Source organism: Humibacter sp. (genome assembly GCF_035547335.1).
In the GTDB taxonomy this organism is placed as follows: Bacteria; Actinomycetota; Actinomycetes; order Actinomycetales; family Microbacteriaceae; genus Humibacter.
Map to the genome: position 1 here is coordinate 1 of NZ_DASZVF010000012.1, position 57671 is coordinate 57671.

The following is a 57671-nucleotide window of genomic DNA, read 5'->3' on the forward strand; positions in this document are numbered from 1 at the left end:
CGATGCCCCCGACCGAAAAGTAGCGGTTCAGCAGCGCGAAGAGGAGCAACGGCGGCACCACGATGACGAGGATCAGGCCGGGAGTGCGTGCCGCCTGCAGCCCGATGGGCAGCGTGTAGAGGGCGTTCGACTTGATGAACACGAGTGCGACCAGATAGTCGTTCCAGGTGAGCAGGAAGCAGTAGATCGCGGCGGAGACTATGCCTGGCCAGCAGCTCGGCAGCACGACGCGCGTGAACGAGCCGAACACGCTGCATCCGTCAAGCCACGCCGATTCCTCCAGCCGCACCGGAACCGCATCGACGGCCGCCGTGATCATCCAGACGGCGACACCGACGGACAGCCCGATGTAGATGATCGTGAGGCCGCCGAGAGAGTCCACCAGTCCGGCCCTCGCGAACAGCACGAAGAGCGGGATGACGAGCACGACGACGGGAAGCGACTGCACGATGAACAGGAGCAGCGAGAAGACACCGACCAGGCGTCCACGTGCCCGTGACAGCGCATACGCTGCGGGAGCGCCGATGACGATGGCGACCGCAGTCGTCGTGATCGCGACGAACAGGCTGTTGCCCAGCCAGGTGAGGGCTGGCGTGAAGCGGAACGTGTCGAGGATGCCGGCGAACGGCCCACCGGGCCCCTGACGTCCGCCGGGCGCTCCAGGCAGGAAGGCTGCCGCCAGCGTCGGCAGCAGCGGGCACACGACGAGCAGCGTGATGAGTGCGACGGCCACGAGGCGCACTGCGGGCCCCACGGCGGAGCGCACCGGTGCGCGCCTGGCGGCCGCGCTCACTCAGCGGATCCGCTCGGCGAACGACCCGTCCTGAGCGACCACCCGTCGATCGGGCGAACCGACGTGCACTCCGGGGAAGAGTCCGGGGTTGACGTCGAGCAGCACGCGGAGCGCTCCGACCCAGACGAGCGCCGCCAGCAGAAGGTGCACGGCGACGAGCAGTGCGGGAAGCGCCGTCAGCGCCTGCGTGAGACCGACCAGCGCCTGCAGAAGGACGACGGCCAGGAAGACGACGGTGCGCCGGCACGGGACCGCTGCTCTCCCCCGCCGGAGGACGACGGCGAGCACGATCGCCACGACGAGCGTGGCCGTGCCCAGCACGGCGTGCACGACCGTGATGTCGATCCAGTCGAACGCCATGCGAGGCACCTCGGCGGTGTCGCCGGAGTGCGGTCCCGATCCCGACACCAGCGTGCCGACCACGATCAGCACAGCGGTCAGCGCGACCAGGCACCAGCTGAGCGCCCTCGCCGGCTTCGCGATGCCGGTGCCCGCTTCGACGGACACGGGGTTCTCGTTGACGCGGTGCCAGGTGAGAGTCGTCGTCGTGAGCAGGCCCATCGCCATCACGAAGTGGAAGGCGACGACGTACGGGTTGAGCCCGGTCCACACGCTGATGCCACCTGCGACGGCGTTCACGACGACCAGCCAGAACTGTGACCACGCGAGCCGTGTGATGCTGCGCACCCTCGGCTTCTGCAGCCGGGCGGCGATGATCACCCAGGCGACGACGAAGCAGAGCAGCACGGTGATCATGCGGTTGGAGAACTCGATGATCGCGTGGATGCCCATGGCCGGGGTCGGAGCGAGCGACGTGGCGTCGCAGGCGGGCCACGTCGGGCACCCGAGGCCGGAGCCCGTCACCCGCACGATGCCTCCGCCGAGCACGATGAGGATGCTGACGACGAGGGAAGCCGTCGTCGCCCACCGCAGGGAGCGCGGCGACAGCGTGTAGTGGTCGGCGAGCCAGCCGAGTGGGGTCTTGAGCGCCACGATCAGAACGGCAGCAGCGGGTCGATGGCGATCGCGAGGAACAGCACCGACAGGTAGGTGATCGACCCGTGGAACACGCGCATGGGCGATGCGTTCTCGTGACGGATCGCGAGCGCGTAGAGCCTGTGGGTCTCGTAGATGAACCACACGCCCGCCACGAGCGCCGTCACGGTGTAGACGATTCCCATGGGCGCCACCGGGATGAGCAGCAGCGAGCATGCGACGGTCGCCCACGCGTACAGGATGACCTGCAGGCCGACGGCCGCCTTTCCGCGCGTCACGCCGAGCATGGGAACGCCGACGGACTTGTAGTCGTCGCGGTATCGCATAGACAGCGGCCAGTAGTGCGGCGGCGTCCACAGGAACACCACGCCGAACAGGATGAACGGGGTCCAGTCGAGCGAACCGGTCACCGCCGCCCACCCGATGAGCACGGGGAAGCATCCGGCGATGCCGCCCCAGATGATGTTCTGCTGCGTGCGGCGCTTCAGCCACAGCGTGTACACGAACACGTAGAACAGGATCGCGACCACCGACAGCAGCGCCGCGAGCCAGTTGGTCGTGAAGTAGAGCCACACGGTCGAGGCGACTCCGAGCACCCAGGAGAACACGTACGCCTCGCGGGGCGTCAGCTCGCCGGTGACGAGCGGGCGATTCTTGGTGCGCGCCATGACCTTGTCGATGTCGCGGTCGATGTAGCAGTTGAACGCCGCGGCCGAACCCGCGCTCATGGCGCCGCCGACGACCGTGGCGGCGATGAGCCAGAGGTCGGGCACGCCGCCCTTGGCCAGGAACATCACCGGGATCGTGGTGACGAGCAGCAGCTCCATCACCCTGGGCTTGGTCAGGGCGACGTACGCGGCGAACTTGCGTCGGAACCCGATCCTGACCGGTACGGCCCGGCTCTCAACGGCTACGCCCATCGCTCCTCAATCACGTGAAAAAACTCCGGAACCGAGTCTAGGTCATCGCCGAGGGGTGCTCCTGACGGCCGCAGCAGAGATGCCGTCGCTTCCCCTGTCGGAGGCCGAAATGCGAATTTGTGGAGACGCCACAGCGGAGGGCCGTTCCCGCCCGCTGGAATCTGGCAATCTCCCTATACTTGGGTGTGCTCGCCTATCGATGTGCGCGCCCTTCGCCGGTACCACGACGGTTCGCTGAGGGAGTGCGTGCATGGGTGCCGAAGACGTCTGGGCGCGCGCACTTCATCTCACCGGTGCGGGTCCGTTCGACGGGCCCCTTGTCGCACCGACGAATACAAGAAGGGTCAGTCTCAAGTGGCAGCACTGCAGTGGGATCCCATTGATAACAAGGCCGTCGACACCGCGCGCATCCTGGCGGCGGACGCAGTGGAGAAGGTGGGCAACGGGCATCCCGGCACCGCCATGAGCCTGGCCCCCGCCGCATACCTGCTGTTCCAGCGGGTCATGCGCCGTGACCCGAGAGACCAGCACTGGCTGGGACGCGACCGCTTCGTGCTGTCGGCCGGCCACAGCTCGCTCACCCAGTACGTTCAGCTCTACCTGGGCGGATACGGGCTCGAGCTGGACGACCTGAAGGCGCTGCGCACCTGGGGGTCGCTGACCCCCGGCCACCCGGAGTACGGCCACACCGACGGCATCGAGATCACGACCGGCCCCCTCGGCCAGGGCCTCTCCTCCGCCGTGGGCTTCGCCTACGCCGCGCGGTACGAGCGCGGTCTGTTCGACCCCGACGCCGCGCCGGGCACCAGCCCGTTCGACCACTTCGTCTACGTCATCGCCAGCGACGGCGACCTGGAGGAGGGCGTGACGAGCGAGGCATCCTCGCTCGCCGGCCACCAGGAGCTCGGCAACCTCGTGGTGATCTACGACAGCAACCAGATCTCCATCGAGGACGACACGAACATCGCGTTCACGGAGGACGTGAAGGCGCGCTACGAGGCGTACCACTGGCACGTCCAGGTCGTCGACTGGAAGAAGACCGGCCAGTACGTGGAAGACGTGCAGGAGCTCTTCGACGCGATCGAGGAGGCGAAGGCCGTCACGGACAAACCGTCGATGATCATCCTGAAGACGATCATCGGATGGCCGAGCCCGAAGAAGCAGAACACCGGCAAGATCCACGGATCGGCACTGGGCGCCGACGAGCTCCGCGCGGTCAAGGAGGTGCTCGGCTTCGACCCGGAGCAGACCTTCCAGGTCGCCGAGGAGGTGCTCGACCACACCCGCAAGGCCATCGAGCGCGGCGCAGAGCAGCGTGAGCAGTGGCAGGCCGGGTTCGACGCGTGGGCCGAGGCGAATCCCGAGCGCAAGGCGTTGCTCGACAGGCTGCTCACCGGCGAGCTTCCCGATGGCGTCGAGGAGGCCCTTCCGGTCTTCGAACCGGGCAAGGATGTCTCGACTCGCGCGGCCGGCGGCAAGGTGCTGAACGCGATCGCCCCGCTCGTGCCCGAGCTGTGGGGCGGCTCTGCCGACCTGGCCGAGTCGAACAACACGACCATCGAGTCCGGGGCATCCTTCGTGCCCACGGAGCGCTCGACGCACGAGTGGAGCGGCGACCCGTACGGTCGCGTGCTGCACTTCGGCATCCGCGAGCACGCGATGGCCGCCATCCTGAACGGCATCGTGCTGCACGGGCCGACGCGGCCATTCGGCGGAACGTTCCTCATCTTCAGCGACTACCAGCGTCCTTCGCTGCGTCTTGCCGCCCTGATGAACATCCCGAGCATCTTCGTCTGGACGCACGACTCCGTCGCTCTCGGCGAGGACGGACCGACGCACCAGCCGATCGAACAGCTCGAGACGCTGCGCGCCATCCCGAACTTCACGGTCGTGCGGCCCGGCGACGCCAACGAGGTCGCCTACGCGTGGCTGGAGATGCTGAAGCGGCGTTCCGGCCCGACCGGTATCGCGCTCACCAGGCAGAACATCCCCGTCTTCGAGCGCGGCGACGGCGAGGCCTCCGGTGAGACGTTCGCGTCCGCTGCGAACGTGGGCAGGGGCGCGTACGTGCTCGCCGAGGCGCCGAACGGCACGCCTGACGTGATCATCATCGCGACGGGTTCCGAGGTGCAGCTCGCCGTCGGCGCTCGTGAGGCGCTCAAGGCCGACGGCATCAACGCCCGGGTCGTCTCCATGCCGAGCCAGGAGTGGTTCGAGGAGCAGAGCGAGGAGTACAAGGAGTCGGTGCTGCCGGCATCCGTCACGGCCAGGGTCTCCGTCGAGGCCGGTCGTTCGCTCACCTGGCGTCCGTACGTCGGCGACAAGGGCAGGAGCGTCTCCATCGAGCACTTCGGCGCCTCCGCCGACTACAAGACGCTGTTCCAGAAGTTCGGCATCACCACGGACGCCGTCGTGGACGCCGCCAAGGCGACGATCGCCGCTCAGTGAGCGGGCGTCAGCACTCCACGTCGAAGTAGAAACGAAGAAGAAGAGGCGAGAAGAATGACCGAATCCAGCACCGCACGGCTCGCGGCCGAGGGCGTGAGCATCTGGCTCGACGACCTGTCGCGTGAGCGCATCAGCTCCGGCGGACTGCAGAAGCTGATCGACACCCGCAACGTGGTCGGCGTGACCACGAACCCGACCATCTTCGCCACGGCGCTCTCCAAGGGTGAGTCGTACGACGAGCAGGTGCGCCAGCTCGCCGCAGAGGGCAAGGACGTGCACGAGGCCGTCTTCGAGATCACCACGACGGATGTGCGTAACGCGTCCGACGTGTTCGCTCCCGTCTACGAGGCATCCGGCGGCAAGGACGGCCGGGTGTCCATCGAGGTGGAGCCGGGTCTCGCGCACGACGCGGCAGGCACCGTCGCCCAGGCCAAGCAGCTCTGGGCCAAGGTGGACAAGCCGAACGCGATGATCAAGATCCCGGCGACGGTCGAGGGCCTCGAGGCGATCGCCGAGGCGACGGCGGCGGGGATCAGCGTCAACGTCACGCTGATCTTCAGCCTGGAGCGCTATCGCGAGGTGATCAACGCGTACCTGACCGGTCTCGAGCAGGCCAAGGCCGTGGGGATCGACCTCTCCACCATCCGCTCCGTCGCGTCGTTCTTCGTGTCGCGAGTGGACACCGAGATCGACAAGCGGCTGTCCGCCATCGGCACGGACGAGGCGAACGCTCTCAAGGGCAAGGCGGGCGTGGCGAACGCCCGGCTCGCGTACCAGGTGTTCGAGCAGGCATTCGACTCCGAGCGCGCGAAGGTGCTGCTCGCTGCCGGAGCCAACAAGCAGCGCCCGCTGTGGGCGTCGACCGGTGTCAAGGACCCGGCGTACCCCGACACGCTCTACGTGACGTCGCTCATCGCGCCCGACGAGGTGAACACGATGCCGGAGAAGACGCTCGAGGCCACGTTCGACCACGGCGAGATCCCCGGCAACACCATCGCGGGTACGTACGACGAGTCCAACGACGTGCTGAACAAGCTGGCTGCGATCGGCATCTCCTACGACGACGTGACTCAGACGCTCGAGGACGAGGGCGTCGAGAAGTTCAACGTGTCGTGGAGCGAACTCCTTGACACCGTGACCGCCGCGCTCGAGCAGGCAGGTGCCACGGAGTCCGTGCGGTGAGTTTCAAGATCCACGTCACGGGCGATGCGGAGGCGGCGGTGCGTTCCGTCGCCCCCGCGCTCGTGCGGGACCTGGTTGCTTCCGGCATCACGGCTCAGGACCCGGCGCTGTGGGGCGAGGAGGCCGAGTCGGAGGCGAGCATCCGGCTCGGCTGGACCGAGGCCGTGGCGCTCTCGCGTCCCCTGGTCGCCCAGATCGTCGAGTTGCGCGAGCGCTTCCTGGCCTCGGGTGTCGATCACTTCGTGCTCGCGGGGATGGGCGGGTCCTCGCTCGCGCCCGAGGTCATCACCCGAACGGGCAACCTCGAGCTGACGATCCTCGACACGACGGACCCCGGCCAGGTGCTTCAGGCCGTCAACGACCGGCTGCAGACGACCGTGCTGATCGTCTCGTCGAAGTCTGGCTCGACGCTGGAGACCGACAGCCACCGGCGGGTCTACGAGCAGGCCTTCCGGGACGCGGGCATCGACCCGGCCGAGCGGATCGTCGTCGTGACCGACCCGGGGTCGCCGCTGGACACGTCGGCGCGCGAGGCCGGCTACACGGTGTTCAACGCGGACCCTTCCGTCGGCGGCCGCTACTCGGCTCTCACGGCCTTCGGCCTGGTGCCGTCGGGACTGGCCGGCTTCGACATCGAGGAACTGCTCGAGGAGGCCGAGACCATCTCGCTGGAGCTCGCGATCGACGACGAGACGAACCCGGGGCTCATCCTCGGTGCGGCCATCGCCGGCACGACGCCGTTGCGCGACAAGCTCGGCATCGTCTCTGACGGCACCCACATCGTCGGCTTCGCGGACTGGGTGGAGCAGCTGATCGCCGAGTCGACCGGCAAACAGGGCAAGGGACTCCTCCCCGTCGTGCTGGATGTCGTCTCCCCCGAGCTGTCGCAGAACCTCCCGGACCTCCAGGTCGTTCGCCTGGTGGACAACGCGGGTGCTCGCCACCTGTTCCCCGCTGACCGTCACGAGGGTGAGATCCTCGTCTCGGGTTCGCTCGGCGCGATGTTCCTGGTGTGGGAGTACGCGGTGGCCGTCGCGGGCCGACTGCTCGGCATCAATCCGTTCGACCAGCCCGATGTCGAGTCGGCCAAGGCGGCGGCTCGGGGGCTCTTGGACGCTCAGCCCGCGCCGACCGAGCCCGCTTTCGTCGAGGCGGGCATCGAGGTGAGGGGCGACGACTCTCTTCTGAGCGGCGCCCGCACGGTGGACGCCGCGATCGCGAGACTCCTGGAGCGGATGCCCGCTGACGGCTATGTCGCCGTGCAGGCGTACGCGGACCGCGTGGCGCTGCCCGAGCTGTCCGGCATCCGCGACCTGCTGGCCGCGAGGGCGAAGCGGCCCGTCACGTTCGGCTGGGGACCGCGGTTCCTGCACTCGACGGGCCAGTTCCACAAGGGCGGGCCCGCTGTCGGCGTCTTCCTGCAGATCCTGGCCGACGAGCCCGCCGACCTCCAGATCCCCGACCGGCCGTTCACGTTCGGCCAGTTGATCCATGCCCAAGCGAACGGGGATGCCGCTGTGCTCGCACAGCATGGCCGCCCGGTTCTCACGCTCACGCTCACCGACCCGTACACGAACATCGAGACGTTGTTCGGCGACGTGGACGCCTGAACGAAAACAAGGAGATCCATGTCACCGGTGGAGATCACCGCGGATTCCAACCCGCTGCGGGTACCGGAAGACCGAAGGCTGAACCGCATCGCGGGACCGAGCAGCCTCATCATCTTCGGCGTGACGGGCGACCTGTCGCGCAAGAAGCTGATGCCGGCCGTCTATGACCTCGCCAACCGCGGCCTGCTTCCTCCCGGGTTCGCCCTCGTCGGGTTCGCCCGGCGCGACTGGGAGGACCAGGACTTCGAGAAGGTCGTGTACGACGCGGTGAAGCAGTACGCGCGCACCGAGTTCCGCGACGAGGTCTGGAGGCAGCTCGCACAGGGCATCCGGTTCGTGCCGGGCGAGTTCGACGACGACGCTGCGTTCGAGCGGCTGAAGAACACGGTCGATGCGCTCGACCGTGAACGCGGCACCATGGGCAACCATGCGTTCTACCTGTCGATCCCGCCGAAGGCGTTCCCGCTGGTCACCGAGCAGCTGCGTCGTTCCGGGCTGGCCGAGCAGTCGAAGGGATGGCGTCGCGTTGTCATCGAGAAGCCGTTCGGAAGCGACCTGAAGACGGCTCGTGAGCTGAACAAGGTAGTCGAGACGGTGTTCCCGCCCGACGCCGTGTTCCGCATCGACCACTATCTCGGCAAAGAGACCGTGCAGAACATCCTGGCGCTGCGTTTCGCCAACGAGCTGTATGAGCCGATCTGGAACGCCAACTACGTCGACCACGTGCAGATCACGATGGCGGAGGACATCGGGGTCGGCGGACGTGCCGGCTACTACGACGGCATCGGCGCGGCGCGCGACGTCATCCAGAACCACCTCCTGCAGCTGCTCGCGCTCACCGCGATGGAAGAGCCGGTCTCGTTCGACGCGGCAGACCTGCGTGCCGAGAAGGAGAAGGTGCTCAAGGCGGTCAGGCTGCCCAAGGACCTGTCGACAGCGACGGCCCGTGGCCAGTACTCCGGCGGATGGCAGGGCGGCGAGAAGGTCGTCGGCTTCCTCGAGGAAGACGGCATGAACCCGAGCTCCACGACCGAGACGTATGCGGCGATCAAGCTCGAGATCGGCACGCGCCGGTGGGCGGGCGTTCCGTTCTACCTGCGCGCCGGCAAGCGGCTCGGCCGACGCGTGACGGAGATCGCCGTCGTGTTCAAGCGCGCGCCGCAGCAACTCTTCGCGGAGTCACAGACCAGCGCGCTCGGCCAGAACGCGCTCGTCATCCGGGTGCAGCCCGACGAGGGTGTGACCATCCGCTTCGGCTCGAAGGTTCCCGGCGCGGGCATGCAGGTGCGCGACGTGAGCATGGACTTCGGATACGGCCACGCGTTCACGGAGGCCAGCCCCGAAGCGTACGAGCGCCTCATCCTCGACGTGCTGCTCGGCGACCCGCCGCTGTTCCCCCGGCACGAGGAAGTGGAGCTGTCGTGGAAGATCCTGGACCCCATCGAGGAGTTCTGGGCATCCCACGGCGCTCCAGAGCAATACCGCCCCGGCACCTGGGGACCGGCATCCGCCGATGAACTTCTCGCCCGCGACGGCCGAACCTGGAGGCGTCCATGATCGTCGACCTGCCTGACACCACCACGAGCAACGTCTCCAAGACGCTGATCAAGATCCGTGAAGAGGGTGGCGCGGTCGCGCTCGGCCGTGTGCTCACACTGATCATCGCCACGACGCTCGGCCAGGAGGAAGAGGTCATCGAGGCGGCCAACGAGGCGTCGCGCGAGCATCCGATGCGCGTGATCGTCGTCTCCACGGCGGACCCCGACCATCCGCACGCCGATGCCGAGAGCCGGCTCGACGCGCAGATCCGCGTGGGTGGAGACGCCGGCGCGAGCGAGGTCATCGTGCTGCGCGCGTACGGCGAGACGGCCAGCGACGAGGAAGGCCTCGTGACGGCGCTTCTGCTGCCCGACGCGCCGGTCGTCGTGTGGTGGCCGGGAACGGCGCCGGACGTGGTGTCCACGTCGCCTCTCGGGCGCATCGCCACGTGCCGCATCACCGACTCGTCGGCGGCCGGCGACCCGCATGAGGCGCTCCTGCACCTCGCCGAGACCTATGCGCCGGGCGACACCGACTTCGCGTGGACGCGTCTCACGCTGTGGCGCGCGCAGCTCGCCGCAGCTCTCGACCAGCCGCCGTACGAACCGGTCGACTCCGTCGAGGTGTCAGGCGCCCCCGATTCGCCCTCGACCGTGCTGCTGGCGGCATGGCTGCGACTGCAGCTGGATGCTCCTGTGCAGCACGACCTGACGGCCAGGCAGCGCGGGCTGAGCGGCATCCACGGCGTGCAGCTGCACCGAGCGTCGGGCACCATCGAGCTCGTGCGCGACATGCCGGACGTCGCCACCCTGCGTCAGCCGGGCGAGCCGACGCACGATCTGGCGCTGCCGCGGCGCAATCTGCGCGACTGCCTGGCGGAGGAGCTGCGCAGACTCGACCCCGACGAGCTGTACGGGAAGGTGCTCACGCAGGGCCTTCCGCTTCTCGAGTCGGAGGAGCGGGAGGCAGCGATCCGATGACCGGCGAACGGCGGGTGCTGGTGTACCCGGACCGCGATGCGCTCGTGGCGTCGGTGGCCGCGCGGTTCCTGTCCAAGACCGCGGATGTCGTCGCGGCCAAGGGGACAGCGCACATCTGCCTGACGGGAGGGAGCGTCGGCATCGCCGTGCTGGCCGCGGTCGGCGACTCCCCCGCCCGCGACACCGTGGACTGGTCCAAGGTGCACTTCTGGTGGGGCGACGAGCGATGGGTGCCCGCGGACTCCGACGACCGCAATGACAAGCAGGCCCGAGCAGCACTGCTCGACCGTCTGGATGTCGCGGAGGAGAACGTCCACGCGTTCGCGGCATCCGACGGGCCGCTCGGTCTCGACGAGGCCGCCGACGCGTACGCTCGTGAGCTCGCGCGGTTCCCGTCCCGGGAGGGTGAGCATCCGCGCTTCGACATCACGTTCCTCGGCGTGGGGCCCGACGGCCACATCGCCTCGTTGTTCCCCGACCGGCCAGGCATCCGCGAGACCGAGCGCACGGTGATCGCCGTGCGGGACTCGCCCAAGCCACCGCCAGAGCGACTGAGCCTCACCCGCCCCGTGATCAACGGGTCGGCGCGGATCTGGCTCGTGCTCTCGGGCACCGACAAAGCTTCGGCGCTGGGTCTCGCCCTGGCGGGCGCGAGCTACACGGAGGTCCCTGCCGCCGGTGCCAAGGGACGCAAGCGCACTGTCTTCTTCGTCGACCGCGACGCGTCGTCGGAGGTTCCGGAGAGCCTCATTGCGCCGGACTACTAGACCCGAGCGGGTCGACCGCCACCGGCGTGTCGGCACCGTAGGGAAATGGGGCGTGATCGGAACCGTGGAGTTCCGATCACGCCCCTTTCACGTCGTCGAGGTCACGTCGTCGAGGCGCGACCGCGAGCGGATGCGTCAGTTCGTCGGTGTGAGGCGCCCGCGACGTTTGCGGAGCTGCTGCAGCGCTTCCTCGAGGAGCTGAGCCGCCTCCTCTTCCGTGCGGCGCTCCTTCACGTAGGCGAGGTGGGTCTTGTACGGCTCGAGCTTGCTCAACGCCGGCGGGTTGTGCTGGTCACGTCCGGCGGGAAGGCCGGAGGTGGGGCAGTCGATGATGTCGGGGATCTCCTCCTCGGGGAGGTTCGCCGCGAAGTAGCGCACTGTCTCGTTGCCCAGGGCGTCCCAGTACCGAACGGCGATCCGTTCGGCGTGAAAACCGTGGTCCTGCTCCCCCATCGGGCCGGATCCGACCCTCGAGCCTCTGATCGCGCTTCCGCCAGATGACATGAATCCTCCTTGATCGCGCAGTCGCCGCGCCCGAGTGAGCCGCTAAGCGCTGAACTTCGTGATGAGTCCCAGCACCACGATGCACGCGATCCAGACCAGACCGAGGATGACCGTGATGCGGTTCAGGTTGCGTTCCGCCACTCCGGATGCCCCGAGGCTGGATGTCATGCCACCGCCGAACATGTCGGACAGGCCTCCACCGCGGCCCTTGTGCAGCAGGATGAGCAAGGTCAGCAGGAGACTCGTGATGCCGAGCAGCACCTGAAGGACGACCGTGAGAATCTGCACGAGGTAGGAGCCTTTCGGGGTGGTGGTCCGTATCCGGCGAACGCGTCGCGGGACCGAGGATCAGTATATCGGGGTTCTGCGATCCAGCCAGTGTCGGGGCGGCAGCGTCCCCGCGCCAGGGAGCCGACGAGAACGGTTCCGGCGACGGACGGCGGGAGCGGATCCGAGGCGGCAGGAGCGGATCAGACTCCGACGTGCTTCTGGTAGCGCACGATCGCCGAGAAGCCCTCCACGTCGAGGCTGGCGCCGCCGACCAGCGCGCCGTCGACATCCGGCTGACGCATGAATCCGGCGATGTTGTCGGCCTTCACGGACCCGCCGTACAGGACCCGTGTGACCGCCGCGGCCTCGTCTCCGAGCCGAGCGGCGATCGTCGCGCGCAGTGCCGAGGCGACCTGCTGGGCCTGTTCCGGCGTGGCGGGCTGCCCCGATCCGATGGCCCAGACCGGCTCATACGCGACGACGAAGTCCGCCGTCTTCGGTATCGCGTCGAGCACGGCGTTCAGCTGTGCGACCGGTACCGCGCTGGCGCCGTGCGTCTCGAGGTCTTCTGCGGTCTCGCCGACGCACACGAGCGGTACGAGTCCGGCGCCGATCGCGGCAGCCGTCTTGGCGGCGATCACCTCGTCGGTCTCACCGTAAAAGGTGCGCCGCTCCGAGTGCCCGATGAGCACGTAGGAGCAGTCCAGCTGGGCGAGGAACGACGCGGCGATCTCGCCGGTGAAGGCGCCGGGGGCGTGAGCGCAGACATCCTGCGCGCCGTAGACGATCGGCAGCTTGTCCGCCGCGACGAGCGTCTGAACGCTGCGAAGATCGGTGAACGGCGGGAACACCGCCACCTCGACCGCCCCGAAATCGTGGCGGGCGTCCTTGAGGCTCCACGCCAGCTTCTGCACGAACGCGATTGCCTGCAGGTGGTCGAAGTTCATCTTCCAGTTGCCGGCGATGAGCGGAATGCGGCCATCGGCAGGCGAACGGTTCACGCGTGCCATCCCAGCACCTCCAGTCCGGGAAGCGACTTGCCTTCGAGGAATTCGAGGCTCGCTCCGCCGCCGGTCGAGATGTGGCCGAACTGGTCGTCGTCGAAGCCGAGGGCCCGGACGGCTGCCGCGGAGTCTCCCCCGCCCACCACGCTGAGTCCGCGCGTCTCGGTGAGCGCCTGGGCGACGGCGCGGGTGCCCGCCGCGAACGGGACGAGCTCGAAGACGCCCATCGGTCCGTTCCAGAACACCGTGACCGATTCGCGGATGATCTCGGCGAACTTCGCGGCGGTCTCGGGTCCGATGTCGAGCCCGATGCCCGAGGCTCCCCACGGGGTCTCCTCGATCGACGAGGACGGCCGCACCTCGTGCTCGGCGTCCGCGTCGAACGCGGCCGCGACCGTGACGTCGGTGGGCAGGATGATCTCGACGCCGAGCTCGTGGGCCTTCTGCAGGTAGCCTCGCACGGTCTCGATCTGATCCGCCTCGAGCAGGCTCGAGCCGACCTTGTGGCCCTCGGCGGCGAGGAAGGTGAACAGCATGCCGCCGCCGATCAGCAGCGTGTCGACCCGAGGGAGCAGGTGACCGATGACGCCGAGCTTGTCCGACACCTTGGAGCCGCCGAGCACGACCGTGTACGGCCGTTCCGGGTTCTCGGTGAGGCGTTCCAGAACGGCGAGTTCCGCTGCGATCAGGAGGCCGGCCGCGCTGGGCAGCGCCTTAGCGAGCTCGTAGACGCTGGCCTGCTTGCGGTGCACCACGCCGAAGCCGTCCGAGACGAAGGCATCGCCGAACGCGGCGATCCTGCCGGCGAACTCGGCGCGCTCGGCCTCCGACTTGCTGGTCTCCTCTGGATTGAAGCGGAGGTTCTCGAGCACGGCGACGTCGCCGTCGCCGAGCGAGGAGACGACATCCTTCGCCGATTCCCCCACGGTGTCGGTGGCGAACCGCACAGAGGAGCCGAGCAGCTCTCCGAGCCGTTCCGCGACGGGGGCGAGGCTGTACTTCGGATCCGGCGCGCCATCCGGTCGTCCCAGATGGGAGACCACGACGATGCGGGCGCCCTGTTCGATGAGGGCGTTCAGCGTGGGCAACGACGCGCGGACGCGGCCGTCGTCGGTGATCGCGCCGTCCTTGAGCGGGACGTTGAGATCACAGCGGACGACGACCGTGCGACCGGCGAGCGAACCCAGCGAGTCGAGAGTGCGGAGCGTCAACCGAGTTCTCCGGCTGGCTCAGAGTCGCTCTGCGACGTACTCGGCGAGGTCGACGAGACGGTTGGAGTAGCCCCACTCGTTGTCGTACCAGCTGGACAGCTTCACCTGGTCGCCGATCACGCGCAGCAGGCCCGAATCGAAGATCGACGAGTGCGGGTCGCTGACGATGTCGCTCGAGACGATCTCGTCTTCGGTGTACTTGAGGATGCCCTCGAGGTCGCCCTCGGCGGCCGCCTTGTAGGCTGACTTGACCTCGTCGACCGTGACGGGACGCGAGGCCTGCACCGTCAGGTCGGTGATCGAGCCGGTCGGCACGGGAACGCGCAGGGCGAAGCCGTCGAGCTTGCCCTTCAGCTCCGGCAGCACGAGACCGATGGCCTTTGCGGCGCCGGTCGACGTCGGCACGATGTTGATGGCTGCGGCGCGGGCACGGCGCAGGTCTTTGTGCGGGCCGTCCTGGAGGTTCTGGTCGGCCGTGTAGGCGTGCACCGTGGTCATGAGACCGCGCTCGATGCCGAAGTTGTCGTTGAACACCTTGGCGAGCGGCGCGAGGCAGTTCGTCGTGCAGGACGCGTTGGAGATGATGTCCATCGTCGCCGCGTCGTACTTGTCCTCGTTCACGCCCATCACGAACGTGCCGTCTTCGCCGGTGGCGGGTGCGGAGATGATGACCTTCTTGGCGCCGGCCTGGATGTGCTTGCGGGCCAGGTCGGCGTTCGTGAAGAAGCCGGTCGACTCGATGACGATGTCCACGCCGAGGTCGCCCCATGGGAGGTTCGCGGGATCGCGGTCTGCGAGCACCTTGATGGGCTTGCCGTCGACGACGATGTTGTCACCGTCGACCTCGACGGTCGCGTCGAGGCGGCCGGTGACGGAGTCGTACTTGAGCAGGTGCGCGAGGGTCTTCGTATCCGTCAGGTCGTTGACGGCGACGATCTCGAGGTCGCTGCCCTTCGCGAGCGCTGCGCGGAAGTAGTTGCGGCCGATGCGGCCGAACCCATTGATGCCGATCTTCACGGACACGGAGATCTCCTGTTACTGGCGCGCCGTTCGGCGCTGGATTGCGGGGGAAAACGAACGGACGACGGTGTCCCGGGCGGTTCCGTCCGGGACACCGACCCTGTGTTACGACAGTACCAGCAGGCCAGCGGTCTTCTCGCGGGCCCGGGTGAAGCGCTCCTGCACGTCAGCCCAGTTGGTGATGTTCCAGAACGCCTTCACGTAGTCGGCCTTCACGTTCTGGTAGTCGAGGTAGAAAGCGTGCTCCCACATGTCGAGCATGAGGAGCGGCACGGTCGCCGTCGCGAGGTTGCCCTGGTGGTCGTAGAGCTGCTCGATGATGAGCTTCTGACCGAGCGAGTCCCAGGCCAGGATCGACCAGCCCGAGCCCTGGATGCCGAGAGCCGACGCGGTGAAGTGGGCGCGGAACTTGTCGAACGAGCCGAAGAACTCGTCGATCGCCGCCGCCAGCTCACCGGTCGGCTTGTCACCGCCGTCGGGAGACAGGTTCGTCCAGAACACGGTGTGGTTGACGTTGCCCGCCAGGTTGAAGGCGAGGTCCTTCTCCAGCTTGTTGATGTTCGTCAGGTCGTCGCTGTCGCGCGCCTCGGCGAGCTTGGCGAGAGCGGTGTTCGCTCCGTCGACGTAGGCCTTGTGGTGCTTGTCGTGGTGAAGCTCCATGATCCGACCGCTGATGTTCGGCTCGAGCGCCGAGTAGTCATACGGAAGGTCGGGAAGCGTGTAGTCAGCCATTCACTCTCTCCTCGTTATCGAGCCGCAACGCGATGGCCGCGTCGCGGTCTGAGCAACCGTTTCAGTTTAGTGATCGGCCCCAGCAGCGTGCTGGCCGCAAAAACCCTCCTCCGCGGCGTCCGGCGCCTCGTTGCAGCGGTCCGGTCCCGGCTTGTCGAAGGGAGGCGAGCACGATTCGGGGATCGGCACGCAGCGGACGGATCTCCGCGGCCGGCCCGCGGCTAGAGATCGAGGTCGGCGGGGAGGCTCGCCTCCGTGCCGGGGATGCCCAGCTCTGCGGCCTTCTTGTCGGCCATGGCGAGGAGCCTGCGGATGCGGCCGGCGACGGCATCCTTGGTCATGGGCGGATCGGCGTGGTGACCCAGCTCGTCGAGGCTCGCGTCCCGGTGCGAGAGCCGGAGCTCCCCCGCATAGCGCAGATGATCGGGGATGCCGGGCCCGAGGATCTCCATCGCACGCTCGACGCGCGCGCACGCGGCGACGGCGGCCTGAGCGGAGCGGCGGAGGTTGGCGTCGTCGAAGTTGACGAGACGGTTGGCCGTCGCGCGCACCTCTCGCCGCTGCCTCATCTCCTCCCACGTGCGGACGGTCCCTGTGGCGCCCATGCGGGTGAGCATGGCGCTGATCGCCTCGCCGTCGCGGATCACCACGCGGTGCACACCGCGCACCTCGCGTGCCTTGGCCGGGATGCCGAGACGGCCGGCCGCGCCGACGAGCGCCATGGCCGACTCGTTGCCAGGGCAGGTCACTTCCAGCGCGGCGGAGCGACCGGGATCGGTGAGGGAACCGTGGGCGAGGAACGCCCCCCGCCACACGGCGGCGAGGTCTTCCTTCGACCCCGTCGTGAGCCGGTTGGGCAGCCCTCTGATCGGGCGACGGTGCTGGTCGAGGAGGCCGGTCTGGCGGGCCAGAGTCTCCCCTCCGTCGAGCACCCGCACCGTGTAGACGGTGTTCTTGCGGATGCCTGTCGCCGAGGTGACGGACACCTCGCTGCGCACGCCGTACAGCTCGGCGAGGGCCTTGCGCACGTGTCGCGCGAGCGCAGGAGAGTCCACTTCCGCCTCGACGGCGATGCGGCCCGAGATGAGGTGGAGTCCGCCGGCGAGGCGCAGGATCGTGGCGAGTTCCGCCGCGCGCACCGTGTTCTTGCCCGCCTCGACGCCGAGGAGCTCTTCTTTGACGTCAGCGGTCAGTGCCAATCGTGTGGTTCCGTTCTCTGAAGATCGTTGCTGCCCGTGCGGCAGGGAGGCGGAGACGAGCGCGATGCGTCATTCCCGGCCGAGGTCGCGGTGCTTGATCGCCACCGCGACGCCGGGAGCATCGCGCAGACGTGCTGCCAGCGCTTCCGCGATGGCCACCGAACGATGCTTGCCCCCAGTGCAGCCTACCGCGATGGTGGCATGACGCTTGTTCTCTCTGCGATAACCCTCCAGCACGGGACGCAGCGCTTTCGAGTAGCCGTCGACGAAGTCCACGGCCCCCGGCTGGGCGAAGACGAACTCCCGCACCGGCTGGTCGAGGCCCGTCAGCGGCCGAAGATCGGGCTGCCAGAACGGGTTGGGCAGGAAGCGGGCGTCGGCGACGAGATCGGCGTCGGCGGGCAGCCCGTACTTGAATCCGAAGCTCATCAGAGTGAGCTGGATGTCGGCGGAGTCCTCCGCGGCGAAGATCTCGTTGATCTCGACGGCGAGCTGGTGGATGTTGAGGTCCGACGTGTCGATGATGATGTCGGCGGATTCGCGGAGCTCCCGAACACGCGCGCGCTCGGCGGTGATGCCGTCCAGGATGGTGCCCGTGCCCTGCAGCGGATGCGGACGGCGCACGGATTCGAAGCGGCGCACGAGCGCGGCATCCGTCGCATCGAGGAAGAGCACACGCACCTGGACGCCGCTGCGCAACGACTGGATCATCTCCTGCAGGTCGGAGAAGAGGCCACGCCCGCGCACGTCCACGACGGCGGCGACGCGCGGGAGCCGCGACCCGGCTCGTCCGGCGAGATCGATGAGCGGCCGCAGCATCTGCGGAGGCAGGTTGTCGACCACGTACCAGTCGAGGTCTTCGAGGGCGTTGCCCACCGTCGACCGGCCGGCTCCTGACATGCCGGTGACGATCAGCAGCTCCTGGCGCTGATCGTCTTCGTCGGTTTGTGGGTCAGACATCCTTCGCCTCGGGTCGTGAACGTGAGTGACTCGCGTTCAAGCCTATGCGGTGGGGACTTCGCCCGCCGCCATGGTGCCGCGCTCCCCTACCGGGTCGCGGCGTTCCTCGGCGCCGCCATCCTCCGCTGTGCTGCTCCCCTGCTGCGTCGCGGTGCCGGTCGTCACGTCGGCCTCGTTCGCGTCATCCGGCCCCGCGTCGTGGAGCGCGGAGTGCACGGCCGCAGCCAGTGCGGGCCCGAACCCCTTCACCTCGGAGATGAGCTCGGGATCGGCCTGGCGCAGCCTGGCGACAGATCCGAAGTGCTTGAGGAGTTCGCGAACCCTCGATGGACCGAGTCCCGGGATGTCGGCGAGTGTCGAGGAGATGTCGCGGCGTCGCTTCGCCCGCTGATACGTGATGGCGAACCGGTGCGCCTCGTCACGGATGCGCTGCACGAGGAAGAGAGCGTCGCTGTTGCGTGGCAGGATCACCGGGAAGTCCGAGTCCGGAAGCCAGAGCTCCTCAAGCCGCTTCGCGATGCCGGCGAGCTGGATACCCGTCACGCCCGACTCCTCCAGGGCGCGCCGCGCCGCGGCGACCTGGGGCTGTCCGCCGTCCACGAGCAGCAGCTGCGGCGGATAGGAGAACTTCCTGGGTCGCTGCGACACCTGCATGTCGTCGCCAGCGCCGTCGCCAGCGCCGTCACCTCCGCTGTCGCCGGCGCCGGCGTTCCCTCCGCCGCGCGCGTCGCCGGCCTCTCCGCCGCGTGCGTCGCCGGCGCCCGCTCCGTCCGGCCGAGTGCCTGCTGCTTCCTCCGCGTCCGCGAGCGCGCCTGCGCGATGACCCGTCGCGCGTTCGTCGTCGTCGCCGCGCAGGTACGCCAGCCTCCGCGTCAGCACCTGGTAGATGGACTCGGTGTCGTCGGTCGAGGCCGGGATGCTGAATCTGCGGTACTGGTCCTTGCGCGGGAGCCCGTCTTCGAAGACGACCATCGACGCGACGATGTTCGTGCCCGAGAGATGCGAGACGTCGTAGCACTCCATGCGCAGCGGCGCCTCCGCCATGCCGAGCGCGTCGCGGATGTCCTCCAACGCCTGCGAGCGCGCCACGAAGTCGGCGCTGCGCCTGGTCTTGTACAGCATCAGGGCGTTCTTCGCGTTGGTCTCCGCGGTCTGGGCGAGCGCCGCCTTCTCGCCGCGCTGCGCGACGCGCAGGTGCACCTTGGAGGGCGCGACGCCTCTCGTGTGCGTCCCCTCCGCTCCTTGCGTTCGACGCGCGCCCAGCCAGCGCTCGAGCTCCGAGGAGTCCTCCGGGAGCACCGGAACGAGGATCTCCCGCGGCGGCGCGAACTCACCGTCGTACGCGTTCTCCAGCACGGTCTCGATCAGCTCGGCGACGTCGACGTCGAGTTCCTTGTCGACGACCCAGCTGCGCGTGCCTCGGATGCGGCCGCCGCGCACGATGAACTGCTGCACTGCCGCTGCGAGCTCATCGTCGGCGATGCCGAAGACGTCCGCGTCGACGTCATCCGAGAACACCACGGCGGTCTTCTCCATCACGGCACGCATGGCCTGGATGCTGTCGCGGTACCGCGCCGCCGCCTCGTACTCCTGCGCCTCGGCCGCCTCGCGCATGTTGTGCTCGAGCGCGCGCACGTAGCGCGTGTCGTTGCCCGCCATGAACGAGACGAAGTCGTCGGCTACCTCGCGATGCTCCTCGAGCGTGACGCGGGCGACGCACGGCGCGACGCACTTGCCGATGTCTCCGAGCAGGCAGGGACGCCCGGTCTGCTGCGCCCTCCGGTACACGCCGTCGGAGCAGCTGCGCATCGGGAACGCCTTGAGCATCAGGTCGAGCGTCTCCCTGATGGCCCACACCTTCGTATACGGCCCGAAGTACCGTGCGCCCTTGATCGACCTGTTGCGCGTGACCATGGCCCGCGGCACCTCGTCGGCCAGCGTCACGGCCAGGTACGGGTAGGTCTTGTCGTCCCTGAACTGCACGTTGAACGGAGGGTTGAACTCCTTGATCCACGTGTACTCGAGCTGGAGCGCCTCGAACTCGTTGGCGACGACGGTCCACTCGACGCTCGCCGCCGTCGTGACCATGCGCCTGGTGCGCTCGTGCAGGTTGCGCAGCGGCTGGAAGTAGTTGCTCAGCCGCGCGCGCAGGTTCTTCGCCTTGCCGACGTAGAGCACCCGCTTCTTGGCATCCCTGAACCGGTAGACGCCCGGCCCGGTCGGTATCTCACCGGCCTTCGGACGGTATGCGACGGTATCGGCCATCGCGCGTCAGGCGGTCTTCTGCTCGATGCGGCTGTCGGCATCCAGAATCTCGCGGAGGTACAGCCCGGTGTGGCTGCCCTTCACCTGGGCGATCTTCTCGGGCGTGCCCGTCGCGATCACCTTTCCACCTCCCGAGCCGCCTTCCGGCCCGAGGTCGATGATCCAGTCCGCCGACTTCACCACGTCGAGGTTGTGCTCGATGACGATCACGGTGTTGCCCTTGTCGACCAGCCCGTTCAGCACTTCGAGCAGCTTGCGCACGTCTTCGAAGTGCAGGCCCGTCGTGGGCTCGTCGAGCACGTACACGCTGCGCCCGTTGCTCCTGCGCTGCAGCTCCGTCGCGAGCTTGACGCGCTGGGCCTCACCACCGGAGAGGGTCGTCGCGCTCTGTCCGAGTCGCACGTACCCCAGACCCACGTCGACGAGTGTCTGGAGGTAACGGTGGATGGCGGAGATCGGCCTGAAGAACTCGGCGGCCTCCTCGATCGGCATGTCGAGCACTTCGGCGATGTTCTTGCCCTTGTAGTGCACCTGCAGGGTGTCGCGGTTGTAGCGGGCTCCCCCGCAGACCTCGCACGCCACGTACACGTCGGGCAGGAAGTTCATCTCGATCTTGATGGTGCCGTCGCCGGAGCACGCCTCGCAGCGGCCGCCCTTCACGTTGAAGCTGAACCTGCCAGGCAGGTAACCGCGCGCCTTGGCCTCCGCCGTCTCTGCGAACAGCGTGCGGATGCGGTCGAACACACCCGTATACGTCGCGGGGTTCGACCGTGGCGTGCGTCCGATCGGCGCCTGGTCCACATGCACGACCTTGTCGAGCTGCTCCGTTCCGGTGACTCTGGTGTGCTTGCCCGCCACCTTGCGCGCCCCGTTCAGCCTGTTCGCCAGCACCCGGTAGAGGATGTCGTTGACCAGCGAGGACTTGCCGGAACCGCTGACCCCCGTCACCGCGACGAACACCCCGAGGGGGAAGTCGACGGTGAGGTTGCGCAGGTTGTTCGCGTTCGCTCCCACGACCCTGAGCATCCTGGTCGGATCGATCGGCCTGCGGTGCGACGGCGTCTCGATCGCCTTGCGGCCGGCGAGATAGTCGCCCGTGAGCGACTCCAGGTTGTCCAGCAGCTCGTCGTACGTGCCGGAGTGCACGACACGGCCGCCGCCCTCGCCGGCACCGGGACCGATGTCGACGATCCAGTCGGCCGTGCGGATGGTGTCTTCGTCGTGCTCGACCACGATCAACGTGTTGCCCAGGTTGCGCAGCGCCACGAGCGTGTCGATGAGTCGCCGGTTGTCGCGCTGGTGCAGCCCGATGCTCGGCTCATCCAGCACGTAGAGCACGCCGGTCAGACCCGATCCGATCTGTGTCGCGAGCCGGATGCGCTGCGCCTCGCCTCCGGACAGCGTCGCCGCAGCCCTCGACATGCTCAGATAGTTCAGCCCGACCTGGATGAGGAAGTCGAGCCGAACCTTGATCTCACGCAGCACCTGGGCCGCGATGGTCTGCTCGCGCTCGGTGAGCTCAAGCTTGTTCATGAACGACCTGGCATCCGCCAGGCTCAGGTCGGCGACATCGGCGATGCTGTGCTCGTGGATCAGCACGGCGAGCACCTCCGGCTTGAGGCGCTTGCCCTGGCACACCGGGCACGGAACCTCGCGGAGGTACTCCGACCAGCGCTGCCGCTGCGAATCGGAGTCCGCCTGCAGGTACTGGCGCTCGATGTACGGCACGACGCCCTCGAAGCCCGAGGTGTAGCTCAGCTCACGGCCGTACCTGTTGCGCCATTTGACCTTGACCTTGAAGTCCTTGCCGCGGAGGATCGCCTCCCGCACGCTGCGCGGAAGCTCGTCCCACGGTGTGTCGAGGTCGAAGCCGAGGTCGCGCGCGAGACCGTCGAGGAGCTTGTCGTAGTACTGGTAGAGACCCTTGCCCTGGGTGCTCCACGGGACGATGACGCCTTCGGAGATGCTGAGCGACGGGTCGCCGAGGAGCAGCTCCTCGTCGACCGACATGCGCGTGCCGAGACCCGAGCACTCCGGGCAGGCGCCGAACGGCGCGTTGAACGAGAACGTGCGCGGCTCGATCTCGGTGAGCTGGATGGGATGCCCGTTGGGGCACGCGAGCTTCTCGCTGAAATTGCGGACGGCATCCGGACCGGACTCGTCGACGAAGGCGACGGACACCAGCCCGTCGGTGAGGCGAAGCGCCGTCTCGAGCGAGTCGGTGAGCCGGGTCAGGATGTCCGGACCCGCCACCAGCCTGTCCACGACGACCGAGATGTCGTGCTTGTACTGCTTCTTCAGCGTCGGCGTGCTGGAGAGCTGCACCTGCTCGCCGTCGACGAGGGCGCGCGAATACCCGGATGCCGACAGCTCGGCGAAGAGGTCGACGAACTCGCCCTTCTTCTGCTTGACGACCGGGCTGAGCACCAGATAGCGAGTGCCGGGCTCCAGCTCCATCAGCTGATCGGCGATCTGCTGCACGGTCTGACGCTGGATGACCTCCCCGCAGATCGGACAGTGCGGGACCCCGATGCGCGCCCAGAGCAGCCGCATGTAGTCGAAGATCTCGGTGATGGTGCCGACCGTCGACCTCGGGTTGCGGTTCGTCGACTTCTGATCGATCGAGACGGCCGGGCTCAGGCCCTCGATGAAATCGACGTCGGGACGGTCCACCTGACCCAGGAACTGCCTCGCGTAGGCGGACAGCGATTCCACGTAGCGGCGCTGGCCTTCGGCGAAGATCGTGTCGAAGGCCAGAGAGGACTTTCCCGACCCGGAGAGGCCGGTGAAGACGACCAGCGAGTCGCGCGGGATCTCGACGTCGACGTTGCGGAGATTGTGCACGCGGGCACCGCGAACGCTGAGTTTGGAGTGGGCTTCCACTTTCGAGATCGACACCCGAAAAGTCTAGGTAAAGCCACTGACATTTGACTGGGCCGGGGGCCGCGTTCGCCCATGGCGTCCTCGAATCCCGGTGTCGGTGGCTGCCGATAGCGTACCGGCATGGCAGCAATGGCGGACGGCGGTTCCGAGTTCGACGAGGGGACCGAGGTCGACTTGCGCGGAGGCAATGTCACGCCCGTCCGGCGGCGGGGCGACGTCGTCCTGCGAGAGGCAGGACCGTGGACACCGACGGTGCACGCCGTGATGCGGCACGCGCGTCGGACCGGCGTCGCGGGCATCCCAGAGCCGCTGGGTGTCGGCGAGGACGGCCGTGAGGTGCTGGGCTTCCTGGAGGGCGAGGTGCCCTCGTACCCGATGCCTGCGTGGGTGTGGCACGAGGCCGTGCTCGAGCAGGCGGCGCGGATGCTGCGCGACTGGCACGATGCCACCGCCGACTTCGATGCGGCAGAGGCCATCTGGCGGCTCCCGGCGCACGAGCCGGCCGAGGTGATCTGTCACAACGACTTCGCGCAGTACAACCTGGTGTTCGAGCCTCACTCCGACCCGCCGCGGCTCGTGGGCGCCATCGACTTCGACACCATGTCGCCGGGGTCGCGGGTCTGGGACCTCGCGTACCTCGCCTACCGGCTGGTTCCCTACCTCGAGCATCCGGAAGCCGACGCCCCCGACGCGGCAGCCCGCAAGGAACGACTGGACACGCTCCTGCGCTCGTACGGCGCCGAATTCTCTCGCGCCGACGTCTTCGAGGCGATGTCCGCTCGCCTCGTCGAGCTGGCCGAGTTCAGCGATGACCTCGGGCAACGCACCGGCAGGACCGAGCTCGCCGACCACGCGAGGATGTACCTGAGCGACGCGGAACGCGTGGCCACCTTTGCGTGACCACCTTTGCTTGAGCACCTCTGCGTGACCACCGCGTCGGCCGTGCCAGGGACGGGCCCGCTCACCGCCTCCTGATCACCAGGACGACGAGCAGCGCTACGCAGGCGGCGGCGAACGCCGCGAAGAGCCCGGGCAGCGGCAGCGCGGGGACCCCGGACGACGTGACGAGCAGAGCGACGGCGAGCACGGCCTGCGCTGGGACCTGAATCGCCAGCCAGCCGAGCATCGGCGGGCGGAGCGCTCGCAGCTGAAGCACTCCCCCGGGAGCGACCACGATGGACAGCGAACCGATCACGTGCAGCAAATGCACTGTCGCGAGCGTGGCGTAAGGATGCCAGTCCGCCGCCGACGGGACTCTGGCGAGTTGGGCCAGCGCGATGACGAGGGCGCAGGCCCAGGTGCCGAGTGCGCCGGGGAAGATTCCCCCGAGGATCGCGAAGGCGGCGCCGGCGTATCCGAACGGCGCGGGAACGAGGGTCAGCGCCGCCGCCGAACCGAGCAGGGCGGCCGCGAGCCGCGGGGTGAAGCCGGGCACGTAGGCACCGGCGGAGATCCGGGCATGGAGGCGTTCACTCATGGTCGCCTCGGCAGTGAGATCGAACGGAGGTCGGCCGCCAGTCGCACGGGTGACCCATGCCACGCGATCACATCGGCGCCGACCGCGCGCAGCTCGTGCAGCCGCTCCTCGCGGCGACCGAGCACGATGCGCAGAGCCAGCAGCTGACGGCGGTTGAGCGCCCCTGCGTCGACGGCGGGCAACGTGTCGACCGCGAGCACCCGGTGCCCTGCTGCACGCCAGAGCGAGGCGAGGCTCACGGCATCGCCGTCCAGGTACGTGGACAGCAACACGATCATGGCCCCTGGGGCGACGAGCGGAGTGCGAGCTCGCGAGAGGAACCTGGGGTGCGGACTGGTGGCAGCGATGGCGGCACGCAGCCGCTCGCGCTGACGGCCGCCCGCGCCTCGCGGTACGGCGCCGCCGGCGCGCGAGAGCACCTGGAACGACACGGAGTCGCCCGCGGCGAGGTAGGCGGAGGCGAGGCTCCATGCGGCGTTGCGGGCGACATCCATCGACGTCGTCCCGGTCAGCGTAGGATCGCCGAGCGTCCATTCCGACACGGCCTCGCCCACATCGTCGGAGTCGTCGAACACGATGGCCACGTCGACGTCGGATGTCGCGTTGGTCCTGTGCACGTACAGGTCGCCGGGCCGTCTCGCGAGCCGTGCAGTGGCCTTCCAGTCCACGCGCCGCAGCCGGTCGCCGGTGGAGAACGGGTGGATGTCGCGGAACTCGCCCCCGTCCCCCGGCCGCGCCGACTGATGTGCGCCCGTGAGACCGCGCAGCCTGCGCGGAACCGGCAGGAAGCGCACCGGGGTCAGCTCCGGCTCGACGACGAGGTGGAGGGACCGCCGCTGCCCCGCGTCGGCGATGAACGCGCCGACTCCTCCCACGGCGCGATGCTCGACGGCGAGCACCTCCTGTTCGCCGGAGTGGGCGAGCGGCACTCGGGCCGTGAGCCTGGCGGGCGGGCGCACCGTGAACTCCTGCACCTCGAAGCCCAGCGTGGTGACCCGCAGCAGGGCGACATCGACGTCGTGCGGGGCCGTGACCTCGATGCGGACCGTCACGGGGGTCGCGCCCGACACCTCACGCGCTGCGGCGTCGTGCGCGAGTTCGACCCGGACGCCGGCGATGGAGGTGGGCCGCCTCGCCACGACGACGGCGACGAATAGGCAGACCCCGACGACGGCCACGTCGGCTCGGCCGTACAGCACGGAGGCCGTGCAGACGATGATGCCCAGCAGGGTGCCTGCGGCCGGGACGACGGTGCGTCGCCACCTGGTCATGGTCGGGTTCCGGACCTGGCTACGGCGGGCGGCCCTGGCACCAGGTCGACGATCGCCGCCACGATGTTCCCGGCATTGGTGCCCGCCGCCCAGGCGGCAGGGGTGAGCGTGAGGCGGTGCGCGAGCGCGGGCACCGCTACGCGCTTCACATCGTCAGGCGTGACGTAGTCTCTGCCGTCCATGACCGCCAGCGCGCGGGCGACGAGCATGAGCGCCTGCGATCCGCGAGGGGACGCACCGACCTCGACCGCGCGGTCCGCCCTGGTCGCGGCGGCGAGGTCCACGCAGTAGCGCACGATGTCCGGGTCCACGTGCACGCGCTCGACGCCCGCCTGCATGCCGAGCAGGCCGGGGGCATCCGTCACCGGATCGACCGTGGCCACCTCCACCCTGCGCGCAAGGCGGTTGGAGAGCACCCGTTCCTCTTCTGCCCGGTCCGGATACCCGACGCTCAGCCGCACCAGGAACCTGTCCAGCTGGGCCTCGGGCAACGCGTACGTGCCCTCGTACTCGATGGGGTTGGCGGTCGCGATCACGTGGAACGGTGCAGGCAGCCCGAAGCTCGTGCCCTCCACGGTCACCTGGGCCTCGGCCATGGCCTCCAGCAAGGCGGACTGCGTCTTGGGCGCCGTGCGATTGAGCTCGTCAGCGAGCAGCAGGCCGGTGAACACCGGTCCTGGACGGAAGACGAACTCGCCTGTTGCCGGTGCATAGACGTACGAGCCCGTGATGTCGGCGGGGAGCAGGTCGGGGGTGCACTGCAGGCGGCGGAACGGCAGGCCCATGGCGGCGGCGAGACTGCGAGCGGCGAGCGTCTTGCCCAGCCCGGGCACGTCTTCGAAGAGCACATGGCCCCCGGCGAGGATGCTCGCGAGAGCGATGCGCAGCGGGTCGCCCTGCCCGATCACCACGTTCTCGACGGCGGCCAGCACTCTCCCGGCAGTCTCGGCGATCGATGAGACGGAGGCCGGCGCAACGGAAGGCGCGGCGTCCGTGGTCTCTGGGTGCTGCATCCCGCGGTCTTCGGTCACGTCGTTCAGCGTCCTCTCCCGTGTGCGGCATCCGATGGGGTGCCACGCGACCACGCGGGGTCGCCTTGTGCGACATCCGTCGCGTGAGCCGGGTTCCCGTCGATCCGCGAAGCGGGTGCCCGCAGCGCGCCCACGACGGCGTCGAGCCGGTCGAGGGCATCCAAGCACACTTGCAACTGGCCGGCGGACGGCAGGATGCCTCGCACCGGATTCAGCGCGGCATACGAACGCTCGCCGATCGCCGCGACGATGGCAGCGTGGTCAGCCGATGACGAGAGGTCGAGCCCGTGCCGAGCGAGCCGAACGGCGGCCAGTTCGCGCACCGCCTTGAAGCCGGGCTCCCGCACGGATCCTCTGCGCATCTGGAATCCCCACGCCAGGCGCGCCACGTCGGATCGCGTCCCGGGGCGCGGCGCCGGCCGTTTCAGCGGCCAGCGCACGGCGCTGGGTCCGCTGTAGGCGGCCCACGCGAGACCGATCGCGACGGTCAGAACGCCCAGCGCGCAGGCGAATCCGAGGTCCACTCCGAAGTACCAGAGGAGCGCCCCGACGAGCACGCCGGCGATGAGAGCTGTGGTCATGCGACCGGGCGTCATCCCGGGCTCGGGCGGCGATTCGTCGGTCACGGCGCCTCCCCGGTCACGATGCGCCCGCCGTTCCCCGGCCGGATGCCGCGGCGCCCTCCCCGCCCGACCCGCGCCCGGCGGCAGACGTCGCAGCGTCGTGCCACGAGTCGCGCAGCCGGGTGAGGCAGCGTCGGGCGAGCTGCACGGTTCCGTCGTCGACCGGATGACCGCCGAAGCGCACGCCCTGATACAGGTCGAGCAGCGTTCGCGCCGCCTCCCGGTCGGTTCCGAATCTCGTCACGATGCGTGCGGTGTACTCCCCCGGCGTCTCCGATGGGCGGCGTCCAGCACCGGACGCCTCCGCGGCATCCTGAAGCCCCAGCCAGGCGCGCACGATGGCATCGCGGGGTTCCCGCGCCTCGTCGAGCAGGGAGATCGCCCTCGCGATTCCGCGGGCGACGACGGGTGCGGCAGGTTCGTCGGTTCGCACCGGCTCCGCTGCGGCGATGACCGAGGATGCGCGCCCATCGCGTTGCGCCGACAGAACCCGCGAGCGGCGCAGGGCACGACGGATCAGGTACACGAGGATGCCCGCGATGACCACAGCGGCGAGGGCCGACCAGAGCAGCCACTGTTGCAATTGAAGGGGCGCGAGGTGCTGCTGAGCGGGCAGTGGCGCAGGACTGCCCGTCTGAAACGGACCGGGAAGCACCCGACGCGGCAGCCCGTCGCCTGCCGTCGGAAGCCACAGCGGGCGTCCGGCGCGCAGCGGCCCAGACAGCAGAGTGCCGACCACGAGACCCAGCCCGAGCACCACGACGACGATCAGGGCAGCGGTCGTCGGCCGCCGCCGGGAGTCGTCGTCATCGCCCACGCATTCACGCTAGGCCATGCCGCGGCGGTGCGACCCGCAAAGCGATGGAGGGGACCGCCGGGTTCGACGTCATCCGCCCTGCGAGAACTCCCGCTCGAACTCGCCACGGCTCATGCGTGACCGGCCTTCTCCATCTGCCGGAGATCGCGTTTGAGATCCGCCAGTTCGTCGCGCAGCCGCGCCGCCAACTCGAACTTCAACTCGCCGGCGGCCGCCAGCATCTGGTCGTTGAGGTCCGCGATGAGCGCCTCCAGCTCCGCGGCGCCCTCCGCGGCTATGCCCTCTCTGCGCAGGTTCGGGGTCGGCGACTTCTTCTTCGAGGAGCCGTCGCGTTTCGCGAGCAGCTTCTGCGTGTCGGCTCCCTCGCGCGCCAGCACGTCCGTGATGTCGGCGATGCGCTTGCGCAGCGGCTGCGGGTCGATGCCGTGAGCCTTGTTGTACTCGACCTGCTTCTCCCGCCGCCGGTTCGTCTCGTCGATCGCCTGCTTCATGGAATCGGTCAGCACGTCGGCGTACATGTGCACCTCGCCGGACACGTTGCGGGCGGCACGACCGATGGTCTGGATGAGCGACGTCGACGACCGCAGGAATCCCTCCTTGTCGGCGTCGAGGATGGCCACCAGCGACACTTCGGGAAGGTCGAGTCCCTCTCGCAGCAGGTTGATGCCGACGAGAACGTCGTAGACGCCCTGACGCAGTTCGGTCAGCAGCTCGACGCGACGCAACGTGTCGACGTCGGAGTGCAGGTACCGCACGCGCACCCCGGCTTCCGCGAGATAGTCCGTGAGCTCCTCGGCCATCTTCTTCGTCAAAGTCGTGACGAGAACGCGTTCGTCGCGCTCCACGCGAACCCTGATCTCCTCGAGCAGGTCGTCGATCTGCCCCTTCGTCGGCTTCACGACGACCTCGGGGTCGACCAGGCCGGTCGGTCGGATGATCTGCTCGACGACGCCGTCCGCGATGCCCATCTCGTAGCGGCCCGGCGTGGCGGACATGTACACCGTCTGTCCGATGCGCTGGGTGAACTCCTCCCACTTCAGCGGGCGGTTGTCGAGCGCGCTGGGCAGCCGGAAGCCGTGCTCGACGAGCGTTCGCTTGCGCGAGGCATCCCCCTCGTACATCGCACCGATCTGCGGAACCGTCACGTGCGACTCGTCGATGATGAGGAGGAAGTCGTCGGGGAAATAGTCGAGGAGGCAGTGCGGCGCCTCACCGGGCATGCGGCCGTCGATGTGCCGCGAATAGTTCTCGATGCCGGAGCAGAAGCCGATCTGCTCCATCATCTCCAGGTCGAACGTGGTGCGCATGCGCAGCCGCTGCGCCTCCAGCAGCTTGCCCTGTCGCTCCAGCTCCTCCAGCCGCTCGGCGAGCTCCACCTTGATGGTGCCGATCGCCCTCTGCATGGTCTCCGGGCTCGCCGCGTAGTGCGTCGCAGGGAACACGGACACCGCGTCGAGCTGCTTGATGACCTCGCCGGTGAGCGGATGCAGCGAGTACAGCGCCTCGATCTCGTCGCCGAACAGTTCGATGCGGATGGCGTGCTCCTCGTACATCGGGATGATCTCGATGGTGTCGCCGCGCACCCGGAACTTGCCGCGGGAGAAGTCGATGTCGTTGCGCTGGTACTGCATGTTGACGAACATGCGGATGAGATTGTCGCGGCCGATCTGCTGGCCGACCTGGAGCGCCGCCATCGCGTCGAGATACTCCTCGGCCGCACCGAGACCGTAGATGCACGACACGGTGGAGACGACGACCACGTCGCGCCGGCTGAGCAGCGAGTTCGTGGTCGAGTGCCGCAAGCGCTCGACCTCGGAGTTGATGGACGAGTCCTTCTCGATGAACGTGTCCGTCTGCGGAACGTACGCCTCTGGCTGGTAGTAGTCGTAGTACGAGACGAAGTACTCGACGGCGTTGTGCGGCATGAGCTCGCGGAACTCGTTGGCCAGCTGGGCGGCGAGGGTCTTGTTGTGCGACAGGACGAGCGTCGGCCGCTGCACCTGCTCGATGAGCCAGGCGGCCGTCGCGGACTTGCCGGTGCCGGTCGCGCCGAGCAGCACGACGTCGGTCTCTCCCGCATTGATACGGGCGGCGAGCTCCTGGATCGCCTGCGGCTGATCGCCACTCGGGGCGTACTCGCTGACGACCTCGAGCGGGCGGACGGCACGGGTCGTTTGCATGCTTCAAGTCTAGGAAGTCCCCCCGACAAGCGATTGAGCCGAGAGCGATCAGAGCTTGCTCTGATCGCCGAGGCGATTGAGCTTGTTGAGTGTTGCGAACACAAGCGATTGAGCCGAGAGCGATCAGAGCTTGCTCTGATCGCCGAGGCGATGGACGTCTTTGATCCGCACGTCGGCAGCGTCGCCGAGGGGCGTGCGGATCATAGGGTGATGTCTTGCATCCGCGGAAGGCTCTGGGCGGATTCGTCACTCGCGCACTCTGCGCGCTTACGGACATCGCGTATTTTCCGGAGAATGTATTCAGACTCCGACGGATCGAGACGATGACGACGACAGCGACGAAGCAAGGCAAACGCGGAACGCCCATTCTCTGGCATCGGCGTCGGGGGCGCGTCGTGGTGCTGCTGTGCATCATGTACTTCATCGCGTACTTCGACCGGAACAACATCGCGACGGCCGGCCCCAGCATCATCAAGGAGTTCCACCTCACCAACACCGAGTTCGGCCTGACGGCGTCGGTGTTCGCGTTGTTCTACGCGTTGCTGCAGGTGTTCGGCGGGTGGATCGGCGAGAAGATCGGTCCGCGTCGCGGACTCCTCATCCTCGGTGTGCTGTGGGGTCTCTCCACGTTGTTCACCGGGCTGGCAGTCGGTCTCGTGACGCTGCTGATCGCCCGCGCGATCCTCGGGTTCAGCGAGTCGGCCACGTTCCCCACCGCCACGCAGGCCATGAGTCGGTGGGTGCCGGCCGACCGGAACGGCTTCGTGCAGGGCATCGTGCACTCGGCATCCCGCCTGGGCACGGCTATCGCGCCGATCGCTGTGGCGGCCATGATCCTGTGGAGCGGATGGCGCGCCTCGTTCATCTACGTCGGCATCCTGAGCGTGCTGTGGGCACTGATCTGGTACGCCATGTTCCGAGACCGTCCTCGGGAGATGAAGGGCATCACGAAGCAGGAGCTCTCCGAGGTGCCCGACCTGCCTCGAGCCGCCGACCTCCCACCGGTGCCGTGGAAGCGGCTGATCCGCACCATCCTGCCGGTCACCCTCGTCGACTTCGCCTACGGGTGGGTGGCATGGGTGTTCTTCACGTGGATCCCGACCCTGCTCTCCGACGTCTACCACCAGGACGTGGCCAAGTACGGCCTGCTCACTTCGCTCGTGCTCATCGGAGGAGTCGTCGGCGACACGCTCGGCGGTGTGGCGAGCGACTGGCTCATCCGCCGCGACTGGTCGGCACGCAGCGCGCGCAGGGCGCTGCTGCTGATCGGATTCATCGGGTCGGGCGTCTGCCTCGTTCCCCTCGTCTTCACTCCCCCGCTCACCGTGACGGTCGTGGCGCTCGCGTTCTCGTTCTTCTTCCTCGAGCTCACGAACGCACAGTTGTGGGCCATCCCAATGGATGTCGCGCCGACCTGGTCGGGGACGGCGAGCGGCATGATGAACACCGGCTTCGGCATCGCCGGCATCGTCTCGCCCATCATCGTCGGTGCGCTCGTGGACTGGACGGGCGGCTTCGCGTGGCCGTTCGGTCTGTCGATCGGCATTCTCCTGGCGGCGACCGTGCTCGCAGGCATCATGCGCCCCAAACTCGTGCGCGCCGACGTTCCGCCCGAGGATGCGGCGGTCACCGGCCAGGCGTGAACGCGAGCGCCAGGTGGCGCCCGTCGCGCGTCGTCGACGGGTGGGTGGCCGATCGGTGCGTGACCGATCGGCGCGTGACATCGGTGCGTGACCGATCGGCGCTACGCGATCTCCACCGACGGAACGGTGCTTCGTCCGAGGCGGCCGACGCCGATCAGCCCGGTGGGACCTCGAGCTGCTTCGCCGGGTGCAGGCGAGAGCTGTACCGGCGACCGGTCAGCGGCAGGCTCGCCGGCGTGCGCCGCGCGACCTCCGTGATGAGCACGGCGCCCGCGATCACGAGAACGTAGGCCACCAGCGTGAGCCACGGGGTCGGCACGTTGCGCTCGAGCCAGTCGTCGCCTGCCCACAGAAGCACCCAGAGCACGAGCGGGTGGGAGAGGAAGATGCCGAACGACCGATCGGAGCCCAGGTCGACGAACCGCGCCATGACCGAGCCGGCGCGCCGCCGGTCGGCCCACCATGTGCCGATCGCGAGGAAGCCGAGCGCGATGGCGACGCTCCACAGGATGACGACAGGCTGCATCGGGGTTCCCGCGCCGTAGAAGCTGCTGCCGCGGGCCACTTCGATCCAGTAGAAGCCGAGCATCACGACCGCGCAGGCCAGGACCAGCCAGCCGATGAGACCGCGGTGCGCTCGGATCCACGCCAGGAACTGGGCACTGTGATCGGCGGCGACGGCGCCTGCCATCACGAAGAACGAGTACGTGAAGACGATCTGCTTTGCCCACTCGCCGTACCAGCCGGTCGTGGCGTGCGCGTAGTGGTACCAGGACATCAGCGCCACCTGCACGAGGAGCGCGGCGGCGAGCAGCATCCAGTGCCTGCCTCTCGTGCGGCGCACGAGCCACAGGATGACGGGCACGAGCAGATAGACCTGCATGGTCACGAGCAGGAAGTACAGGTGGTACCAGGCGCTGCCGGTGAGCGTGGCGAACACGAACTTCACGACGAGATCGCCGATGGTCCCGTTCGGGTGGTGCAGGTATCCCGCCACGACATAGATCGCCGACCAGACGACGTAGGGAACACCGACGAGCAGGAACCGCTTCGGCCAGAACTTCCGCATGGGAACCGGCCGGGCGTCGTAGGAGTAGACGAGCACGAACGCGGTGAGCGCGAAGAACACCTCGCGTGTGAAGTGCAGCAGGTCGAGCAGCATGTACAGGCCGATGTCGTCCGGCCCCGCCGTGTGGCTCGTGGTGTGCACGCCGATGACGCAGACGAAGGTCAGGATGCGCACGATATCCACCTCGTAGAGGTGGCGGGAACGCTGCCTTCTGTTGACCGCCTCGCTCATTCGCCGTTCGCCGCTGCTTCGGCCACCAGTCCCCGCAGACGCACGCGCTGCACCTTGCCGGTGGCAGCGCGGGGCACGTCGTCGACGACGGTGATGGTGGTCGGCCGCTTGAACTTGGGCAGCAGACGCTCGGCGAGCCGCCCGAGCCGCTCGACGAGCTCTTCATCGTCGGCTCCGCTGCGAGCGGACTGCACCGGGATCACGAACGCGACAGGTACGGATCCGAGCACGTCGTGCGGTGCCCCGACGACGACGACCTCGCGAACCGCCGGGTCGGTCAGGAGCGCCTCCTCGACCTCGAGCGGGTACACCTTCTCGCCTCCGCGATTGATCACATCGTCCACTCGGCCGGCGAGCGTGACGTAGCCGTCGGGGTCGATGGACCCGAGGTCGCCGGTGCGCAGCCAGCCGTCCGCGTCGAACCGGTCGGACGCCGCACCGCCGAAGTAGGAGTCGATGACCCCGGCGCCGCGGATCCAGAGCTCACCCACGTCTCCTGGCGCAGCCTCTCCCGAGGCGGGACGCACCTGCACCTCGGTGCCCACCGGCACTCCCACGGTGCCTGCGCGCGGCGCGTCGACAGGTGTCGCCGTGATCTGGCTCGATGCCTCCGTCATGCCGTAGCTCACCACGAGCGGGATGTCTGCGAACGCCTCGGCGACCGGCGCCGGAAGCGGAGCGGATGCCGTGCGGATGAGCCGCAGGCCCTCCGGCGGACGGATCGGCTCGGAGGCGAGCACGGCCAGGATCGCGGGCACGGCGTTGATCCACGTGATCCGCCGCGAGGCCATCAACGGCCAGAATCCGGTGCGGTGGAACCGTTCGTCGAGCACGAGCGCAGAGCCGGCCGAGAGCGTCGACAGCAGGCCGACGACCTCGGCATTGATGTGGAAGAGCGGCAGCGGGTTGTACCCGCGGTCGTGTTCCGTGAGGCCGAGGTGCGTGGCGACGGCCTGGCCGACGAAGGCGAGCTGATCGGCGCGAAGCTCGACACCCTTGGGCGTTCCCGTGGAGCCGGATGTGAACAGCATGGCGGAGCCGCCGTCGCGGAACACGGGTGCGGCATCCACGTCGCGTGCCACGCCGCCATCCACCGGCAGCACGGGTGGATCGATGCGCCGCACACCAGCCTGCGCTGCGAGGTCGTCATCGGTGCAGACCAGAGCGGTCTCACCGTCGATGAGTGCCGCCAGCCGAGCGATGTCGGCAGCGCTGGACGCGGGATCGATCGGGACAGACCGGTGGCCAGACGCGATGAGGCCGAGATGCGCAACGGCGAAGGTCAGCGGGTCGCGCTCACGCAGGAAGACCGTCGTACCGGCGCGCAAGCCACCGGCCAACACGAACGCTGCGGCAGCAGTGGCGGTGTCGCCGAACGTGATCGCACGATCGCTCCTGGCGTCCTCGAGGTAGCTGTGCTCGCCGTGCGAGGAGGCCCGGTCGAGCAGCAGACTTCCGATCGAGGGGATGCTCGCACCGTCTGTTCGCTCGCTGATCACCCATCGATGGTATCGGCGGGCCCTATGAGTGCGCGGTGTGCCCGGTCGGTGCGAGGTGGGCGCGGGACCGTGACCGTGCACCCGGTCGGTCGTGTCGGGCGTTGTCGACGGCGTCCGGTCGCGCCGACGATACCTGGCAGTGTCGACGGTGTCGGGTCGCGTCGAGGCTGCCGGGCCGCATCGGCGCTGTCAGGCCGCGTCGGCGGTTCTCGGCGACGACTGGTGCTCGCCGCGGCCGGCGTCGACGGCCCCGCGCAGCTCCACCGTGTGGTCGGCGCCCCGTGCCTGCGCAGCGTCGTGCGTGACGAGAATCGTCGTGCGATCGTGCAGCGCCGCCCTCAGGTCGGCCATCAGCTCGGCAGAGGCCTGGGCATCGAGGTGAGCCGTCGGTTCGTCGATGAGGACCACGTCGCCGTGGGCGAGCAGCGTGCGGGCCACAGCAACGCGCTGACGCTGCCCGCCCGAGAGCTGCCGCCCGGCGGAGCCGATCCTCGTGTCGAGCCCGTTCGGCAGCGAGGCGAGCAGCGACTCCAGGCCCACGCTGGTCAGCGCATCGGTGAGCTCCGCATCCGTCGGCCGTTCGGCACGAGACCGTGCGATCACCAGGTTGGCGCGAAGCGTGGAGTCGAACAGGTGCCCCTCCTGCGGGCACCACGCGACGCGCGTGCGAAGGCGGCGGGGCGAGACGGTGCGCGCATCCCGGGTCGCACGCTCGCGATCCCGTCCGCTCACCTGCAGCAGGTACCTGCCCTTGTCCGGATCGGCGAAGCGCAGGAGCAGGGCGAGCAGCGTCGACTTGCCCGACCCGCTCGGCCCGGTGACCGCGAGCCACTCTCCCCGGCGCGCACCGGCCTCGACTCCGTCGAAGACGGGCAGTGCGGCATCCGGATAGCGGTAGGAGACGCCGTCGAGCCGGATGCCGTCCAGCGCTCCGAACGATGCCTGCTCGTTCGCCTCCGCTCCCCCGTCGGACTCGCCCTGCACGAGCGGACGCGATGCGCCGGCGATGCGCGAGAGCACGCCCGCCAGAGCGGCGGCGCGCGACGCCGCCGTGACGCCGTCGGTGAGCGGTTCGATGAGCGCGAGCGGCACGAGCACGAGCACCGCCACGAGCTCCGGCCGCAACACGCCGGATGCCACGGCGCTCGCCGCCAGCGGAAGCATGGCCACGGCCGCGACGCAGCAGGCCGCCGTGACGAGAGCGGAGGATGCGCCCTCGGCGTACGACACGCGCCGTTGCCCGCGGGCGGCCTCGGCCCCGGCATTCCGGATGCGCCGCAGAACGCGCTCCGTCGCGGCAGCGGTGAGATCGTCGCGCGCGACCAGCAGGTCCGTGAACGACTCGAGGGTGGCGGCCCGCGCTCGTTCATCCTGTCGGGCGGCGAGCCGTCCGGTGACGGCGGCGACGGCGGGCGCGACGATGACGGCGACGACGGCGAGGCAGCCCAGAAGAAGACCGGCGGGCGGGAAGAGCATCCACGGCGCGACCGTCGCACCGGCCGCGACGATCATTGCAGCGACGGGCGGTTGGACGACGCGGGGAACGAGATCGCGCAGCCGGTCGGCTGCTCCCACCAGCGTGCCCAGCGCGTTCGCCGGCGAGAGAGCTCGGCGTCCGGCCGGTCCTGCCGCGGCGAGCGAGCGCCACAGCCGCAGCCGCAGCCCCGTCGTCGCACGGAAGACGGCGTCGTGCGTAAGCAGGCGTTCGACGTACCGCAGCACCGAACGACCGATGCCGAAGAACCGCACGCCGACGATCGCGACGAGGAGGTACATGATCGCCGGTTCCTGGCTGGCGCGAACGATCAGCCAGCCGGACAGCGCCGTCAGCGCGATGGCGAACCCGCTGGAGAGCACGCCGACGAGGGCGGCGCCCAGCATCCGCCACCCGACGGGTCGGAGGAAGCGCGCCAGTTCGCGTATTGCGCCGGCCGGACCAGGGGTGCTGCGCTCGCTTGCGGAGCGCAGCTCGTTGTCGCGCCTGCCAGGGGCGAGGAGCTCGGCCTCGCCTGTGACGGCCGTCTGCTCGGTCTCGCGGTCGCTCTCCCGCTGCAGCTCGTGACCCGTGTGCGCAGCCTCGGCCGCGTCTTCCCGGTGGGCCAGGGAACGGAGCGCGGCACGCTGCTCAGCGGGGTGAGCCGGGGCCGGAGTGCCGACCTGCACGATGCGGTCGGCGAGCACCCGGATGCCGGCGTCGTGCGAGGCCACGATGACCGTCGCCCTGTCGCGCAACCGGGTGATCTCTCGGCGCGCGGCGGCCGCGGAGACGGCGTCGAGGTGCGCCGTGGGCTCGTCGAGCAGCACGAGCGTGGCGCCGGCATCCACGGCGGCCAGTGTCCTGGCGAAGGCGAGCCGTCTCGCCTCGCCGGGGCTCAGCTCGGCCGGGTCGCAGTCGGCCAGCGGACCGAGCCCCACCCGATCCAGCAGCGCGGCACCGTTCCCCTGCGCATACAGCTGCACCTCGTCGGCGACCGTGCGGGAGGAGAAGTGCGGATGCTGCGGCATCCATACGATCCGATTCGCACGCGGGGCGACGACGCCGCCCGTGCATCGCGCCTCGGGATCCAGCGTGGCCCCGCGGCCGGCGAGCACGGCCAGCACCGTCGACTTGCCCGCGCCGCTGTCTCCCGCCAGCAGCGTCAGCGCCCGCTGCGGCGCCCGGAACGACAGATCGGCGATGACGGGCAGCGTGCGGCCCGGATAGCGGACGCCGAGTCTGTGCACGACGACGGCCGAGCCCGTCCTTCGCCTCAGTCTGTGGCCGACGTCGGACAGGGCGATGGCATCCTTCGCCCTGCGCAGCGCCTCGCGCCCGGTGTCGGATGCGTGGAATGCCGCTCCCACGTCGCGGAGCGGCGCGTAGCACTCGGGTGCCAGGATGAGGGCGACCAGCCCGGCCTGCAGCCCGAGCTCGCCGTGCAGCAGCCGCACGCCGATGATCACGGCCACGACGGCGACCGAGATCGTGGCGAGAAGGTCGAGCGCGAGCGACGACAGGAACGCCGTGCGCAGCGTGGTCATGCTCGTTGTGCGATGGTTCTCGGAGATCTTCTCCAGCGCGTCGGCCTGCTCCCGGTCGCGGCCCAGGCCGACGAGCACAGGCAGCCCCCTCGCAAGCTCGACGAGGTGATCCGAGAGCCTGCCCAGCGCATCCAGGGACGCGGAGACCCGCTCCCGGGTGTGCAGGCCGATGAGCGCCATGAAGAACGGGATCAGGGGAACCGTCACCACGATCACAAGGGCGCTCACCCAGTCGCTGAGCAGGATGCGCGCTCCGACAAGCAACGGAAGGGTCGCCGCGCTCACGAGCGACGGCAGGTACGAGGTGTAGTAGGCGTCGAGCTCGTCGAGGCCCGTCGTGGCCAGCGCGGCTTCTGCTCCGACGTTGCCGGGCCGGCGCAGGAACGCACGGGCGAGCCGGATGCGCAGCCGCTCCTTGACCCCGGCCGCCGTCGAACGGGAGACGACGTGCAGCGCCCACACCGCCAGGGCGCGCACCAGGGCTGCGGCAAGGCCCTCTGCGACGGCGGACGCGGTATCAGCATGTCCCACGACCGCGACGACTCCCCCGGCCAACGCATCCGCGACGAGCACCAGACCGAGCGCCTTGAGCGCGCCAAGCGCGCCGAGCAGAAGGAGCCTGCCCTTCCCCACCTCGGCCAGCCCGGCAGCGGGAGTCGGGCGTGCCGACATATCGCCGGCGCGCGTCGGTCGCGCCGACCCGTCGCCGCTGCGGGACCCCTCAGTACCCTCCCGCGGCTCGCGGCCGGTCGTCCGCACCTCCGTACCGGCGGCATCCTGCGCTGTCATCTCGGCTTCACCGCCGCCTCCACGGGGCGCGCGGCGGGGATGCTGGCGCCGCTGATGCGCTTGCGGAAGACCCAGTACGTCCAGCCCTGGTAGGCCAGCACGAGCGGCAGGCCGAAGGCCGCGACGACGCTCATCACGCCGAGCGTGTACGGCGAGCTCGATGCGTTGGACACCGTGAGGTCGTAGCCGGCGTCGATGGTGGATGGCAGCACGACCGGGTACGCGTTGACGAAGATGGAGGCGGCTCCGAGCACCAGGAACACGCCGAGCCCGGTGAATGCCGCTCCCTCCTTGCCGAGCCGGAACGACCGCCACGCCCAGACCGCTCCCGCTACGGCGATGCCGAGCAGGATCCAGGTGAATGCCTTGCCGTGCAGCAGCTGCACGCCGATCGCCCACGCCGCGAGCGGGAGCAGGAGGACCGGCATCCAGCGCACGGCGAATCGGCCGGCTCTTGCTCGCACGTCGCCCTCGGTCTTCAGCGCGAGGAAGGCGGAGGCGTGCACGAGACAGAACCCCACGACGGCGAGACCGCCGACGACCGCCCATCCGTTGAACCAGCCGAACGGGCCGGCGACGGCGTCGCCGTTCGCATCGACGGGCAGTCCGGTCGTGGTCAGTGCCAGTGCGGCGCCGATGCCGAATGCGGAGACGAATGACCCCGTGCCGAGCGCGACATCCCACATGCGGCTCCAGCGTGCCGTGTGCCCCTTGCCGCGGTATTCGATGGCGACGGCCCGGAAGATCAGGCCGAGCAGCACCACGACCAGCGGCAGGTACAGCGTGGAGAACAACGAGGCGTACCAGTACGGGAAGGCCGCGAAGGTGGCGCCGCCCGCCGTGATCAGCCACACCTCGTTGCCGTCCCAGACCGGGCCGATCGTGTTCAGCATGACGCGCCGGTCGGTCTCGTTGCGGGCGGAGACGAGCATGTGCATTCCGACGCCCAGATCGAAGCCCTCGAGGAACAGGTAGCCCGTCCAGAGCACGGCGATCAGGATGAACCACACGGTGGGGAGGAAGTCCATGACGGTACCTCGTTTCTTTCAGCGGCGCGCGTCAGTAGGCGAAGGCGAGCACGTCGTCGTCGGCCGGCGCATCCGGGTCCTTCGGCTTCTCCCCCAGCTCGGGGATCGCGCTCACCACGCCGCCGCGGATGTACTTCACGAGCAGCCGCACCTCGACCACCATGAGCACGGCGTACACGAGCGTGAACGAGCACAGCGAGAAGAGGATCTCGCCGAAGCTCACACCGGGTGAGACCGCCGCTGCCGTGAACATGAACACCCCGTCGACGCCGCCCGGCGTCGGGTTGGGCGCCACCACGAACGGCTGACGGCCCATCTCGGTGAAGATCCACCCTGCGGAGTTCGCTGCGAACGGCGAGAGGATGCCAGCGACGGCCAGCCACATCAGCCACCTGAACCGCGGAACCGTCCCTCGTCTCGTGAGCCACAGGGCGACGGCAGCAGCGAACGCGGCGAGCGCACCGAACAGGATCATGAGCCGGAACCCCCAGTAGGTGACGGCCATGATGGGCACGTAGTTGATCGTCTGGCCGGCCCGGGCGCCGAGTTCCGGGTTGTCGGGAAGGTGAGTGCCGTACTTCTGCTGGTAGCTGGGCACGAGCTCGTTGACGCCTCTGACCGGCGTGTTGAAGTCGCCGTTCGCGAGGAAGCCGAGCACCCCTGGAACCTCGAGCACGTCGACGACGCCCTTGCAGTCCTTCGAGCCGGGGTCGCCGAGGGCGAGCACGGAGAAGCTGGTGCCCGTGTGGCATGCGGCTTCGGCCGCCGCCATCTTCATCGGCTGCTGCACGAACATGAGCCGGGCCTGGGTGTCGCCCGTGATCGCGACGCCGGCGAACGCGATGATCGCCGTGACGGCTCCGATGCGCAGCGAGGTGATCCACACCCGGTGGTCGGCCTTGTCGCGACCCGGGACGTTCGCCGCCTCGCCCACGACCACTCGCCGGTCCGGCCCGACGGTGTCGATGCCGTCCCGTCTGCGCTGCCAGAGGTGGTACCACGCGACGCCGAGCAGCATGGCGCCGCCGACCGACAACGCGCCGAAGATCGTGTGCGTGAAGGCCGCGACCGCCGTGTTGTTGCCGAGCACGGCCCAGACATCCGTCATCAGCGGTCTGCCGTGCACGAGCTTCACGCCGACGGGATGCTGCATCCACGAGTTCGCGGCGATGATGAAGTACGCCGAGACGACGGAGCCCATCACGGCGAGCCACAGGCACGCGAGATGGATGCGCCGTGGCAGCTTGCCCCAGCCGAAGATCCAGGCGCCGAGGAACGTCGACTCCACGAAGAACGCCAGCAGCGCCTCCATGGCCAGTGGAGCGCCGAAGACGTCACCCACGAAGCGGCTGTACTCGCTCCACGCCAGCCCGAACTGGAACTCCTGAACGAGACCGGTGGCCACGCCCATGATGAAGTTGATCAGGTAGATCTTTCCCCAGAACTTCGTCATGCGGTAATAGCGTTCGTTGCCCGTCCGCATCCACATGGTCTGCATGAGCGCGACGAGCGGCCCGAGTCCGATGGTGAGCGGGACCATCCAGAAGTGGTAGACGGTGGTGATCCCGAACTGCCAGCGGGCGATCAGGAGTGGATCAAGCCCTGTCATGACGTGCATGTCGCCTCGTCTTCCTGCTACTCGGTGCCTCTGCCTTGTGGGCCTCGTGCCGTGCGTGCTGTGCGGACGTCCTGCCCGATCGGGATCCGGCTCTGTCCGTGTTTCGGTCTGTCCGCGTCACGATCTGCGGGCGTCTTACGGCCCGGGCGCGTGGTGCTGTCACCTCCGCCGTGCCCCGCGGTCGCTCGCTCGGCGTGTCCGTTCTACAGTCCGTAGAATTCTACGCGTCGTAGAATGTTGTACCACTGTCACCCGAAGATTTCTACACGCGGTAGAATCAATGCATGGCAAGTCGCACTGTGGTCAGACTCGGGGAGCTGGAGCGCGCGATCATGGACGTCGTGTGGGATGCTCAGGCGCCCATCGCCGCGACCGATCTGCGAGATGCGCTGAAGGCTTCGGCCCATGACGGCAAGGAGCCGGCCATCACCACCGTCATGACGGTGCTCTCCCGGCTGGAGGGCAAAGGGTTCGTCGTGCGCGACCGGGAGAGCCGGCCGCACCTGTACCGGGCCGCGATGAGCCGTGAAGACCACGTCGCCGAGCTCATGCACGAAGTACTCGGGTCGGCATCCGACCGGGATGCCGTGCTCGCCCGCTTCGTCGGCCAGGTGACGCCCCACGATGCGGAGCGCCTCCGCAAGCTGCTGGACGCCTAGGCGCGATGCTCGCCGTCGCCGCGTCGCTGGCGCTCCTCGCCTTCGCTCTGGCCTGGCCGGTCCCGGTCGTGCTGGCCAGGGCCGCATGGCCGCGCCGCATGCCGGGAGCCGCGCTCGTGCTGTGGCAGGCGATCGCACTCGCCGGCGCGCTCTCGATGATCGGCGCCCTGCTCGTGTTCGGACTCATCCCGTTCGGCGACGACCTCCCGCACGCTGCCGGGTCGTTCGCCGCCGACTTGCTGGCGGGGCGGCTGCCGTCGGATGCCGACTTCTTCCAGATGTTCGCGCTGGCGGGCGCCGTGCTGCTCGGCGTGCACCTTCTGCTCAACCTCGTGCGCACCACCTGGCGGGCGGAGCGTCATCGTCGACACCACGCGCAGCTCCTGCGGCTGCTCTCCGACCCGATGCCCGAGCGTCCTGGAACGCGCGTCATCGACCACGCCACCCCCATCGCGTACTGCCTGCCGGGAGCGCCTCGCGCGACCACCGTGCTCTCCGCCGGCCTCCTCGAGCTGCTGACCGAGGAGGAGCTCGCTGCCGTCGTCGCCCACGAGCGTGCTCACGTCACCCAGCACCATCACGTACTGCTCGTGGCGTTCAGCGCATGGCGCAGTGCACTGCCGTGGTTTCCCATCGCCACCAGGGCGCAGGAGGCGGTCGGCCTGCTGATCGAGCTGCTCGCCGACGATCAGGCCAGACGAACCGTGTCGGAGCGCAACCTGTCCCGGGCCGTTGCTCGCGTCGCGCTGGCGGGGGCGCCGGCATCCGGCCCCGTTCCTGTCCAAGCTGCAGGTCCCGGCGTCGCGCCTGCACCGATGCCGTCAGGTGAATGGGCGGATGCCCGTGTCGCCCGCCTGACCGACCGTGCTGAGCCGGCCGCCCCCGCGTTGCGCTTCTCGGTGCTGACCGGAGCGCTCGCTCTCGTGGTCGTGCCGACGCTGATGCTGCTCGGTCCTGCCCTGTACTGAGCAGACCTGCCCGGACGCCGGAGAAGACGTGCCCGTGCGGCTGAGAAGACTTACCCGCACGGCACCGTGACGACCTCCGGGCGGCTCAGCCTGCCGATCGGAGATCGTTCCACAACGCATCGACGCGGCGGAGCAGCTCGTCCCTGGTTCCGTTGTTGTCGATCACGATGTCGGCGACGGCCCGGCGCTGCTCGTCGTCGGCCTGGGCTCCGATGCGGCGCAGGGCGTCAGCTTCGCTCATGCCTCGTTCGGCCACCAGCCGCCTGATGCGTTCCGTGCGGTCGGCTTCCACCACGACGACCCGGTCGAACCGCAAAGGACGGTCGGCGGATGCCTCCACGAGCAGCGGGACGTCGTAGACGACCACCGCGTCGGGGTCGGATGCCTCGGCCGCGGCGAAGCGCTCCAGCGCGGCCCGCCACACCGCCGGATGCGTGATCGCATTGAGGTCGGCCAGCGCGGACCGGTCGTTGAAGACCACGGCGCCCAGTGCAGGCCGGTCGAGGGTGCCGTCGTCGGCGATGACGCCGTCGCCGAACCTCGCCCTGATGGCGGCGAGTCCTTCCGTTCCGGGCTCCACGACCTCGCGTGCCAGGCGGTCGGCGTCCACGATCACCGCTCCGTGCTCGGCGAGCCTGCCCGACACCGTGGATTTGCCGGAGGCGATGCCGCCGGTGAGCGCGATGATCTGCACGTCCGCCAGCCTAGGCGGTACCGCGCGGTCGCTTCGCCGGTGCTGTCACTAGACGGGCTGCAGCGGCTCGTGCTCACCTTCGGGAAGCTCGGCACGGATGCTGTCCCCCGGCCGTACAACGCCGCCGGCGATGACGACCGACATCACGCCCGCCTTGCGCACCACGGCGCCGTCCGGTCCCCGACCGACCAGCTCCTGCATCAGACGAGGCGCGAGCCCATTGATCTGATCGCACGGATTGCGCAGACCGGTCAGCCGGATCTTCGCGCTCTCGCCGAGATGCAGCACTGTGCCGGCGGGCAAGGCGAGCAGATCGAGCCCCGCCGTCGTGATGTTCTCGCCGAGTTCGCCTGGCCGCACCTCGTATCCGTGACGGCGCACCTCGTCGAACAGCTCGGCGTGGATCAGATGCACCTGCCGCAGGTTGGGCTGCGAGGGATCCCGCGCCACCCGCGACCGGTGCTGCACAGTCGTGCCGGCGTGCGTGTCGCCCTCGATGCCCCATCCCTCGATGAGCCTGATCTCCGACACGGCCGGTTTGGTGAAGCGATGCGCATCATCGCGGCTCACGGACACCACGTAGGGGTGGTCGAGGGTCGAATCCTGCATGCCTCCATTCTGCCCGCCGGAGAACGAGCTCATGCACGACGAAGCGGCCAGGCCCCGAAGGACCCGGCCGCTTCATGTCGCCGGATGCGATCAGCTGTGTTCGCGGCTTCGCCGCTACAACAGCTTCAATCGGCTCGGTCGAACGAGCGAGCTCGTTCGACTCTCGCCTTCCCCACCGCTACCCCACCCGCCGCTGACGCGGCGCGCGGGGCCCCTCGCGGCGTGGGCCCGATCAGCTGTGTTCGCGGCTACGCCGCTACAACAGCCTCAATCGGCTCGGCGAAGCGAGCAAGCTCGCTCCGCTCTCGCCTCAATCAGCTGTTGCTGGAGAGCTTCTCGCGGAGTGCCGCAAGCGAGGCGTCGTCGGCAAGCGTGCCCCCGGCGTTAGAGTCGCTCGAGTACGTGGCGCCGCCGCGCGAGGTGGTCTCTGCCGACTGGGCGGCCTCCTCCTCGATGCCCTTAGCAACCTGGCGCTTGTGCGCCTCCCAGCGTGCCTGAGCCTCGGCGTACTCCTGCTCCCACTTCTCCCGCTGGGCGTCGGAGCCTTCTTTCCACTCGCCCGTCTCGGGGTCGAAGCCCTCCGGGTACTTGTAGTTGCCCTGCTCGTCGTACTCCGTGACCATGCCGTACAGCGCCGGGTCGAACTCGGTGCCCTCGGGGTCGACGCCCTCGTTCGCCTGCTTGAGCGAGAGGGAGATGCGGCGACGCTCGAGGTCGATGTCGATGACCTTGACGAAGACCTCGTCGCCGACCGACACGACCTGCTCGGCGAGTTCGACGTGCTTGCCGGACAGCTCCGAGATGTGCACGAGACCCTCGATGCCGTCCGCGACGCGCACGAAGGCACCGAACGGAACGAGCTTGGTGACCTTGCCCGGTGCGAACTGGCCGATCGCGTGCGTGCGGGCGAAGACCTGCCACGGGTCTTCCTGCGTCGCCTTGAGCGACAGGGAGACACGCTCGCGGTCGAGCTCGACGGAGAGCACCTCGACGGTGACCTCCTGGCCGACCTCGACGACCTCGCTGGCGTGCTCGATGTGCTTCCACGACAGCTCGGACACGTGCACGAGTCCGTCCACTCCGCCCAGGTCGACGAACGCGCCGAAGTTGACGATGGACGACACGATGCCCTTGCGCACCTGGCCCGGGTGCAGGTTGGCCAGGAACGTGGAACGGCTCTCGGACTGCGTCTGCTCCAGCAGCGCGCGGCGGGAGAGCACCACGTTGTTGCGGTTCTTGTCGAGCTCGAGGATCTTCGCCTCGATCTCCTGGCCGAGGTACGGCGTGAGGTCGCGCACGCGGCGCAGCTCGATGAGGGATGCCGGCAGGAAGCCGCGCAGCCCGATGTCGACGATCAGGCCGCCCTTGACGACCTCGATGACCTGACCGGTCACGACGCCATCGGCTTCCTTGATCTTCTCCACGTCGCCCCAGGCGCGCTCGTACTGGGCGCGCTTCTTGGACAGGATGAGACGACCCTCTTTGTCCTCCTTCTGGAGAACGAGCGCCTCGACGGTGTCGCCGACGCCGACGACCTCGCTGGGGTCGACGTCGTGCTTGATAGAAAGTTCGCGGGAGGGGATCACACCCTCGGTCTTGTAACCGACGTCGAGCAGAACCTCGTCGCGGTCGATCTTCACGACGGTGCCTTCGATGAGGTCGCCATCGTTGAAGAACTTCAGTGTCTTCTCGACCGCGGCAAGAAAGTCGTCAGCAGAGCCGATGTCGTTGATCGCGACCTGCTTGGGTGCCTTGTCGGTCGTTGCGGTTGTCATTGAGTGGGTACTCCAGATATGGACATGAATCAGGCCCGGAAGGTGTGCTTCAGTTGGATTCCCGCCGGGCAAGCGGATAGAGACGTCACAAAAGTGACTCTCCAGACTACCGTCGGGCGGCAGCCTCCTGCAACAACGGCGCCGACGCCCGCGATATTCCGCGCCGCAGCGCATCCCTCCCGCCGAGGCGTCGGTCACCCGGGTTGCGGCGCGCGTGCCGCGACCGTCTCCTCTTCAGGGGGCCGGGGCGGGTAGACCCAGGTGACGAGAACCACCGAGATGATCATGAGCAGGAACCACGAGACCACCTTCTCGGGCGACACGGGCTGCCAGCCGCCCGACTGGTCGGGGTAGGTCCAGGCCTGAGCGAACGTGCCGATGTTCTCGGCGAGCCATATGAAGAACGCGACGAGGGCGAACGCGAGGATGAGCGGCATCCTGAGCCGGCGGCGGAACACCTGGAAGTGCATGACCGCAGGCCCGAAGACGACGGCCACGGCGACGAGCAGCAGCCAGCGCAGGTCGACGAAGAAGTGGTGCGTGAAGAAGTTGACATAGATCGCGACGGCCACGACGGCGGTGACCCAGCGTCGTGGATACCGGGTGAAACGCAGGTCGAACAGCCGGTACACGCGCACGAGATACGAGCCGACCGCGCCGTACATGAAGCCGGTGAACAGCGGGACGCTGAGGATGCGCAGCACGCCGCCCTGGTCGTACGCCCAGGAGCCGACGTCGGTCTTGAACAGCTCCATGGCCGTGCCGACGATGTGGAAGACCACGATGACGCGCAGTTCGCTCCACGTCTCCAGGCCGCGCCAGATCATCACGACCTGGATGACGATCGCCGCGATGGTCAGCGCGTCGTTGCGGGCGAGCACGGAGTCGACCGGATACCACAGGCGCGCGGCGAGGATGACGGCCAGCAGCGCCGCGCCGAAGACGCACGCCCACGCCTGCTTGGCACCGAACACGAGGAACTCGACGACGCCGCTCCAGAGCCTGCTGTGCGGCGCTCTGGCCAGCAGGCGGTGGGCGGCGTCGTCGAGGCGGCGCTCGACACCGGTGAGGTCGGGTCGTCGCGCCATCAGGTGCGTGCCACGCTCAGGACAGCAGCGCCGTCTTCAGCGTGTCGAGACCCACGCCGCCGATGTCCAGGGCCTTCTTGTGGAAGGCCTTGATGTCGAAGGCGTCACCCTCTCGCCGCTGGTACTCGTCGCGGATCTGCTCCCAGATGCGCTGACCGATCTTGTACGACGGCGCCTGCCCGGGCCATCCCAGATAGCGGTTCACCTCGAACCGCACGAACGGTTCGTTCATGTTCACGTTCTGGCCGAGGAACTCGAACGCGTAGTCGCCGGTCCACGGCCCCTGTCCGTCCGGCCGCTGCTTCGTCAGGTGCACGCCGATGTCGAGCACGACGCGCGCTGCGCGCATCCGCTGACCATCGAGCATGCCGAGCCGGTCGGCCGGGTCGTCGAGATAGCCGAGCTGCTCCATGAGCCGTTCGGCGTACAGCGCCCAGCCCTCGGCATGTCCCGAGGTTCCCGCCACCCGCCGCCAGGTGTTCAGCTGGGCCTTGTTGTAGGTGGCCGTCGCGATCTGCAGGTGGTGGCCGGGGACTCCCTCGTGGTACACGGTCGTCAGCTCGCGCCAGGTGTCGAACTCCGTCACGCCTTCCGGCACACTCCACCACATGCGGCCCGGCCTGGAGAAGTCGTCCGCCGGTCCCGTGTAGTAGATGCCGCCTTCCTGCGTGGGGGCGATCATGCACTCCAGGCGCCTGACCGGTTCGGGGATGTCGAAGTGCGTCCTTCCGAGCTCCTCGACCGCGCGATCGCTGGTCTCCTGCATCCAGCGCTGCAGGGCGTCGGTGCCGTGCAGTTTGCGCGACGGGTCGCCGTCGAGGAACGCGATGGCTTCCGCCACGGATGCGCCCGGCTTGATCTCGCGGGCGATCGCCTCCTGCTCCTCCACCATGCGGCGCAGCTCCTCGACGCCCCACTCGTACGTCTCGTCGAGGTCGACCGTCGCGCCCAGGAAGCTGCGCGAGGCCAGCGCGTAGATCTCCCGCCCGACGGCATCCTGCTCGGGTGCGTGCACGGCCAGCTCGTCCTCGAGGAACACGGCGAGCTCGCCGTAGGCGGCGGCGGCCTCTGCGGCGCCCTTCTCGAGGTCCCGCTTGAGACCCTCTGGCAGTTCGCCCTCCGCCGGCTTGGCGTCGCGTGCCAGCGAGAAGAAGAAGCCGCTGGGTCCCACCTGCTTGTTGGCCTGCGCGATGCCCTCGCGCACCTGCCGGATGGCGGGCACGTTGCCGGCGTGGATGCCGGTGCGCAGCGTGGCGATGTAGCCGCGCATGGCAGCAGGCAGGTTGTGCATGCGTCGGGCGATGTTCTCCCAGTTCTCGACCGTCGCCGTCGGCTCCAGGTCGAAGATGTCGCGCAGCTCCTGTTCCGGCGAGGCGATCACGTTGAGATTGCGCTGCTCGAAGCCGGCGTCGTGCTTCTCCACCTCGAGCTGCAGATCGCGCGCCAGGTCGAGCTTCGTCACCCTGTCGATCTCGTCGACGGGCTCTGCTGCCTCGATCCGTCGCAGCATGTCGGCCTGGGCCTGGGCGACGCGGTCGGCGCCTTCGGGCGACAGGTCGCTGTATTCGCCCTCTCGACCCGGCCGGCCGAGCCAGACGTGCCACTCGGGGGCGAGATCGAGCTGGATGTCGACCCACTCCTCGGCGAGTGCGTCGATGGGAGTCGGGGTTCTCTGCTGCTGGGCTCGTTCCTGCTGGGGCTGTTCCTGCTGGGTCATGATCGCCAGCCTATGGGCAACGATCGCGTTCCCCACCGGCGAGATCCTGCTCGCACGAGCGAAATCGGCACGTGACCGCCTCGCCCGCCCGTGCCTTCAGCGTGCGAGGACGGCGTCGCCGGCACGAGGCCGCCGGCCACGGCACCCTGCGCCGCGCCGACGTGCCGTTTCGTCAGTGCGCCGCGATGTCCCAGTTCTCGCCGCGGCCCACCTGCACGGTGAGCGGCACGCGCAGCTCCGCCGCCGTCGACATGCGGTGCGAGACAATCTCGGCGAGCACGTCCCACTCCCCTGCGCTCACCTCGAAGATGAGCTCGTCGTGCACCTGGAGGAGCATGCGCGAGGCCAGCCCGCGCTCTCGCATGTCGGCATCGATCCGGATCATGGCGATCTTCATGATGTCGGCCGCCGAGCCCTGGATGGGCGCGTTGAGCGCGGCGCGCTCCGCATTGTCGCGCAGCACCCTGTTGGTGCTCGTGAGGTCGGGGAACGGCCTGCGACGACCGAAGATGGTCTCGGTGTAGCCGTCGCCGCGCGCCTTCTCGACGACATCGCGCAGGTAGTCGCGCACGGCACCGAACCTCGCGAAGTAGTCCGTCATGAGCTGGCGCGCCTCGGCGGTCTCGATGCGCAGCTGCTTGGAGAGGCCGAACGCGCTCAGCCCGTACGCGAGACCGTACGACATGGCCTTGACCTTGGTGCGCATGATGGGTGTCACGTCCTCAGGGGCGACGCCGAAGATGCGGGCGCCGACGAAGCGGTGCAGGTCCTCTCCTGCGTTGAACGCCTCGATGAGGCCGGCATCCTCGCTGAGGTGCGCCATGATGCGCATCTCGATCTGGGAGTAGTCGGCGGTGAGCAGGGTCTCGTATCCCTCGCCGCGGATGAACGCCGACCTGATCTGCTTGCCCACCTCGGTGCGAACCGGGATGTTCTGCAAGTTGGGGTCGTTCGACGAGATGCGGCCGGTCGAGGTACCCGTCTGGTCGTACGTCGTATGGATGCGCGAATCCGGCCCGACCGACTTCTCCAGCGTCTCGATGATCTGCTTGAGCTTCGTCGCGTCGCGATGCTGGAGCAGGAGGTCGAGGAACGGATGCGGGTTCTTCTCCTGCAGATCGGCGAGCGATCCGGCATCCGTCGAGTAGCCCGTCTTCGTCGATCGCGTCTTCGGCATGCCGAGCTCGTCGAAGAGCACCTGCTGGAGCTGTTTCGGCGAGCCGAGGTTCACCTCGTGGCCGATCTCGGTGTAGGCGGCCTGGGCCAGGCCGTCCGCGCGGACGGCGAGCTCCTCGCGCTGGGCGCGCAGGATGCCGGTGTCGATCGCGACGCCGTTGCGCTCCATCCGGGCCAGCACACCGGTGATGGGCAGCTCGATGTTCTCGAGCACGCGACGCGTGCCTTCCTCGAGCGCCACGGAGACGGCGTCCGCGACACGGTGCACATACCAGGCCTCCGTTCCGGCGCCGACCGGCTCGACCTCCGGAACGAGCTGCGCTGGATCCGACTGCGGCATCTGCTCGCCCAGCACCTCGTACACCTGGTCGGCGAGGCCCGCCGGAGTGCGGTTCGGGTTGACCAGCCAGATCGCCACCCTCGCATCGCACTGCAGACCGCCGAGACGGACTCCGACCGCTTCCAGCGCCTTCAACTGGTTCTTGGCGTCGTACAGCCACTTCGGCGAGTCGGAGGCGAGCCACCTCGTGAGCTCGGGATCCAGTACCTGGCCCTCCCCCGTGCGCACATACGCCGACGCCTCATCCGTGGACAGCCCCACGCCCAGCAGCGTCGGTCCCGCGAGCTCGAGCTGAACGGCCAGTGGGCGTGAGCCGTCGTCGGATGCCCGAACGAGCCATCCGCGCAGCTCCTCGCCAGCCAGCTCGCGCACCTCGGGCACGGTTACCGTGCCCACCTGGGCGCCCGTCACCGCTCCGGTGTCCGAGCCGTCCCCCTCGATGAGCTTGAACACCCGTTCGAGCAGCGTGCGGAACTCGAGACGCGCGAACAGGTCGCGCACCGCCTGCTCGTTCATCGGGCGACGACCGAGATCCGCGGGTCCGACCGGCAGCTCGACATCGCGCACGAGCTGGTTCAGCCTGCGGTTGCGCAGCGCGTTCTCCTTCTGGTCGCGAAGATTCTGGCCGACGACGCCCTTGATCTCCTCCGCGTGGTCGACCAGGTTCTGCACGTCGCCGTACTGCAGCACCCACTTCACGGCCGTCTTCTCGCCGACCTTGTCGATGCCCGGCAGATTGTCGCTCGTCTCGCCCACCAGGGCGGCCACTTCCGGGTACTTCTCCGGCGGGATGCCGTATCGGTCGAGTACCGCCTGCTTGTCGTAGCGCTTGAGCTCCGAGACGCCGCGCACGTTCGGGTACAGCAGCGTGATGTCGTCGTCGACGAGCTGGATGGTGTCACGGTCGCCCGACACGACGAGCACCCGGTATCCCTGGGCTGCTCCCTCTGTGGCGAGCGTGGCCAGGATGTCGTCGGCCTCGAAGTCGTCCTTCTCGATGACCGGGATGTTCATGGCGGCGAGCGCCTCTTGCAGGAGCGGCACCTGCCCGGAGAACTCGGGGGGCGTCGCGCCGCGGGTGGCCTTGTACTCCGTGTACTCCCTGGTGCGGAACGAGAACCGTGAGACGTCGAAAGCCACGGCGAGATGGCTGGGCCGCTCGTTCTGCAGCAGCAGGAGGAGCATCGACAGGAACCCGTGGATGGCGTTCGTGTGCTGGCCGTCCCGAGTGGTGAAACTGTCCACGGGAAGGGCGTAGAACGCTCGGAAAGCCAGCGAATGGCCGTCGACGATCAGGAGGGTAGGCTTTTCCGGGTCCGACACGCCTGACAGCCTACAAGCGGCCACGGACACCCGATCGAGGCCCGAGCCGGATGCCGGCATCCCTTCCCGGGATCGCCGGGACTACCGCGTGTGGCGGTGGCGGACATCCCGACGATGCCGGCCCATGAGCACCAGGAGCACCATGCCCGAGACGCGCGAACCGGATGCCGCACCCGACGCCCTCGCGTACGTCCGGCGCCGCGGAATGGGCGCTCTGGCCGCGAAGATGGGCATCGAGATGATCGAGTTCTCGACCGATCGCGCGGTCGCGACGATGCCCGTCGAAGGCAACACGCAGCCCGCGGACCTGCTGCACGGCGGCGCGTACGTCGTGCTCGGCGAGACGCTCGGCTCCATGTCGGCGAACCTGTGGGCCGGCGAGGGCAGGCTCGCGGTCGGCATCGAGATCAATGCCACGCACACGCGTTCGGCCACCAGCGGCATCGTCACCGGCGTGTGCACGCCCGTCCACCTCGGTCGAACGCTCACGACTCACGAGATCGTGGTGACGGATGACCGGGGCCGGCGCTGCTCGACGATCCGCATCACGAACTTCATCAAAGACCTGAAGCCGACCGCCTGAGCGTCCGCACTCCCGGTTACCGCGGGTTGAGCCTGTCGATACCGCGGGCTAAGCCTGTCGAAACCCCGAACGTAGAACGACCTGGAGATCTCGACACGCACCGCCAAGGCGGTGCTGCTCGATCTGAGTGCTCCGGCCTCAACGCTCCGCATTGAGGCCTCCGCACTCACTTCTTGGGGGCCAGCTGGTCGATGATGGCCTTGGCCACGTCGTGCATGGTGAGGCGGCGATCCATCGAGGCCTTCTGGATCCACCGGAACGCCTCGGGCTCCGTGAGCCCCATCTTCTCGTTCAGGAGACCCTTCGCCCGGTCGACGAGCTTGCGGGTCTCGAAGCGCTCGTTGAGGTCCGCCACCTCGGATTCGAGCGCGATGATCTGCGCATAGCGGGCCAGCGCGATCTCGATCGCAGGCAGCAGGTCGTTCGGCGTGAACGGCTTGACCACGTATGCGAGCGCACCGGCCTCGGTCGCGCGCTCGACGAGCTCCTTCTGGCTGAACGCCGTGAGCAGCACGACGGGCGCGATGTGGTTCTTGGAGAGGCGTTCGGCTGCCGAGATGCCGTCGAGCTGCGGCATCTTCACGTCCATGATGACGAGGTCGGGACGCAGCTCGGTGGCGAGGGCGACGGCGGTCTCACCGTCACCGGCTTCGCCGACCACCTCGAACCCGTTGTCTCGCAGGATCTCGACGATGTCGAGGCGGATCAGCGACTCGTCCTCCGCGACGACGACTCGACGCGGTGCAGCGGTGTTCTCAGTGTCGGTCACGGTGAACAAGCCTACGGTATGAGCGATCTTGGCGAGGGGCTCGGCGCAGCGCGCTGCCGGCTCTTCGCCGGGATCCGGTGCACGGCGAAGCCGCGATATGGTGTTGCACGGTGCCGGATGCCGGTGTGGCGGAATGGCAGACGCGGAGCACTCAAAATGCTTTGCCTGAAAGGGCGTGTGGGTTCGAGTCCCACCACCGGCACGTCATGAGAAGGGGATCGCCTGCCGGCGATCCCCTTCTTGCTCCGCTCCCCCCCAGCAGCATCCGGCTCAGATGAGCAAAACGTCCGGACGGTTCTGGCGATCGGGACAGCCCGCCGATACCGTGCACGCAGACCCCTGTTCGGGGGTGTCAGGCAGGACGAGGCCTCGACGAGGAGGCCTGAGCACGGGGGTGTGGAATGCAATCTGGGCAGGACAGCACCGCGACCAGGCATGCTGGGCGCACGGCGACGAGGTGGTTCGCCGGCGCCGCTGCTGTAGCGGTGACGATCGGAGTCGGCTTCGCCGCAGCCGCGCCGGCGCAGGCATGGAGCGGCGGTGGAGGACACGACACCCTACTGGCCCCTCGCACGTCGTTCACGATGGCGCCGGACGGCTCGAGCGGCGCGACGCAGGGCGGCGACGGCATCCCGAACATCGACTCGGTGAAGAAGACCATCTACACCTACTACGGCGACCCGGGCACGGGTATCGCGAACAAGGACTCGTCGCCGTACATCACCGAGATGAACGGCATCGTGGCGAACGCGACCGCCCAGCTCAAGCCCGAATACGACGCGGCGATCGCGAAGGGCGAGAAGCCGGCCATCGTGTTCGACGCTGATGACACCACGCTGTGGACGTACGACATGGAAGTCGGCGACATGCACTTCAACTACAACCCCGCCGAGCAGGATGTCTGGGTGCAGGGCGAGAAGTTCCCCGGGGTCCCCGGCATGGTCGGCTTCGTCAACGCCGCCGCCGCCATGGGGTACACGGTGTTCGGCCTGACCGGACGCAACGACGACCAGAAGGCGGCGACGCTCGGCAACCTGACGAAGGCCGGCTACACCGCCTTCACGTCCGACGACTACTTCACGAAGTGGACGGGCAACGGGGCGTCGCAGCAGCCGCCCTACATCACGTGCGCCACGAGCAGCTGCACGACCGTGGAGTACAAGGCCCTCACGCGCAAGCACATCGAACAGGATCTGGGCTACACGATCACGCTCAACGTAGGCGACCAGTGGTCCGACCTGCAGGGCGGCTTCGCCGACAGCATCCTCAAGCTGCCGAACCCTACGTACTACCTTCCCTCCCCCGACCTCCCTGGAGCGTCGGAGCCGAAGCTGGCACCGCGCACGCATTTCACGATGAAGCCGGACGGCTCCAGCGGGTCGACGCAGGGCGGTGAAGGCATCCCGAACATCGACTCGGTGAAGAAGACGATCGCGACGTACTACGGCGACCCGGGCACCGGGATCGCGAACAAGACCTCGTCGCCCTACATCGACGAGCTGCGCCGGATCGTGGCGATCCAGACTCCGATCGTGGCCGCCCAGTGCTTCGTCGAGAAGAAGCTGCACAGGAACCCTGCCATCGTTCTCGACGCCGACGACACCACGCTGTGGACGTACGACATGGAAGTCGGCGACATGCACTTCAACTACAACCCGGCCGAGCAGGATGTCTGGGTGCAGGGCGAGAAGTTCCCGGCCGTCCCCGGCATGGTCGCGCTGGAACGCGCAGCGCAGAAGGCGGGCTGCACGATCGTCGGCCTGACCGGCCGCAACGACGACCAGAAGGCGGCGACCATCGGCAACCTGACGAACGTGGGCTACACGGGACTGACGCCGTCGAACTACTACACGAAGTGGACCGGCAAAGGCGCGTCGCAGCAGCCCTCGTACATCCACTGCGCGACGGCGAGCTGCACCACCATCGAGTACAAGTCGCAGACGCGGGCTCACGTGGAGTCGAGGCAGGGCGGCAGGTACGACATCGTCGCCAACTTCGGCGACCAGTTCAGCGACCTGATCGGCGGCCACGCCGACCGCACGATCAAGCTGCCGAACCCGACCTACTACCTGCCATGAAAACCACAGCCTGAACCGCAGCCGTGGCACCTCGTCGGTGCACACGGTGCGACAGACGGAACCGCCGCCCGGTGCCTCGCTCTCCGGGCGGCGGGTTTGTTCCGCCGCTCCGAAGGGTCAATCGTTCGCCGGTTCCACGGGATCCCCGGGTCGAGCGGGCGGACGGCACGGCGCGCCCAGCCTCGAACGTGAGGCACCGTCGTCGCGATAGTCTGCACACCATGTCAGAAGCCCCCACGTCCGCCGCTCAGGGCGCGACGACGAAGCCCGACCGAGAACGGGCGTCAGTGGATGTCGCTGCGGCAGGCAGGGCAGCGAATCTCCCGCTGTCGAAACGCCCCATCGACATCCTGTTCCTGGTGATCTTCGCGGCGTTCATCGTGACCTGCATCATCAGCGACTCCGTCGAGGGCCTTGGACTGGATCAAGTCAAGGACTCCCCGAACGTCCTCGTGCAGTGGAACTACTGGTACGCGTCGAACTTCGATCCGCTGTACCAGTCGCATCCGGTGTGGCTGCGCTTCATCAGCGGCACGTCCGCGTTCATCTACGTCGCGTTCTACGTGCTGCTGATCCTCGCGATCGTGCGCAGATGGAACTGGATCCAGCTGCCGAGCGTGATCTACGCCACGATGATCATCTCTCTGACGGGTATCCCGATCTTCGGCGTCGAGTTCTTCGGCTCGGCGGCGGAGCGCACGCCGCACCCGGCCGTGTTCCTGGCGTTCAACCTGCCGTACATCGTGTTCCCGCTCCTGTTGCTGCTGCGCATGCGCAAGCCGATGCCGTTCACCAGGCGGTTCTGACCCAGCGGCCACGCGGACGAAGAGGGGCCCCGCGACCTGTTGTCGCGGGACCCCTCGTCATGCGGATGCGCGCTAGGCGAAGATCTTCACGCCGTTCGCCAGCTTGAACGTGGGAGCGAGGATCACGGCGAAGAACGGAACGACGATGCGCAGGAAGTAGACGATCGGCAGGATGCCGCCGAAGTCTCCGACCGCGAAGCCCACAACGGCGATCACGGCGAACAGCAGAGCGACGCCGAACCCCTTCACGGTGCTCAGGAACGGGGCGGCGAACCCGACGCTCGCGATGACAATGCCGACGTCGACGACGAACGGCTGCCAGGCTCCGGCCTTGCCGAGCGCGACGCCCGCCACGATCCAGGCGGCGATGGCCACGAGCCAGAACAGCACGAACACGGCGCCTGCGATGCGCTTGTCGAGTTCACCCTTCGGTGGCCGAGCGATCATCTTCGAGGATTCCTTCCGAAGGCGGTGATGCCGTCGGCGTTCGAGTCGACGGACGTGAAACGGTGGCCCCTGTGGCTGTGAAAGCCGTGGCCGTGAAAGCCTGTGGCCCGAGAGCCCGAGGCCATGAAAGATAGTACCGCCGTGCGAAGGGCTCGCCGAGCCTGACGCACGCCGGCTGCGGATAGCGTTGAGGCATGTACACGAGCTACGTGGCCATCGGAGACAGCTTCACGGAAGGCGTCGGCGACGAGCTGCCCGACGGGCGTGTGCGTGGCTGGGCCGATCTGGTGGCCGTCGGCCTCGCCGTCGCGGCCGGACAGCCGATCTGCTACGCGAATCTGGCGGTTCGCGGCCGCAAACTCGGCCCCATCGTGGGCGAGCAGCTGGATGCCGCGATCGGCATGCATCCGCAGCTGCTGAGCATCAACGGCGGAGGTAACGACATCATGCGGCCGCGCGTCTCGATCGACGACGTGGCCGTGGCGACGGCCGAGGCGGTGCACAAGGCCGCGGCGGCCGGCATCCACGTGCTGCTCCTCAGCGGAGCCAACCCGAGCGACAACCTTCCTGGCGGCCGCACCATGCAGAGAAGGGGCGATCAGCTGGCGGAACGCGTCCGTTCCTTCGTCGGTCACGACAAGGTGGCCGCGGAATCCATGACGTTCGTCGACAACTTCGCGGATGCCGGGCTTCGCGACCTGCGCTACTGGTCGGTCGATCGGCTGCATCTCAACGCGTTCGGGCATGCGCGCGTGGCGTCCAACGTGCTCACCGCGCTCGGGGTCGCCGCCCCCGCCTCGTGGCGTGTCGCCGAGGTGGCTTCGGAGCCGCCGATGGGCAGGCGCCGGCCGTCTGTCGCTTACTACCGCGAGCACGTGCTGCCCTGGATCGGGCGACGGCTGACGGGCAGGTCTTCAGGCGACGGCCGTAGCGCAAAGATCCCGGAGCTGACGCCCATCGACCCCGACATCGTGCTCTGACCGGCCCTGGTGACCGGTCGCGGTGACCGGCCCTGGTGACCGGTGGAGGCACGCCGGATGCCGCGACGTGCGCGAAGCG

At 68.4% G+C, this 57671-nt stretch carries 46 protein-coding genes and 1 tRNA gene; 15 read left to right on the forward strand and 32 right to left on the reverse strand.

Annotated features, from left to right (window positions below; all coding sequences use genetic code 11):
- The 3 genes from VHB92_RS03865 to VHB92_RS03875 form a co-directional block, all read right to left on the reverse strand.
- Nucleotides 1-793: carbohydrate ABC transporter permease (locus VHB92_RS03865; RefSeq protein ID WP_325451581.1), on the reverse strand; the 793-nt coding region annotated here is incomplete at its 3' end.
- On the reverse strand, nucleotides 794-1786 hold the full coding sequence (locus VHB92_RS03870; RefSeq protein ID WP_325451583.1) for a COX15/CtaA family protein: 993 nt from the start codon (nucleotides 1784-1786) through the stop codon (nucleotides 794-796).
- Between the two features lie 2 nt (nucleotides 1787-1788).
- Complete coding sequence (locus VHB92_RS03875) at nucleotides 1789-2709, reverse strand: heme o synthase (RefSeq protein ID WP_325451585.1); 921 nt, start codon at nucleotides 2707-2709, stop codon at nucleotides 1789-1791.
- A gap of 354 nt (nucleotides 2710-3063) precedes the next feature.
- Here VHB92_RS03875 and tkt point away from each other — a divergent pair, with 354 nt between their 5' ends.
- Genes tkt through pgl form a run of 6 tightly spaced genes read left to right on the forward strand, consistent with a single transcriptional unit; the run spans nucleotide 3064 to nucleotide 11235 of the window.
- Nucleotides 3064-5157: a transketolase gene (tkt, locus tag VHB92_RS03880; protein ID WP_325451588.1), complete on the forward strand. Its 2094-nt coding sequence runs from the start codon at nucleotides 3064-3066 to the stop codon at nucleotides 5155-5157.
- A gap of 54 nt (nucleotides 5158-5211) precedes the next feature.
- Nucleotides 5212-6339 carry a transaldolase gene (gene tal, locus VHB92_RS03885; protein ID WP_325451590.1) on the forward strand — a complete coding sequence of 376 codons (1128 nt, stop codon included), beginning with the start codon at nucleotides 5212-5214 and terminating at the stop codon, nucleotides 6337-6339.
- Nucleotides 6336-7949, forward strand: a complete 1614-nt coding sequence (locus VHB92_RS03890; protein ID WP_325451592.1) for a glucose-6-phosphate isomerase — start codon at nucleotides 6336-6338, stop codon at nucleotides 7947-7949. The genes tal and VHB92_RS03890 overlap by 4 nt, the downstream gene beginning before the upstream one ends.
- Before the next feature lie 18 nt (nucleotides 7950-7967).
- Nucleotides 7968-9506 carry a glucose-6-phosphate dehydrogenase gene (gene zwf / locus VHB92_RS03895; protein WP_325451594.1) on the forward strand — a complete coding sequence of 513 codons (1539 nt, stop codon included), beginning with the start codon at nucleotides 7968-7970 and terminating at the stop codon, nucleotides 9504-9506.
- Nucleotides 9503-10468 carry a glucose-6-phosphate dehydrogenase assembly protein OpcA gene (locus tag VHB92_RS03900; RefSeq protein ID WP_325451596.1) on the forward strand — a complete coding sequence of 322 codons (966 nt, stop codon included), beginning with the start codon at nucleotides 9503-9505 and terminating at the stop codon, nucleotides 10466-10468. Before zwf ends, VHB92_RS03900 begins: the two co-directional genes overlap by 4 nt.
- Entirely contained in the window at nucleotides 10465-11235 is a 771-nt protein-coding gene (gene pgl / locus VHB92_RS03905) for a 6-phosphogluconolactonase (protein WP_325451598.1), read from the forward strand. Before VHB92_RS03900 ends, pgl begins: the two co-directional genes overlap by 4 nt.
- Before the next feature lie 135 nt (nucleotides 11236-11370).
- On the opposite strand, the gene VHB92_RS03910 is transcribed toward pgl, so the two are convergent.
- From VHB92_RS03910 to uvrA, 10 genes are all read right to left on the reverse strand, one after another.
- On the reverse strand, nucleotides 11371-11739 hold the full coding sequence (locus VHB92_RS03910; RefSeq protein ID WP_325451600.1) for an RNA polymerase-binding protein RbpA: 369 nt from the start codon (nucleotides 11737-11739) through the stop codon (nucleotides 11371-11373).
- 42 nt (nucleotides 11740-11781) lie between these two features.
- Entirely contained in the window at nucleotides 11782-12027 is a 246-nt protein-coding gene (gene secG, locus VHB92_RS03915; RefSeq protein ID WP_325451602.1) for a preprotein translocase subunit SecG, read from the reverse strand.
- A 182-nt stretch (nucleotides 12028-12209) separates the two neighbouring features.
- Complete coding sequence (gene tpiA / locus VHB92_RS03920) at nucleotides 12210-13019, reverse strand: triose-phosphate isomerase (RefSeq protein WP_325451604.1); 810 nt, start codon at nucleotides 13017-13019, stop codon at nucleotides 12210-12212.
- On the reverse strand, nucleotides 13007-14224 hold the full coding sequence (locus VHB92_RS03925) for a phosphoglycerate kinase (protein WP_325451606.1): 1218 nt from the start codon (nucleotides 14222-14224) through the stop codon (nucleotides 13007-13009). The genes tpiA and VHB92_RS03925 overlap by 13 nt, the downstream gene beginning before the upstream one ends.
- An 18-nt stretch (nucleotides 14225-14242) precedes the next feature.
- Nucleotides 14243-15247: a type I glyceraldehyde-3-phosphate dehydrogenase gene (gap, locus tag VHB92_RS03930; RefSeq protein ID WP_325451608.1), complete on the reverse strand. Its 1005-nt coding sequence runs from the start codon at nucleotides 15245-15247 to the stop codon at nucleotides 14243-14245.
- 102 nt (nucleotides 15248-15349) lie between these two features.
- Nucleotides 15350-15976 (reverse strand): superoxide dismutase, encoded by a 627-nt coding sequence (locus tag VHB92_RS03935; protein ID WP_325451610.1) that lies wholly within the window; start codon nucleotides 15974-15976, stop codon nucleotides 15350-15352.
- A gap of 221 nt (nucleotides 15977-16197) precedes the next feature.
- Complete coding sequence (gene whiA / locus VHB92_RS03940; RefSeq protein WP_325451612.1) at nucleotides 16198-17175, reverse strand: DNA-binding protein WhiA; 978 nt, start codon at nucleotides 17173-17175, stop codon at nucleotides 16198-16200.
- A 69-nt stretch (nucleotides 17176-17244) separates the two neighbouring features.
- Nucleotides 17245-18135 carry an RNase adapter RapZ gene (gene rapZ, locus VHB92_RS03945; protein WP_325451614.1) on the reverse strand — a complete coding sequence of 297 codons (891 nt, stop codon included), beginning with the start codon at nucleotides 18133-18135 and terminating at the stop codon, nucleotides 17245-17247.
- 42 nt (nucleotides 18136-18177) lie between these two features.
- A complete protein-coding gene (gene uvrC / locus VHB92_RS03950) occupies nucleotides 18178-20400 on the reverse strand; it encodes an excinuclease ABC subunit UvrC (RefSeq protein WP_325451616.1) in 2223 nt (740 codons plus the stop codon).
- Between the two features lie 6 nt (nucleotides 20401-20406).
- Nucleotides 20407-23298, reverse strand: a complete 2892-nt coding sequence (gene uvrA / locus VHB92_RS03955; RefSeq protein ID WP_325451618.1) for an excinuclease ABC subunit UvrA — start codon at nucleotides 23296-23298, stop codon at nucleotides 20407-20409.
- A 105-nt stretch (nucleotides 23299-23403) separates the two neighbouring features.
- On the opposite strand from uvrA, the gene VHB92_RS03960 reads away from it, so the two are divergent.
- Nucleotides 23404-24183, forward strand: coding sequence for an aminoglycoside phosphotransferase family protein (locus VHB92_RS03960; RefSeq protein WP_325451620.1), 780 nt, complete (start codon nucleotides 23404-23406; stop codon nucleotides 24181-24183).
- A gap of 61 nt (nucleotides 24184-24244) precedes the next feature.
- Here the strand turns inward: VHB92_RS03960 and VHB92_RS03965 are convergent, their stop codons facing one another.
- The 6 genes from VHB92_RS03965 to uvrB all read right to left on the reverse strand — a co-directional run bounded on the left by VHB92_RS03965 (nucleotide 24245) and on the right by uvrB (nucleotide 30682).
- The gene (locus VHB92_RS03965; protein ID WP_325451622.1) at nucleotides 24245-24760 is read right to left on the reverse strand and encodes a hypothetical protein; all 516 of its coding nucleotides are present in this window, start codon (nucleotides 24758-24760) and stop codon (nucleotides 24245-24247) included.
- A complete protein-coding gene (locus tag VHB92_RS03970; RefSeq protein WP_325451624.1) occupies nucleotides 24757-26031 on the reverse strand; it encodes a DUF58 domain-containing protein in 1275 nt (424 codons plus the stop codon). The genes VHB92_RS03965 and VHB92_RS03970 overlap by 4 nt, the downstream gene beginning before the upstream one ends.
- The gene (locus VHB92_RS03975; protein WP_325451803.1) at nucleotides 26028-27044 is read right to left on the reverse strand and encodes a MoxR family ATPase; all 1017 of its coding nucleotides are present in this window, start codon (nucleotides 27042-27044) and stop codon (nucleotides 26028-26030) included. The genes VHB92_RS03970 and VHB92_RS03975 overlap by 4 nt, the downstream gene beginning before the upstream one ends.
- Before the next feature lie 23 nt (nucleotides 27045-27067).
- Complete coding sequence (locus tag VHB92_RS03980; RefSeq protein WP_325451626.1) at nucleotides 27068-27688, reverse strand: hypothetical protein; 621 nt, start codon at nucleotides 27686-27688, stop codon at nucleotides 27068-27070.
- 13 nt (nucleotides 27689-27701) lie between these two features.
- Nucleotides 27702-28502, reverse strand: coding sequence for a DUF4129 domain-containing protein (locus VHB92_RS03985; RefSeq protein WP_325451628.1), 801 nt, complete (start codon nucleotides 28500-28502; stop codon nucleotides 27702-27704).
- A 110-nt stretch (nucleotides 28503-28612) separates the two neighbouring features.
- On the reverse strand, nucleotides 28613-30682 hold the full coding sequence (uvrB, locus tag VHB92_RS03990) for an excinuclease ABC subunit UvrB (protein ID WP_325451630.1): 2070 nt from the start codon (nucleotides 30680-30682) through the stop codon (nucleotides 28613-28615).
- A 323-nt stretch (nucleotides 30683-31005) separates the two neighbouring features.
- On the opposite strand from uvrB, the gene VHB92_RS03995 reads away from it, so the two are divergent.
- Nucleotides 31006-32325, forward strand: coding sequence for an MFS transporter (locus VHB92_RS03995; RefSeq protein ID WP_325451632.1), 1320 nt, complete (start codon nucleotides 31006-31008; stop codon nucleotides 32323-32325).
- Nucleotides 32326-32479: 154 nt separating this feature from the next.
- Here VHB92_RS03995 and VHB92_RS04000 read toward each other — a convergent pair whose 3' ends face one another.
- From VHB92_RS04000 to VHB92_RS04020, 5 genes are all read right to left on the reverse strand, one after another.
- Complete coding sequence (locus tag VHB92_RS04000) at nucleotides 32480-33625, reverse strand: acyltransferase (RefSeq protein ID WP_325451634.1); 1146 nt, start codon at nucleotides 33623-33625, stop codon at nucleotides 32480-32482.
- Nucleotides 33622-35124 (reverse strand): AMP-binding protein, encoded by a 1503-nt coding sequence (locus VHB92_RS04005; protein ID WP_325451636.1) that lies wholly within the window; start codon nucleotides 35122-35124, stop codon nucleotides 33622-33624. Before VHB92_RS04005 ends, VHB92_RS04000 begins: the two co-directional genes overlap by 4 nt.
- 189 nt (nucleotides 35125-35313) lie before the next feature.
- Entirely contained in the window at nucleotides 35314-38817 is a 3504-nt protein-coding gene (gene cydC / locus VHB92_RS04010; RefSeq protein WP_325451638.1) for a thiol reductant ABC exporter subunit CydC, read from the reverse strand.
- A 113-nt stretch (nucleotides 38818-38930) separates the two neighbouring features.
- Complete coding sequence (cydB, locus tag VHB92_RS04015) at nucleotides 38931-39962, reverse strand: cytochrome d ubiquinol oxidase subunit II (protein WP_325451640.1); 1032 nt, start codon at nucleotides 39960-39962, stop codon at nucleotides 38931-38933.
- A gap of 31 nt (nucleotides 39963-39993) precedes the next feature.
- Entirely contained in the window at nucleotides 39994-41571 is a 1578-nt protein-coding gene (locus VHB92_RS04020) for a cytochrome ubiquinol oxidase subunit I (RefSeq protein WP_325451642.1), read from the reverse strand.
- A 308-nt stretch (nucleotides 41572-41879) separates the two neighbouring features.
- Here VHB92_RS04020 and VHB92_RS04025 point away from each other — a divergent pair, with 308 nt between their 5' ends.
- Both VHB92_RS04025 and VHB92_RS04030 read left to right on the forward strand, forming a co-directional pair.
- The gene (locus VHB92_RS04025) at nucleotides 41880-42239 is read left to right on the forward strand and encodes a BlaI/MecI/CopY family transcriptional regulator (protein WP_325451805.1); all 360 of its coding nucleotides are present in this window, start codon (nucleotides 41880-41882) and stop codon (nucleotides 42237-42239) included.
- 5 nt (nucleotides 42240-42244) lie between these two features.
- Complete coding sequence (locus tag VHB92_RS04030) at nucleotides 42245-43207, forward strand: M56 family metallopeptidase (RefSeq protein WP_325451644.1); 963 nt, start codon at nucleotides 42245-42247, stop codon at nucleotides 43205-43207.
- 85 nt (nucleotides 43208-43292) lie between these two features.
- Here the strand turns inward: VHB92_RS04030 and coaE are convergent, their stop codons facing one another.
- From coaE to polA, 6 genes are all read right to left on the reverse strand, one after another.
- Entirely contained in the window at nucleotides 43293-43901 is a 609-nt protein-coding gene (gene coaE, locus VHB92_RS04035) for a dephospho-CoA kinase (RefSeq protein WP_325451646.1), read from the reverse strand.
- A gap of 48 nt (nucleotides 43902-43949) precedes the next feature.
- Nucleotides 43950-44510, reverse strand: a complete 561-nt coding sequence (locus VHB92_RS04040) for an MOSC domain-containing protein (protein WP_325451648.1) — start codon at nucleotides 44508-44510, stop codon at nucleotides 43950-43952.
- 314 nt (nucleotides 44511-44824) lie between these two features.
- Nucleotides 44825-46285, reverse strand: a complete 1461-nt coding sequence (gene rpsA, locus VHB92_RS04045; protein ID WP_325451649.1) for a 30S ribosomal protein S1 — start codon at nucleotides 46283-46285, stop codon at nucleotides 44825-44827.
- Nucleotides 46286-46479: 194 nt separating this feature from the next.
- The gene (locus tag VHB92_RS04050; protein ID WP_325451651.1) at nucleotides 46480-47373 is read right to left on the reverse strand and encodes a DUF817 domain-containing protein; all 894 of its coding nucleotides are present in this window, start codon (nucleotides 47371-47373) and stop codon (nucleotides 46480-46482) included.
- A gap of 16 nt (nucleotides 47374-47389) precedes the next feature.
- Nucleotides 47390-49090 carry a DUF885 domain-containing protein gene (locus VHB92_RS04055; RefSeq protein ID WP_325451653.1) on the reverse strand — a complete coding sequence of 567 codons (1701 nt, stop codon included), beginning with the start codon at nucleotides 49088-49090 and terminating at the stop codon, nucleotides 47390-47392.
- 172 nt (nucleotides 49091-49262) lie between these two features.
- Nucleotides 49263-51929 (reverse strand): DNA polymerase I, encoded by a 2667-nt coding sequence (gene polA / locus VHB92_RS04060; RefSeq protein WP_325451655.1) that lies wholly within the window; start codon nucleotides 51927-51929, stop codon nucleotides 49263-49265.
- Nucleotides 51930-52071: 142 nt separating this feature from the next.
- On the opposite strand from polA, the gene VHB92_RS04065 reads away from it, so the two are divergent.
- Nucleotides 52072-52512: a hotdog fold thioesterase gene (locus VHB92_RS04065; protein ID WP_325451807.1), complete on the forward strand. Its 441-nt coding sequence runs from the start codon at nucleotides 52072-52074 to the stop codon at nucleotides 52510-52512.
- A gap of 166 nt (nucleotides 52513-52678) precedes the next feature.
- Here the strand turns inward: VHB92_RS04065 and VHB92_RS04070 are convergent, their stop codons facing one another.
- Complete coding sequence (locus VHB92_RS04070; RefSeq protein WP_325451657.1) at nucleotides 52679-53281, reverse strand: ANTAR domain-containing response regulator; 603 nt, start codon at nucleotides 53279-53281, stop codon at nucleotides 52679-52681.
- 119 nt (nucleotides 53282-53400) lie between these two features.
- On the opposite strand from VHB92_RS04070, the gene VHB92_RS04075 reads away from it, so the two are divergent.
- From VHB92_RS04075 to VHB92_RS04085, 3 genes are all read left to right on the forward strand, one after another.
- Nucleotides 53401-53483, forward strand: a tRNA-Leu gene (locus tag VHB92_RS04075).
- A gap of 199 nt (nucleotides 53484-53682) precedes the next feature.
- Nucleotides 53683-55359, forward strand: coding sequence for an HAD family acid phosphatase (locus tag VHB92_RS04080; protein WP_325451659.1), 1677 nt, complete (start codon nucleotides 53683-53685; stop codon nucleotides 55357-55359).
- A gap of 221 nt (nucleotides 55360-55580) precedes the next feature.
- The gene (locus VHB92_RS04085; protein ID WP_325451661.1) at nucleotides 55581-56165 is read left to right on the forward strand and encodes an emopamil-binding family protein; all 585 of its coding nucleotides are present in this window, start codon (nucleotides 55581-55583) and stop codon (nucleotides 56163-56165) included.
- A gap of 72 nt (nucleotides 56166-56237) precedes the next feature.
- Here VHB92_RS04085 and VHB92_RS04090 read toward each other — a convergent pair whose 3' ends face one another.
- On the reverse strand, nucleotides 56238-56612 hold the full coding sequence (locus VHB92_RS04090; protein WP_325451663.1) for a hypothetical protein: 375 nt from the start codon (nucleotides 56610-56612) through the stop codon (nucleotides 56238-56240).
- A gap of 194 nt (nucleotides 56613-56806) precedes the next feature.
- Between VHB92_RS04090 and VHB92_RS04095 the strand changes: the two genes are divergently transcribed.
- Complete coding sequence (locus tag VHB92_RS04095) at nucleotides 56807-57592, forward strand: SGNH/GDSL hydrolase family protein (RefSeq protein ID WP_325451665.1); 786 nt, start codon at nucleotides 56807-56809, stop codon at nucleotides 57590-57592.
- Nucleotides 57593-57671 lie beyond the last annotated feature (79 nt).

What these genes read in the sequence shown, in the direction of transcription:
- VHB92_RS03875 (WP_325451585.1), bottom strand. Translation starts at nt 2,709, where the DNA reads ATGGGCGTAGCCGTTGAGAGCCGGGCCGTACCGGTCAGGATCGGGTTC.
- tal (WP_325451590.1), top strand. Translation starts at nt 5,212, where the DNA reads ATGACCGAATCCAGCACCGCACGGCTCGCGGCCGAGGGCGTGAGCATC.
- zwf (WP_325451594.1), top strand. Translation starts at nt 7,968, where the DNA reads ATGTCACCGGTGGAGATCACCGCGGATTCCAACCCGCTGCGGGTACCG.
- VHB92_RS03900 (WP_325451596.1), top strand. Translation starts at nt 9,503, where the DNA reads ATGATCGTCGACCTGCCTGACACCACCACGAGCAACGTCTCCAAGACG.
- pgl (WP_325451598.1), top strand. Translation starts at nt 10,465, where the DNA reads ATGACCGGCGAACGGCGGGTGCTGGTGTACCCGGACCGCGATGCGCTC.
- VHB92_RS03910 (WP_325451600.1), bottom strand. Translation starts at nt 11,739, where the DNA reads ATGTCATCTGGCGGAAGCGCGATCAGAGGCTCGAGGGTCGGATCCGGC.
- tpiA (WP_325451604.1), bottom strand. Translation starts at nt 13,019, where the DNA reads ATGGCACGCGTGAACCGTTCGCCTGCCGATGGCCGCATTCCGCTCATC.
- VHB92_RS03935 (WP_325451610.1), bottom strand. Translation starts at nt 15,976, where the DNA reads ATGGCTGACTACACGCTTCCCGACCTTCCGTATGACTACTCGGCGCTC.
- rapZ (WP_325451614.1), bottom strand. Translation starts at nt 18,135, where the DNA reads ATGTCTGACCCACAAACCGACGAAGACGATCAGCGCCAGGAGCTGCTG.
- uvrC (WP_325451616.1), bottom strand. Translation starts at nt 20,400, where the DNA reads ATGGCCGATACCGTCGCATACCGTCCGAAGGCCGGTGAGATACCGACC.
- VHB92_RS03960 (WP_325451620.1), top strand. Translation starts at nt 23,404, where the DNA reads ATGGCAGCAATGGCGGACGGCGGTTCCGAGTTCGACGAGGGGACCGAG.
- VHB92_RS03965 (WP_325451622.1), bottom strand. Translation starts at nt 24,760, where the DNA reads ATGAGTGAACGCCTCCATGCCCGGATCTCCGCCGGTGCCTACGTGCCC.
- VHB92_RS03970 (WP_325451624.1), bottom strand. Translation starts at nt 26,031, where the DNA reads ATGACCAGGTGGCGACGCACCGTCGTCCCGGCCGCAGGCACCCTGCTG.
- VHB92_RS03975 (WP_325451803.1), bottom strand. Translation starts at nt 27,044, where the DNA reads ATGCAGCACCCAGAGACCACGGACGCCGCGCCTTCCGTTGCGCCGGCC.
- uvrB (WP_325451630.1), bottom strand. Translation starts at nt 30,682, where the DNA reads ATGCAAACGACCCGTGCCGTCCGCCCGCTCGAGGTCGTCAGCGAGTAC.
- VHB92_RS03995 (WP_325451632.1), top strand. Translation starts at nt 31,006, where the DNA reads ATGACGACGACAGCGACGAAGCAAGGCAAACGCGGAACGCCCATTCTC.
- VHB92_RS04000 (WP_325451634.1), bottom strand. Translation starts at nt 33,625, where the DNA reads ATGAGCGAGGCGGTCAACAGAAGGCAGCGTTCCCGCCACCTCTACGAG.
- cydC (WP_325451638.1), bottom strand. Translation starts at nt 38,817, where the DNA reads ATGTCGGCACGCCCGACTCCCGCTGCCGGGCTGGCCGAGGTGGGGAAG.
- cydB (WP_325451640.1), bottom strand. Translation starts at nt 39,962, where the DNA reads ATGGACTTCCTCCCCACCGTGTGGTTCATCCTGATCGCCGTGCTCTGG.
- VHB92_RS04020 (WP_325451642.1), bottom strand. Translation starts at nt 41,571, where the DNA reads ATGACAGGGCTTGATCCACTCCTGATCGCCCGCTGGCAGTTCGGGATC.
- VHB92_RS04030 (WP_325451644.1), top strand. Translation starts at nt 42,245, where the DNA reads ATGCTCGCCGTCGCCGCGTCGCTGGCGCTCCTCGCCTTCGCTCTGGCC.
- VHB92_RS04040 (WP_325451648.1), bottom strand. Translation starts at nt 44,510, where the DNA reads ATGCAGGATTCGACCCTCGACCACCCCTACGTGGTGTCCGTGAGCCGC.
- rpsA (WP_325451649.1), bottom strand. Translation starts at nt 46,285, where the DNA reads ATGACAACCGCAACGACCGACAAGGCACCCAAGCAGGTCGCGATCAAC.
- VHB92_RS04050 (WP_325451651.1), bottom strand. Translation starts at nt 47,373, where the DNA reads ATGGCGCGACGACCCGACCTCACCGGTGTCGAGCGCCGCCTCGACGAC.
- VHB92_RS04055 (WP_325451653.1), bottom strand. Translation starts at nt 49,090, where the DNA reads ATGACCCAGCAGGAACAGCCCCAGCAGGAACGAGCCCAGCAGCAGAGA.
- VHB92_RS04065 (WP_325451807.1), top strand. Translation starts at nt 52,072, where the DNA reads ATGCCCGAGACGCGCGAACCGGATGCCGCACCCGACGCCCTCGCGTAC.
- VHB92_RS04080 (WP_325451659.1), top strand. Translation starts at nt 53,683, where the DNA reads ATGCAATCTGGGCAGGACAGCACCGCGACCAGGCATGCTGGGCGCACG.
- VHB92_RS04085 (WP_325451661.1), top strand. Translation starts at nt 55,581, where the DNA reads ATGTCAGAAGCCCCCACGTCCGCCGCTCAGGGCGCGACGACGAAGCCC.
- VHB92_RS04090 (WP_325451663.1), bottom strand. Translation starts at nt 56,612, where the DNA reads ATGATCGCTCGGCCACCGAAGGGTGAACTCGACAAGCGCATCGCAGGC.
- VHB92_RS04095 (WP_325451665.1), top strand. Translation starts at nt 56,807, where the DNA reads ATGTACACGAGCTACGTGGCCATCGGAGACAGCTTCACGGAAGGCGTC.